Origin of the sequence: Rahnella sp. RcJ3 (assembly GCF_009498575.1) — a bacterium.
In the GTDB taxonomy this organism is placed as follows: domain Bacteria; phylum Pseudomonadota; class Gammaproteobacteria; order Enterobacterales; family Enterobacteriaceae; genus Rahnella; species Rahnella aceris.
Map to the genome: position 1 here is coordinate 57,672 of NZ_QSNX01000013.1, position 53,573 is coordinate 111,244.

The following is a 53,573-nucleotide window of genomic DNA, read 5'->3' on the forward strand; positions in this document are numbered from 1 at the left end:
TGCAATAGCCGCCAACTTTCTATTGTCAACACCCACTTTCTCTAAGCATGAGAGTATAAATTCTTTCGTTGTCGATGAAATAGTCATTGGTTTCGCCACTTTAAAAACTTCGAACTGACATGATATCCGCCGTATCAGGAAAGATTTGCTTGAAATTGCGCCTGCAATAAAAGAAGAAAATCATAAAGCGGGAGAAGCACACCGGCGTTGTGACAGGGCGCTGACATAATAATTTCCGGCCATGCGGAGTATTCGTACCCGGTTATTTTTATGACAACAGTAAAACCCGGCATGATTGCCGTTAAGACGGTTTAATGTAAGACTCTGCGGGGTAATGTTTTATTTTTATAAATCTCATATTGAGAAGGTCTTATGTTCAAAATATATCTCATCCTTGCTGTTTCTATCTGCGCTGAAACACTGGCGACGACCATGATGAAGGCGTCTGATGGATTCACCCGGTTAGTGCCGAGCGTCATTGTGGTCGTCGGTTATGCCATATCCTTTTATGGACTTTCTCAGGTCGTTAAAGTGATGAATATCGGCATCGCCTACGCTATCTGGGCAGGCATGGGGATTTTCCTTGTTTCGGCCATGTCATTCTTCATCTACAAACAGCGGCTTGATACTCCGGCGCTGATTGGCATGGGCTGCATCGCTCTCGGCATTATGATCATCCAGCTTTATTCTAAATCTGTGTCGCATTAACCCTGAAACGCCCTTTCCCCGTCACGTTATTCGCCGCCGCATCCGGCGGTTGATCTCTTTTTCTTCAATTTAGTTACAACATACTTATATGTGGAGTCATTTCCTGTCCGCGTTATCTGTATGTGCCTTTTCCGTTTGAACCTCCGCGCGCCTCTGCAGCCTGCATCGCAGGCGGAGACTGGCTTATCTGGCAGGTGCATAAGAAATACCCTGGCAGTCATTATGAAAAGGGCTTGACCCTGTGATGGTGATCACGTTTATTACGTTCAAATACTAAAACAACACCCCCGAAATAATTCACCTTGCTAAGGATCATAAAATGACTGAGTGCTCATCGCTGGACACCCGGCCAGAAACTTCTGCATTCCGCCGCTGGCTGGCGGTTTTCTCACTGGCCTGCGGCACCTTCGCGCTGGTTAATACCGAATTTCTGCCGATCGGTTTACTGTCGCCCATCGCGCAATCTCTGGGTGTCACTGAAGGGCATGCCGGTCTGGCAGTGATGTTGCCCGGTTTAGTTGCCGCGATTTCTGCGCCGCTGATCATGCTGTTTGCCCGAAAAATGGATCGCCGCACCTTATTATTATTGCTCTCCGCGACGGTGATCGTGGCCAACGGTATCGCCGTGATGGCGCAGTCATTCAACATTCTGCTGATCGGACGCATAATTCTGGGCATCGGTGTCGGTGGTTTCTGGTCATTTGCTATTCCTTCCGGGCGGCGGCTGGTGTCAGAGGAGCAGGGTGCCAGGGCCATTTCGCTGATCACTGCGGGCGTGGCGGTCGGCACGGTCGCAGGTGTACCGGCGGGCGCCTTTATCGGGGATCTGTTCGGCTGGCGCATGGCATTTATGCTTAACGCCGTGCTGGCGCTGGCGTTTTTCGTGCTGCAATGGCTGGCGCTGCCTTCGCTGCCGGCACAACACTCTATCGGCCTGCGTGCGATGCTCAGCGTCACGAAAGTCGCGGGGATCCGCTACGCGCTGATCATCGGCGTATTTATGGCGGGCGGCCATTTCGCGGCGTATACCTACCTCGAGCCGTGGCTGCGGTTTAGCCTGCATCTTTCAGCCAGCAATATTTCTTTGTTACTGATGGGCTACGGTGTGGCGGGGTTATTAGGCACGCTTACCACGGAAATTACTGTCCGTGAGCTCGGTGTAAAGAAAGCGTTTATGCTCAATATGCTGTTGCTCAGCGCCTCGGTGCTGGTGTTGTCGCTGTTCCCGGTGCCGCTGGCGCTGGCCTGTGCCCTGGTGATCCTCTGGGGACTGGCGTTTGGTGCGCTGCCGGTGTGTCTGAATATCTGGACGTATCAGGCGTCGCCTGCGTTGTTTGAAACCGGCTCGGCGTTGCTGGTGTGTGTCTTCCAGACGTCGCTGGCGCTGGGCGCATTGTTCGGCGGGATCCTCGCTGACAGCGCGGGCGTAAGCAGTGCCTTCCTGCTCGGCGGTGTGCTGACATTGCTGGCGGGCATCACCATTTTCCTGTCCCGCCCGCAACCTGCGGTATTACACGCAGCGGGCAAATGATCGGTTTACGATCAGGAAATCTTTCCACATAAGAAAATCCTCCTGCCGGAACCTGCGTACAGCGGGTTCCGGCAGCATTCCCGCTCTAGGTTATTTCTTTTTCGTATTTGCGCATCCCGACAGGCTTTGAAACACTGAGATCTTCAGCGATGCTGTTTCAACCTTTTAATTATTCACGGAAAGAGTAAAACCGTTATGCGCATAACACTAAAATTTTCAGTTCTGGCATTATCTCTGGTGGGCGCACTGGCGCTGAGTGCCTGTGATCAAAAATCGCAGGAAAACCACATTAAAGTGGGTATCAGCGCGGGTATCGATCAGCAGATGTGGGAAACCATCAAAAAGACTGCTAAAGACAAATATAACCTTGATGTGGAAGTCGTGACCTTCAACGATTTCGTGTTGCCAAACTCGGCGCTGAGCAGCGGCGACATTGATGTAAATTCGTTCCAGCACCGTCCCTATCTGGATAAGCAGATCAAAGAGCGGGGCTACAAGCTGGTGGAAGTGGGGAAAACCTTCGTCTATCCGATTGCAGGATACTCCCGCAAGATAAAATCCATTGATCAGCTCAGCGATAACGCGCAGGTTGCGGTGCCTAATGACCCGACTAACCTTGGCCGTTCGCTGTTATTGCTGCAAAAAGAAGGTTTGATCAAACTGAAAGAGGGCGTAGGTTTGCTGCCGACGTCTCTGGATATCGTTGAAAATCCAAAGCATCTCAAAATTGTTGAGATCGAAGCGCCGCAACTGACACGCGCCATTGATGACGACAAAATTGAACTGGCGATCATCAATACCACTTATTCAGGACAGGTCGGGCTGACGCCGGGCAAAAATGGCCTGTTTGTCGAAGATAAAGATTCACCTTACGTGAATATCATCGTGGCACGTGAAGATAACAAAGACAGCCAGGCCGTGAAGGAGCTGGTTGAGGCTTATCAGACGGATGCGACAGTGAAAGCCGCGGACGCTATCTATCACGGGGATGCGGTGAAAGGCTGGTAATGCGGGCAGGATGGTAGAGTAATCATTGAATCCTGAGATTATAAAATCCCAGGATTCAATGTCTGATTCTGTTAAATATCGTTGAGCATCTGAGAACGCTGATTCATGTTATTGAACACGGCGCTTTTAACTCGGGCACAGATAAGTGTCTGCTTATCTTTTAATTCAAGCGCAAACATTTCTTTGGAGTCTTTGTTAATCAGCGAAGCATTGGTTTTATAAACTGCATATGCGTCGTTGAGCTGACTAAATTGTTGCTTATAAACATTGAAAGCTTGTTTATCCAGCGTCTGAAGTGCCCTGAACTCACTGTAGCAACGGGTATTCAGTGCTGACTGATCCTGCTCAGTGTTTTTAACTGTTGGCTGCGCGCATCCGCTTAAAAATGCGGCGGCAACAAATACAGACATCCACGCAAAAGGCTTATTCATTATGGCCGGTCCCTTCATCAGATTATTCTCAGTAATTTCCGACCACTATATTCAGAATTTTACATAATTGGAAATTATGATTGAGGATATCCATCCGCAACCAATGAATACTTCCAGTCACAAAAAATTGCATGATTATTCAAAATAGAACCAGGCTGTCTTAATCAGCCCGTTTTCGACTTCAAACACGGCAATGCTGTTGACGGGGGTCTCATAAATTCCGTAGATCATTTCATGGTCAAATACTTTATTGCCCAGCACGGTTCGTGAGATCAGCTCAGCACGTAATGCGCTGTTGTTGAACCGGTGGTTTTTATAGAACGTTCTGAGTGCGTCTTTCCCCTCTAAGGAAGGCAACATATTGGGCATGCGATAGGCGATAAAGTCTTCGCTGTAGCAGGCGGAAAAGGCATCGAGATCGTGGTGGTTATAGGCCTGAAACTGTTTCTCTACCGGAATGCTGGCGTCCATGTATCATTGTTCTCGTGAATTATTATTTAATAATATCGAATATTAATTCATGTTTTGCTTTTTGGCAATCTGGCGAAAACAAAAAGGCCGCCGTGGCAGCCTTGAGGGATAAATTGATGGAGTGATCAGCACACGCCAAAATCGCCGTCTTCGTGATACAGATCCACGGTGTCGGCTTTTACTTCAATTTCAGTGGCAGAAAAGTCGTCCGTACGCGAGCACCACAGCGTGTCGCCTTCAACACGACGGACGATCATTTTCGGGCCGCCGGTTTTGGACTGAACAACATCTTGCGGTTTAAACATGCTTTATTCCTCGGTTATCTATTTTGTTGTGATTTATAGAAAAGTTACCCGCAGACCGCATAGCCCGGCCATCCTCGCGGATCACCGATCAGAAGCTATACTTAACGTTAATGTAATGCAAACCGGAGGAAAATATGACCATTCATAAGAAAGGACAGGCACACTGGGAAGGCGATATTAAACACGGTAAAGGTTACATCTCTTCTGAAAGCGGTGCCCTGAAGGAACAACCCTATGGATTCAACACCCGCTTTGAAGGTAAGCCAGGCACTAACCCGGAAGAACTGATTGGCGCGGCGCACTCAGCCTGCTTCTCCATGGCGCTCTCGCTGATGCTCGGCGAAGCGGGGCACACGCCGGAAAGCATCGATACTGTCGCAGATGTTTCACTCGATAAAGTGGATGGCGGCTTTGCGATCACCAAAATCGCGCTCGACAGCAAAGTGAAGTTGCCAGGCATCGATAAAGATAAATTCGATGAAATCATCAAAAAAGCCAAAGCTGGCTGCCCGGTTTCACAGGTTCTGAAAGCCGAGATTACGCTGACGTACCAGCTGGAAAACTGATGATTTAACAGAGGATGACGCGCTGAAAAAAGCCACGCGATGTTTGCGTGGCTTTTGCGTTGTTAGCCCATGATCAGCTTTTTAAACAGCAGCGCCTGAACATTTTGCCGCTGCGAAAGCAGCACATAGACAGAGATCAAATTTGCCGGTTCATCATAGGTATATATGATGCGATAACCGCTCAACGTACTGCATTCGCGATACTTGATAATCCCCAGCGCTGCAAGATCAGGTGAAACCGGGCAGGACAAAGGAAATACTTTCACTTTTGTTTCAAACTCATCTAATACAGCGTTGATGATCTTTAAAGGGTCGTTTCCCTGTGAGGTCTGGAACGAAGCGATTTCATCAATGGATAGCTTTACAGTTTGCAGGTACTCAATCGTAATTTTACTTTTCGTGGCAGACATAAATTGATCCCAATAATGAGCCGATGAGATGAGTGACTCATCAGTAGAGATCTGCTAACAACTGTTCCCTCGTCAATGTCCGGCCTTCAGCTTTATCATTTTCTGCCAGTGTCAGCAGCTTGAGTAAAGCGATGGTTTCATCCCTTTTTTGCCTGTCTTCATAGGATTCAATCACATAAGCCGGTTCACCATTCTGAGTGACCAGTATAGGTTGTGATAAATCAAGCGCAGCGGCATGCTTCTTCACGAAGCTGATGGTCTGTATTTGCATGTTTTACTGCTCCTGTCGAGGCTTCGGTCTAAATATAGGTCTTTTACAGACTTCTGACAAGGCGGAATTTCTCCGCCTCAGGCTATGCCAGCCGGATGCTGGATACCCTTAACCCTGATAGAAAAATGCGATCCCGGCTGTGCCCGAATTCTGACAAATGCCATTACATCAGCTATAGATACTGAGCGTTATCTGAAAAATTCGAATAATTTACCGGGGTCATCATGAAGGACGAAAGCGAAAAGACAGGCCTGATCGGGCTGGCCATTGGTGCGGCTGTTATGGGGTTAATTTCCAGCGGAACGATTATTAACCGGGAGAGCATCATTGATGAACTGCGGCGGCTCGGGCGTAAAAAAGGGGACGGTGTGGAAGATGAAATTTTCGTGAAAGCCGCTCAGCTGGTCGGTAAAGGGCAATGATTCACGCAAGCTGGCGAAAAAATACCCGTCAGGGGAGACGGGTATTGGATTTGCTACAAGGGGAATGTCTGAATAATCTGTAGATTGCTACAGAATAAAAGATCATACCCTTTTTTTGTGAATAATTTGTGTAGGAGAAATCTGTTTCTCCCGGACGGTTATTTGCGGCCTAAAAGTAGCCCCAGAACCACGCCAATCGCACCGGCAGCAATCAATCCCGACAGCGGATTTTCTTTGATTTTATCCGCCACGTCAGAAACTGCTTCACTCGCCTGCGCGGAGTATTTGCGTGCAGCACCTTTAAGCTGATGTTTCGGAGAGTCAACAAAATCTCCAAATTGCTTTTGTGCTTCACCGGCAAACTGGTTAACCGTGTTTTCTACTTTATCTTCCACACGGCTAGGATCTTTATCAAAGTCTTGTGATGACATATCGTGCTCCTTTTTGGGTGGAATTTAAGTTTAGTCGAAAAGCCAGGCTATGCAGGGTTTGCCTGCGAAGGACTGATGGATATCAGATTTTTCTTGCCAGCAGCGTCGCAAACCGCAACTTGTAACGGTCTCCGTTTTCGTCGCGTTTATGCAGTTCGCCGACATCTTCGTTGTATTTCACGATTTCCCAGCCGCGATAATAATCACGCAGTTCTGACGGCTTGAACGTGAACGGGAAGGGCAGCGGGCAAGGATAATCCGGGCTGTCCATGGCGGCCACAATCAGGTTATAACCGCCCGTGTTGGTGGCCGCATGCATGTCTTCAATAATGTGCGGGATGCTGTCGCGTTGCAGAAACATCATGACCACGGTGGAAAAGATAAAATCATATTCACCGCTGAAACGGTGCGTGTTCAGATCAGCTTCGCTGATATTGATGTTATTCAGTGATTCCGCCGCGATAATATCATTCACTTTTGCGACGCTTATGGCGTTGTTATCCCAGCCCGTCACCTCAAACCCTTTCAGGTTAAGATACAGCGAGTTACGCCCGCTGCCACAGCCTAAATCCAGTGCTTTACCCGGCCGGACATGCTGTGCGGCGTTGATGATTTCTGAGTGGGTACGGGTCAGGCCGTATTTTTCGCTGTAAAAATCTTCTGGTGCGGGTTGTTGAGTCATGCCCTGTTTCCTGTAAATGAATAGAATGTCAGCGATTATCCTCCAAAATGGCAACCGCGCCATTACTCTTAATGGTCACAGGCCTGAGCATCACGGCATTTTTTCACCACAATATGTTAGCGAAGATAATCAATTGAGATTTTTCCGTAAATAAAATTTCTGTTATCGTGGGGTTCATAACTGAAGCCTGCCCTGGAATTTCTTAATGCTTTTAACCCTCGTCTACCGCAGCCACATCAGTGACTCTGTCCTGCCTGCTTCTCTGGAAGAGATGGTGTCGCGAGCCAACATCGGGAATGAACGCAACAGTATTACCGGTATTCTGCTTTTTGACGGAATGCACTTTTTCCAGTTGCTGGAAGGGCCGGAAGAGGCCGTCGATGCTATTTATAATACGATTTGCAGCGATCAGCGGCATAATAATGTCGTTGTTCTCATGCGTGATTACGCGCCGTCGCGCCGCTTCGGTAATGTGGGGATGGAACTTTTTGACCTCAGGCACCATCACGAAGATGTTGTCCTTCAGGCCGTGCTGGATAAGGGGACGTCCAAATACCGGCTGACCTATGAAGACCGCGCGCTTCAATTTTTGTGCACCTTTGTACAGGCTCGTGAAAAGGAAAATTATCTCGAAATTCTTCCGGCGGATTCCTGGTCTTTTATCGCCGATGAGTCACTGAAACCTGAAGCAGGATTTATCTTTCCCGAGATGAAGGATTACAGCTTTACGTATCAGCCCATTGTTGATCCACTGAGTCGCGAGATTACCTCTTACGAAGCCCGTCTGTGCGGTCCAGGTGGCGGTTCTCCGATGGAGTACTTTTCTGCGCTTTCCAGAACAACCATTTATGAAGCTGACCTGAAAACCAAAAAGCTGGCTTTTGCACTGGCACAGAAGATGGGGATCAGCGACAAAACGCTGACAATCAAACTCTTGCCTATGACGTTAGTCCGGGTACCTGATGCTATCGGATTTTTAGTTCATGAGATTACTGCTCATGGTCTGGTTCCGGAGCAGATTGTCGTGGCAATCACCGAGAACGGCGTCGTGACACGCGAAGATAATTTCGTTACAGCGTTGCAACAGCTTAAAGCCTCAGGAATGCGACTGGCGATTGATGATTTCGGCGCAGGATCAGCGGGATTGTTGTTGCTGACTCAATGCCAGCCGGAAAAGATTATGATTGACCGCAATATGATTTGTGACATTCATACCAGCGGACCCAAACAGGCCATTGTTCAGGCCATTATCAGGTTTTGCTCTTCTTTGGAAATATCGGTTATCGCGACGGGTGTTGAAAAAGCAGAAGAATGGATGTGGCTCGATGCGGCAGGGGTGTGTAATTTCCAGGGCTCGCTGTTTGCTTCACCAAGGCTAAATGGAGCACCGGTTGTCGCGTGGCCGGAAGTTAAGCAGGAATATCTGTTAACAAACCGAAATCTTTAAATATCAAAAGTCCGATAAAAGATTTCAGTAAGATTAAATGAATCAGCCGGACAAATATAAAATATTTATCCGACTGATTCGCAAAGTCTTAACGCTACGCAGGTGATATATTATACGACATCATCATCAGGAGTGCGGTATACGACGTATTCAAGTGCCTCTAAGTATACATCCTGTTTACCCGAATCACTTTCCTGCTCAATTTTTTGAATCAGGTAAAGAATAATATCTTTATGGGTTACCCGTTCTTTCCTATTTTTTAAATTATTATAAATACGGATGACAGTTTCATTTCCGACCAGAAGTTCCGGGTCTTCTGTCAGAATATAATCAGCTAATTTGACATGAGTATAAGACACATCTTGCATTTTGATACCCTCCGCACTTGCTGTTTATGAGTGAAGTCACGTTCGGTTTTCAAAAATGAACGTGAAATTATTAAATATAATATATCTAATCAGCCGGGATCAGACGCCGGAATTTTCGGGTGTCATACCCACAACCATTTCCAGTGCACTACGCAGAATATCCAACTGCACCACATCGGATGTGCATTCAAGCTGTGTAATCAGGTGCAATATAATGGCTTTATTTGTCACTTTGCCTTGTTCGGCCAGAATGACGCGAATAGCGGCACCCAACACTTCGGTTTCACTCAAAAACAGTTCGCCCGCATTGTTGAAATAGTTATAAACATCTGAGTGATAAACAGAATCTGTCATCGTCTGGGATGGGTTTGAATTCATCGCATCGCCCTGATTTAGCGAATGATTCTTTGATGAATCAATGTCTTTTCTTGTCATCGGACGGCCCTTCAGCATTGAAAAAGTGTCGTACATTATCGACATCCCGCACTTCGTAGGTAATTCGCGCACGTTTATCAGCCAGATCATGGCGGATCTCATTAATAATCCGCTCGCAGGCACTTTTCCGATTTATGTTGTCAGCACTTGCAGCCATAAACTGTAATTGTGCGATGAGTCTGTCAGTCGATATCGGGTTCTTCGATTTAAGCAAGGAAATTACGGCCTCACCTATCAGCTTATCAGTCAGTCTTTCTTCATTACTTCTGTACATATTAGCAGCCTCTGAATATATGCCGGCCAAAGTTCTCGGGCAGATTAGCTTCAGGTTCAGAGTTGGTACTTTACGCCTGAGGGCATAAAATTTGGTAGGCTGTGAATTAATCAAGCCCGCATAATATGTCGAACTGAAATGCTATGAAGCCAATCTTTGCACTATGATCTTAATCAGGGTGGATCATGAATCTCGTTCAAGTACCAGACGGATAAGCTTCATATAATGCTTTTCCTCTTCTTCACTTCCAGCCGCTTCAACACGATTTAAAAGTTTTGAACATAAAGCTTTGCGATTGAGGTTCTTTCCTGCCTCAAGAATTTCAACAACAACGCGCCCCATTGTTTCCTCTTCAGAAAAGACCTGACTGTATAAGGAATGAGACGTGTCCGGGGCCATTCCGTTGTGTCTGTTCTGACGCATAATTAACCCTTATGTTAATAGATGTGTGAGTAATGATTGCCTGTGTGACTATAAAGTTATACAAGATATGGAAAGTTGTACAGGTATTTTTAGAAAAAAAAAGCTAGCAATGCCTGAGACTCAGAATTTTCCGATCTCAGGCGGGGGACGATCGCCCAAGGTGGTTTTATGTCAGCTGAACGATGGGCCGCTGACTGTGCGCGGGTTGGTCTGCCGGTAAAGGTAACTGCCCGTGCCATGGAGCGGATCGCCCTCAAAACCCACTTTCTGCATGCCGATTTTTTCCAGAACGCGCTGTGAAGCCAGATGATTTTCACGTACGGTAGCCGAAATCCGCGGTATGCCCAGTTTCTCAAAACCGGTGCTGAGCGCTGTGCTGGCAAACTCCGTTGCCAGTCCTTTTCCCCACGCTGTTGTCGCAAAGCGATAGCCAAGAAACACACGGTGATTTTCGTAGCCTTCACGGATACCCAGCCCGCCGAAACCGATAATCTGATCCGGTTGATGATTGTGCGCAATGGCCCAGTGCCCGTAACCATTATCCGGCCATTCCCTCAGCCAGCTGTTCAGTTTTTCCTGTGCTGCCGCGATGTCCGGCAATGGCCCGCGCGGGTTAAAAAGATTGGTTTGCGGATCGCCGTAAATAGCAAAAAACGTGGGAATATCCTCAGCCGTAACAGGCCGGAGCAGCAACCGTGATGTCTCGATGATCATAATGAATGTTTCCTCCCGTGAGCTGAGTTAAATCTTAGCTTGGGCGGGGAACTCCGCCAGCCAGCTTTGCAGAAAATCAATAAAGCTTCGCACCTTTTCAGGTACGTGACGGGTGTTAGGATACAGCGCGAAAATGCCCTGTGGCGGAAAACGGTGACCGGGCAGCACATGGCATAAACGCTGTGCGTCGATTTCCGGCTGCACCAGCCAGTCCGGCAACAGCACGACGCCTGCACCTGCCAGTGCAAAGGCTAACAACGCCGAGGCGCTGTCGGCCACAATGGCGGGCGGCGTTGTCACGCGAAACGGGTTTTGCTTTCCCTGAGCATCAGTGACCGGCCAGCTCATAGGTAACGGCAGACGGCTGTGAGCGATCCACCGGCTTGCGGCCAACTGGTCCGGCGTACTGATGTTTCCGTGTTCGCGCAAAAAGGCCGGAGATGCCACCGGCAGTATACCGAAACGCCCGAGTGCGGCGGCGTGATGACTAGAATCAGTCAACTGGCCGAGACGGATCGCCAGATCAAAACGTCCGGCGATCAGGTCGTCGTGATGTGAAGAGGCGACGTGCTGAATGCGCAGTTGCGGATGCAGTGCAGAAAACGCCGCCAGCGCCGGAACCACCACGCGCGCGCCGTATTCCGGTGTACTGGTGATCCGCAACTGACCGCTCAGGCCAGCGTGATCACGACGCACGTCGTCGAGCACCGCTTCGGCTTCCTGCAATAAATCCTGACAGCGTTGATAAAAGCGTTCGCCTGATTCCGTCAGTGCCAGCCGCCGGGTACTTCGGGTCAGCAGTGCGACGCCAGTTTCACTTTCCAGTTGCTTCACATTAAAACTCACTACCGCTTTGGTCAGCCCGAGAGAGACTGCTCCGCCGGTAAAACTGCCTGCGTTAACCACCGCGACGAAAATCTCCAGCCGCTGTAAATTCAGCATTCTGTGTGTCCTTACTGTCAAAATAATTTTGACAGTGTAACTGCACCGCGTCCGTTTATCCGTAAGAACTTCTCCGTTACATTGCCCGCCTTTACCCATTGTGGATACGTAAGAATGAGTCACAGGGCGCGGGTTGCCGCAGTGTATTTGCTCGGTTTTTTCGTTGATCTGATCAACATGTTTATCGCCAATGTGGCGTATCCCGGCATTGCACGGGAATTTCAGGCACCAGTCAGCGCGCTGGCGTGGGTCAGTACCGGATATATTCTGGGGCTGACACTGGTTATTCCGCTCAGCCGCTGGCTGGCGGGGCGTTTCGGTGCGCGGCGGGTGTTTATCCTCTCGCTGACGATTTTTATGCTTGCCTCACTCGCTGCAGCGGGCGCCGCAAGCCTGACCACGCTGATTGGCTGGCGGGTTTTGCAGGGGCTTGGCGGCGGATTGCTGATCCCGCTCGGGCAGACGCTGACTTATGCACTGTACCGCAGCCATGAACGCGCCCGGCTGTCTGCGGTGATCATGCTGGTCGGGCTGCTGGCACCGGCGCTGTCTCCGGCTCTCGGCGGCATTATCGTGGACAGTTTTAGCTGGCGCTGGGTGTTTATTGCCAGCCTGCCGCTGTCGTCGCTGGCCTGGGTTCTGGCACTGTGCTGGCTGCCGCAAACGCCACGTGAACCGGCAGGGAGGTTCGATCTGAAAGGATTTGCGCTGCTGAATGGCGGGCTGGCGCTGGTGCTATGGGGGCTGACATCTCTGGGCGAAAACAATGAATGGCTGAGCGGCAGCGCATTATTCGTGGCCGGTGCAGGGCTGATGACGATGTTTGTACGGGGATCGCGAAAACACCCTGAGCCGCTGCTGGATCTGACGCTGATAAAAGATCCGTTATTGCGCACCGGCATGCTGATTTATCAGTGTATTCCCGGTGTGTTTACCGGCGTCAGCCTGATTGCCATGCTGTATCTGCAGAATGAACACCACTTCTCGGCGGCGCAGTCGGGCGGGCTGATGTTGCCGTGGTCACTGGCGTCATTTGCTGCCATCAGTTTTACCGGCAAAATGTTTAACCGGCTCGGGCCGCGGGCGTTATTTATTCCGGGCTGTCTGATTCAGGGCGCGGGTATTGGTTTGCTGGCGCTGCTGAGTGTGTTTCCCGCAGCGCCGTGGCTGGCAATCGCGGCGTTTACGTTAATGGGGGCTGGCAGCAGTCTGTGCAGCAGTACGGCGCAAAGCGCTGCGTTTTTACATATCCGTACTGAACAACTGGCTGACGCCAGCGCCCTGTGGAACATCAACCGCCAGCTGAGTTTTTGTCTTGGCGTGACGCTGGTCAGCGTGATGCTGAGTGCCTGGCAGCTTTCTGTTCCGGCATTCGCCTATCCGCTGAGTTTCACCGTTGCGGCGTCCAGCGTCATTATTCCCATCATGTTGTGTCTGCGGTTACCGGGGCACGCCATTATTCTGGAACGGCTTCTACAGGAACACCAACAGGAAAAGTTATGAATCGTTTTGTGAAAGAAGTGTTTGATGCGCATGGGTTAATTCAGCGCTGGTTTTCAGACTCCGCTGCACCTGGGCAGGTTTGTGATGAACTGCTGGCGCGGTTTAGTCCGGCCTATTCGATGGTAACGATCACCGGCCACCGGCTGGATCATCCGGCATTGTGTGCTTTTTTCAGGGCGCAGCGGGGCGCGAAAAGCGGGCTGAAGATTGAGGTCGAAAAGCCGGTGGTGATTGCTGAAAGTGAAAAAGGCGCGGTAGTCGCGTATCAGGAACGCCAGCAGTTGCCCGGCCAGCCGGAAACACTGCGTTATTCGACGGTGTTATTTGTGGTGGATGCAGAAGGGAAAATTCTGTGGCGTCATTTGCATGAAACGCCCGCTGCCTGATCGCCTATAAAAAAACGGCCTTCCGTGAGGAAAGCCGTTTGAGCCTGCAAAAGTGATTACTTCGTCAGGGTTTTTCTGACTTCGCTGACGTCTTTCGCCGTCACTGCCGGTGCGTTGTTGCCCCAACCCTGACGGATAAAGGTCGACAATTGCGCCGCTTCTTCGTCCGTCAGACGGCTGGCAAAGCCCGGCATCACCAGCGTGGACGGCGCACGTGCCGTTGACGGTTGCTGCGCGCCCGCCAGAATGGTGTGGATCAGCCCGGTCGGATCTTTCGCGTTCACAATCGTTGCCTGATCCAGTTGCGGGAAAACGCCCGGTGCACCTTTGCCGGTGACAAAGTGGCAGGCGCCGCAGTTATCCAGATACAAACGCTCGCCTTCGCTGAGATTTTTCGCCGCCGTCAGTCTGGCTTCGGTCGCGCTGGCTTTCTGTGTGTCCTCTGCCGGAACCGGCGGGTTACCGCCCAGGAATTTGATGTAGGCCGCGATGGCTTTGAGGTCGTCATCGGTCATGTGTGCGGTACTGTTTTCCACCACAGACGTCATTTCGCCACCAACTGCTGCTTTGTCATTACGCCCTTTGCCCAGATAATCGGCAATTTCCTGCTCGTTCCAGTGCGCCACGCCGCGCAGGGAAGGCACATCCCAGTTATTCAGACTGCCGCCTGCCAGGAAATCAGAGTCGCTGCTGTCCAGCGCCTTTTCATTCATGCCGAAACCGCGTGGGGTATGGCAACTGCCGCAGTGCCCGAGACTTTCCACCAGATACGCACCCCGGTTTACCTGCTCAGAAGCGCCACCGATTGGCTGGAAAGGTTTGTCAGACGCGAATGCCCAGTTCCAGAAACGCATGCCCCAGCGCTGGCTGAACGGGAAACTCAGATCGGTTTCAGGCGGTTGTTCTGCGCTCGGTTTTACGCCCTGCATAAAGTAAACGTAGAGCGCGTGCATATCCTGATCGTTGATTTTAGCGTAATCCGGATAAGGCATTGCCGGATACAAACGGGTGCCGTCCGGCAGAACGCCTTTGCGCACTGCATCCGAGAATTGTGCTTCGCTATAACCGCCAATACCGTGGTCTTTATCCGGTGTAATGTTGGTGGAATAAATGGTGCCCAGATTGGAGTTGATCGCCAGCCCGCCTGAAAACGCCGGTTTCCCCGCCACCGTATGACAGGCGCCGCAGTCGCCCAGACGCGCCACATATTCGCCCTGTTTGATCAGCGCTGCGTTGTCGGGTTGTGTATTGGTATCCGCCTGCGCATTCGCCATAAAACCCGCCCCCAGCAGCAAGGCGTTAGCGATAAATAAACTTTTGAGTTTCATCCTGTTCATCTCCGCTTATGCCTGAACCAGTGGACCGGGGTTTTTCAGGTACTGATCTTTAATCGCCTGCGCCGCCATCAGGGTGATCGCGCCGATGGTGTCCGTCGGGTTAGCCTGGAAGTTTTGCGGGAAAGCGTTACCGCCCGGCACAAATACGTTATGCACATCCCAGCTTTGCAGGAACTTGTTCAGCGCCGAGGTTTTCGGGTTATCGCCCATCACCGCGCCGCCCACGTTGTGGGTAGAGACGTATTTGGTCAGGTCAAAGTGCGCGTCCATCGGCAGGAAGCTTTCGCTGTAACTGTCCGGGTTCAGCTCTTTGGTGATATTGCCCACGATGCCTTTCAGGTATTGCTGCAATTTGAGTTCGTTCTGTTTCCAGTCGAAAGTCATGCGCAGCAGCGGATAGCCATATTCATCTTTGTAATTCGGATCCAGATCCAGATAAATATCGCGGTAAGACTGGCAGGTGGTGGTGATGCTGATTTTCATCGAATGGCCGTACCATTCTTCCATGCCTTCTTTCCAGCCGGTGCCCCACGCAGGCGTGCCTTTTGGCAGCGAGGTGCTGATTGGCGTGCCGGTGGCCTGCGAACTGTGAATTTTCGCACCGCCGATAAAGCCAAGGGAAGGGCCGTCGAAGTTGCCCGGAGAGATATCGTTGAACATCTGGCCGGTGGCGCCTGCGGTGGCAAACGGATTGAAGTTTTTGTCTTTGAAGAACAGCGTCGAACCGCCGTTACTGAGGAACGCATAGTTGCGGCCAATCACGCCTTCTTCGGTGATCGGATTGTAAGGCTTGCCGATCCCGGACAGCAGCATCAGCCGCACGTTGCAGAACTGGAAGCTGCTCAGTACCACGATTTTCGCTGGCTGGAAGCACTCGTTGCCGTCTGCATCCATGTAGATCACGCCTTTGGCGGTTTTCTTATCATCATGCAGTTCGACTTTCAGCACATTGGCATGCACTTCATAAGAGAAGTTATCCATGCGTTTCAGCGCGTCCATCACCGCCGTTTGCGGCGACGCTTTCGAGTAGTTCAGGCACGGGTATTTACTGCAATAACCGCAGTAGTTACACGGCGCGATCTGGTTGCCGTACGGGTTAGTCCAGGCGCGGGACACGCAGGCTGACGGGTTCGGGAACGGGTGATAGCCCATTTTTTTGGTGACTTCAGCAAACATGCTGCTGTTGAGCGTGTCTTCCAGCGCAGGCAGCGGATACGGCTCGGAACGCGGCCCTTCGAACGGATCCCCGCCTTCCATAATCTGACCGCGCAGGTTGCCGGTTTTGCCGGACTGACCGCAGATATGCTCAAACTTAGTGTAATACGGCTCAATTTCATCCCAGGAGAAAGGGAAATCCATGATCCGCATGTCTTCCTGCAGGATGCCTGGTTTGTAGGCTTCGTCAGCGTAAGTTTTGAGTTTTAAATCGGTCGGCGTCGGGCGAATCAATACCGCCGTCCAGTGCAGACCGGAACCACCCACGCCGGTACCCGGCGCGAATGCACCCCATTTACGGGTTGGCAGGGCGGTTTCACTCATGTTGTAACGCACGGTGACAGCGGCTTCAGCCGGCGTCGCCATGACTTTATTGCGTACCGCGTAGGCATATTCGTCCGCCGGTTTCGGGTAAGCAAATTCTTCGTAGCCGCGATCGCCGCCACGTTCGAGCGCACGAACGGTCAGGCCCGCCATCGCCAGCTCGATACTCATCAGCGAGCCAGCCCAGCCGAGGCCGACAACAACGACGTCGACTTCTGGTTTAGTTACTTTTGCCATCTTTAATCCTGTCAGTCATCAGAAAACGGTAATAGGGCGAGGCACTCAGGCACGCGCGCCCTGCAGGCTCACAGGCCCCAGCGGATACGGGACATTGTGCTGCTTAACCCACTCAGTGAAACTGGCGCGTGCGCCGGGGAAGCCGATGGCAATCCACGCCTTCATCCCTTTGTTCCCGCCGTAGATCGGGTCTGCCAGATAGCCGTGTTTGGTGTCTGAAAGCAGTTCGCTGAAGAATTGCGAGGCGACAAGATTTTCTTCGCCCGCATCGGCAAATTTGATGCCGTTTTTCTGCAACTGCGTCAGCACATTGTCTTTGTCCTGATCGGCCAGTTCATGGAAGGCTTTCTGATGATTTTGCTGACACCAGGCGTTCGCAATACGAATGCCGGTTTTGTAGATTTGCTGCGGACGGAACGGGATCTGATACCCCATTGTCGCCGGAGCATGCACGTTGAACGGGCCCTGCATATAGATTTCTTCGCCGAAATCGCCGTGCATTTGCTGATCGATAAAAATCGGCACATTGGTTTCGAGTGCGCCCGGTGCTTTGCCTTTGCCACCCGCAGGGATCAGGCTGTCAGCGGCGGCCATAATAAACTGCCACTCATCGGCGCTGAAAAATATCGGTTTATATTCGAGTAAATCCGGGGCAGCCATTTCTGCAGCTTGTGCCGCTGACAGCCCTTTCATCATGATGGTCCCGACAGGCAAAGCCATCAGCGACCCAAGTAAAAACTTGCGACGGGTTGTTTTTTTTTGAAGGAGCATAGAATTACGACTCTCACATGCCTGATGTTAAGTTTGGGTTAATTATTATTATTTTTTGGGTACAAATCGATAATATCACCGCTACATCTAAAATAAATGAATAAATTCCCCATGAACTATAAGGCGGGAAATGCATTAAGGAGTTCCACAGGTTTAATTTGATTTAAAGTCTCATTAAATCAATGATATATTGATTGTTTTTATTGTGAATGGCTAAGGGGGAAATAGCATTGTTTATCAAAGTATTCTTCATGATTTTGTGGGTAGAATTTAGATCAATATAATTCCGTACGGAAAGTTTCTGTTATTTGTTGTTATGAATGTTAGCTAACATTTTTAACAAATAAGAATGAGTTTCAATTGTCAGGGTTATTTATAACCGGGAAAAATATAAAGTTGAATTAATTACGCGGACAACTCCCTCCCCTGCGAAGGGGAGGGTTGGGGTGGAGTATTATGGTTAAAACAAAAGCTGAAGTGTGCAAGGCGCTAAGCTGATTCCCGAATAACCAGTTTGTAACCCATATCAACAATAGGTTCATCAACCGCGATGCCTTCAATTTTATCCGCCAGCATATCTGCCGCGCGGATGCCTAAATCCCATTTTTCGACGCTGACGGTGGTTATCGCCGGGCGGTTATGGGCAGCAAAATTCAGGTCCGCGAAACCGATCACCGAGAAATCATCCGGCACGCGTAAACCCTGCGATTCGGCTTCCATGATTGCGCCCTGCGCCAGGGTGTCGGAGCTGCAAATGATGGCGTCAAAGCGGTGATCGCTGGCGAGCAGTTGGCGCAGTGCCTGGCGTCCGACTTCCATATTCGCCGGACGGGAAACAATCACTTCTTTAATGTCGTGCTCAGGAATGGCCCGCAACACGCTGATTGCCCCGTTTTTACGCACCATTGCGCGGCGATCGGAAGCACAGATAAAGCCAAAACGCCTGAAGCCTTTGCCGAGGAAATAGTCACCGATGGCATTGCCGACTTTTTCGTGCGAGAAGCCAATCAGCATATCAATCGGCGTGGGCGTTAAATCCCAGATTTCTACTACCGGAATATTGGCGTTAAGAATGATTCTTTTCAGTTCCGACGTGTGATGAATGCCGGTCAGCACAATCCCGTCCGGTCGGCGCGAAAGCAGGGTAGCGACAATATCGGTTTCATCTTCCGGCTCATAGCCGACAATACACAACAGCATGTGATAACCCCGTGCCGCTAACTGATCGCTGATGGCCTGCACGGTATCAACAAACATATTGTTGTTAATCTGCGGCACGACGACGGCAATGAGTTTCGTGCGGCTGGTCGCCAGACCACCGGCCAGCATATTGGGGATGTAACCGGTACTTCTCACGGCTTCCATCACGCGGGCAATGGTCGCCGGGCGCACGACTTTGGGATTGTTTAAGGCGCGGCTGACCGTCATGGGTGAAAGGCTGGCGGCCTGAGCAACATCTTCGAGCGTAGCCGTACGGGAACGGCCTTTCTGAGCATTTATTTTATTATTCAAAGCGTTGACCACTGAATTATGGCGTCAAAATAGTAATGTTTGCGCAATCATTGCCAGTTTCTCATATTGTCCCCTGCTTGGGTAAGTGTAAATGTTAACTTCTTGTTGCGTGGCCGTGCGTCTTTATCTTATTTATCCTCGCGAGTTATTTACCCAAAACGTGAAGGGAGTCATAAGGGATGGTCAAGGAGAGACAATTTCTATAAGTTCCGAATTATCGCGCCCTGAAGTGATGCCGTATACTGCTTTCAGGCAGAGACGATTCGTTATCTTCAATTTATTTGCTCTGAATACATTCTCGCAGGTGAAGGAAAAACCGTTGCCTGAGCTGCAATTTATCGGGATATGAGGGTTTTATCATGGAAAAGAAAGTCATTTATTTGTTTTGCTCCGCCGGAATGTCAACCTCGTTACTGGTTTCTAAAATGAAGGTTCAGGCTGAGAAGTATGAGGTCCCGGTCATTATCGAAGCATTTCCTGAAACACTGGCTGCAGAGAAAGGTGCGGCAGCCGATGTCGTTCTGCTTGGGCCGCAAATTGCCTATATGCTGGATGAAATTAAAAAAGTCTTGCCGGGTAAACCGGTTGAAGTGATCGATTCTGGCCTGTACGGCAAAATTGACGGGTTAGGTGTTCTGAAAGCAGCCGTTGCTGCGATCAAAAAAGCAGCAGCACAGTGATCTTACGTTTTTCCTTATTTTAAAATTGAACGTCTTTATATTGAAATTTTTAAGTCAAAGAGAACTCCAGTCAAAGAGCGAATTTCTTCCCCTGGCCGCCAGATGGCGGCATTAAAGGAAAATACCAATGAGCAAAGCCATTGATTCACTTGAAAAGATACTTCTTCCTTTTGCCGTTAAAATAGGTAAACAACCGCATATTAATGCCATTAAAAATGGCTTCATAAAACTCATGCCGCTGACCCTTGCGGGTGCCATGTTCGTTTTAATTAATAACGTATTCCTGAACTTTGGTGCCGGTTCTTTCTTTTATTCTTTAGGCGTGCGCTTAGACCCGTCAACTATCGATACGCTGGCCGGTCTGAAAACCATCGGTATTAATGTTTATAACGGTACGCTCGGTATTATGTCGCTGATGGCGCCATTCTTTATTGGCATGGCATTAGCGGAAGAACGTAAAGTTGATTCCCTCTCCGCCGGTTTATTAGCCGTTGCAGCCTTTATGACCGTGACGCCATACAGCGTCGGTGAAGCTTATGCGGTGGGCGCAAACTGGTTAGGTGGCGCGAATATTATTTCCGGTATGGTAATAGGTCTGGTTGTCGCAGAAATGTTTACCTTTGTGATTCGCCGCAACTGGGTCATTACCTTGCCGGCGAGTGTGCCGTCTTCGGTTTCCCGATCCTTCTCCGCGTTAATTCCGGGCTTTATTATTCTGTTTATCTTCGGGGTTATTTCCTGGTTACTCGGATTATATGGCCACAACTTCCACCAGATTATTATGGATTCAATTTCCAAACCTCTGGCGGCAATGGGCAGCGTGGTTGGCTGGGCGTACGTGATTTTCAACTCACTGCTGTGGTTCTTTGGTGTACACGGATCTCTGGCGCTGACCGCGCTCGACAACGGCATCATGACCCCGTGGGCGCTTGAAAATATCGCGCTGTACACCGAATACGGTTCCGTGAGTGCCGCGATTGATGCAGGGAAAACCTTCCACTTCTGGGCCAAACCGATGCTGGATTCCTACATCATGCTGGGCGGTTCCGGTGCAACCCTCGGGCTTATCATCGCCATCTTTATCGCCTCACGCCGTGCCGATCATCGTCAGGTGGCAAAGCTGGCACTGCCGTCAGGCATCTTCCAGATTAACGAGCCTATCCTGTTTGGTCTGCCGATTATCATGAACCCGGTGATGTTTATCCCCTTCGTGCTGGTCCAGCCGATTCTGGCCGCCATCACGATCGCCGCGTACAGCATGGGTATCATTCCTCCGGTCACTAACCTGGCGCCGTGGACCATGCCGACCGGGCTTGGCGCTTTCTTTAACAGTAACGGCAGCATCGCGGCACTGCTCGTCGCATTGTTCAATCTCGGTATTGCCACGCTGGTGTACATGCCATTCGTGATCTTGTCTAACAAGGCGCAGGCGATTATTGAAGAAGAAGAAAGCGAAGAAGACATTGCCGCTTCACTGAAATTTTAATCTGAACGGAGGGCGGGCAGAGGCCATCTTCCCGCCGTTATCCGGCCAATCATGGAGAGACAGAGATGATGGATTTAGACAGCATTGTTGAAACTGAAAGCGAAATGCAGGATCTCGAAGAAGTGGTGATGGGGTTGATCATCAACTCCGGACAAGCACGCAGCCTGGCTTACGCGGCGCTCAAAAAAGCCAAAGAAGGTGATTTTGAGCAGGCGCGTTCGGTGATGGCGCAGTCAAAAATGGCGCTGAATGAAGCGCATCTGGTGCAGACTCAACTGATTGAAGGCGATCAGGGCGAAGGAAAAACCAAAGTCAGCCTGGTGCTGGTGCATGCACAAGATCACCTGATGACGTCAATGCTGGCCCGCGAACTGATTGCGGAACTCATTGAGCTTCATGAAAAAATAAAATAACGTAGGGAGCCATAATGCAGCCACCGGTACTGAGCATGGAAATCAAGACAGCGCGCGAAAATCAACTCTTCGACGGTCAGAATTTCCACATGTTCATCTACAACAAAGTAGAAAGCATTTCCGGACTGCATGAACATGATTACTACGAATTTACAGTGGTGCTGACCGGCCGGTATTACCAGAACGTCAATGGTAAACGGGTGTTGTTAGAACGCGGCGATTTTGTCTTTATCCCTCTGGGTTCCCATCACCAAAGTTTCTATGAATTCGGTGCGACGCGGATATTAAATGTCGGGATCAGCAAAGCGTTCTTCGAGCAACACTATTTATCTTTACTGCCATCCCGTTTTGTGGCGTCACAGGTTTATCAGATCAAGACTGAATTTCTGGCTTATATAGAATCTGTGATCGCTTCTCTTAATTTCAGGAACGGGGAATTTAATGAGTTTCTGGAAATGGTGACGTTTTATATTGTGAACCGTTTACGCCATCACAGAGAATCAGAAATCACGACAGATGCGCCAGGCTGGCTTAAAAATACCATCGAAAAGATGCACGACAAAGCACAGTTTAGTGACAAAGCATTAACGAATATGGTGGCCCTTTCCGGCAAATCACAGGAATATCTCAGCCGTGCCACGCAGCGACATTATGGCAAAACACCGATGCAGATTATTAATGAAATCCGTATTGATTTTGCCAAAAAACAGCTGGAGATCACCAATTATTCGGTCACGGACATCGCGTTTGAATCCGGTTACAGCAGCCCGAGTATGTTTATTAAAAACTTTAAAAAGCTAACTTCTTTTACCCCCAATCATTACCGAAAGAAGTTATGCAGTATTAATTAAACCGAATCATTTATTTCTCTGTTTAAATTTGCAGTGCATTATTATTGCACGGGAGTTCCTATGCGTAAAAAACTGAAAGTCGTCACAATTGGTGGCGGAAGTAGTTATACCCCGGAATTACTGGAAGGCTTTATTAAACGCTACGATGAATTGCCTATTACCGAGTTATGGCTGGTCGATGTGGAAGCCGGAAAAGAGAAACAGGATATTATTTTCAATCTTTGCCAGCGTATGGTGGAACGTGCAGGTGTGCCGATTGTAATGCATAAAACGCTGGATCGCCGCGAAGCCTTGGTGGATGCCGATTTTGTCACCACGCAACTGCGTGTTGGCCAGCTCAAAGCACGCGAACTGGACGAACGTATTCCGCTCAGCCACGGTTATCTCGGGCAGGAAACCAACGGCGCTGGTGGCCTGTTCAAAGGCTTGCGTACCATTCCGGTGATTTTTGACATCATTAAAGATGTCGAAGAGATCTGCCCGGACGCCTGGGTGATTAACTTCACCAACCCGGCCGGAATGGTAACGGAAGCGGTATTCCGGCACACCAGATTCAAGAAATTCATCGGCGTGTGTAACATCCCGGTTGGCATGAAAATGTTCATTCAGGATGTGCTGCAACTGACCCCGCAGGACGATTTATCCATCGACCTGTTTGGCCTGAACCACATGGTGTTCATTAAAGATGTTCTGGTCAACGGCGAATCACGTTTCGCCGAACTGCTCGACGGCGTCGCGTCCGGCACGCTGACCGCCGGTTCGGTGAAAAACATCTTTGATTTACCGTTCAGCGAAGGCCTGATCCGCTCCCTGAATTTGCTGCCGTGTTCTTATCTGCTGTATTACTTTAAGCAGAAAGAGATGCTGGCGATTGAGATGGGGGAATTCTACAAAGGCGGTGCACGCGCCACGGTGGTACAGAAGGTTGAAAAGCAGCTGTTCGATCTGTACAAAAACCCTGATCTGAACGTCAAACCGAAAGAACTGGAATTGCGCGGCGGGGCCTATTATTCCGATGCCGCCTGCGAAGTGATCAGCGCAATTTACAACGACAAACAAACCGAGCAGTACGTTAATTTCCCGCATAACGGCCATATTGATAACATCCCGTCTGACTGGGCGGTGGAAATGACGTGCACCATCGGGCGTGACGGCGCAAAACCACACCCGCGTATCACGCATTTCGACGAAAAAGTGCTTGGCCTGATATACACCATCAAAGGCTTTGAGATTGCCGCCAGCAATGCCGCACTGAGCGGTGAATTCAATGATGTTCTGCTGGCGATGAACCTCAGCCCGCTGATCCATTCCGATAAAGATGCTGAGATACTGGCGCGCGAAATGTTGCTGGCACATGAAAAACTACTGCCAAATTTTGCTAACACCATTGCTGCGCTGAAATAAACCCACGGCCTTCCCTGAAAAGGGAAGGCGTTCAACCGGGACATTTATGGATAAATTACTGATAGTGAACGCCGATGATTTCGGGCTTTGTAAAGCGCAAAACTACGGGATCATCGACGCATTCAACCACGGTGTGGTGCGGTCGACGACGGCGATGGTGAATATGGCCGCTGCAGAACATGCCGCGGTGCTCAGCAAAGAAAATCCTGATCTTGCCGTCGGCATGCATTTCGTGCTGACGCTCGGACGTCCCTTGTCATCCATGCCGGGGCTGGCCCGCGACGGTGAACTGGGAAAATGGATTTGGGAAATGGCAGAGCAGGGCATGTTACCGCTTGATGAAATCGCGCAGGAACTGCAATGCCAGTTCGGGCGTTTTGTGTCTCTGTTTGGCCGTTTGCCGACACATCTCGACAGTCATCATCATGTGCATATGTTCCCGCAGATTTTCCCGATCGTGGAAGCGTTCGCGAAAGATCAGGGCATTCCTGTACGCATCGATCGTGACGAGATCCGCCGGGGCGACATTGCGCTGTGTGGCGCGAAGAGTACCGACGGTTTCGACAGCAGTTTCTACGGAGAGACGGTTTCAGAAGCCCTGTTTGTGCAAACGCTGGACAACGCCACGCAGCGCGGTGACCGCTCGGTGGAAATCATGACCCATCCGGCGTTTATCGATAACACCCTTCTGGCGAGCAAATATTGCTATCCGCGCCTGGCGGAGCTGGATGTACTGACGTCGGCCTCGCTCAAAACTGCGATAACTGAACGCGGATTCCGGCTGGGATCGTTTAAGGATTTATAAGCTGTAATACGTAAAGCCCGCCGCTGGCATGACGCCTGCGGCGGGCTTTTTATTGGCGTCAGCCCGGCCCCTCACTTCCTGCCGCCAGCAGCGGTACCAGAATGTCGCTAACGGGCGTAGGAATACCCCGCGCGAGACCGTAACGCTGTATGACACCGTTGCGTATATCCCATTCCAGCGGGCGGTTAGCCTGGCGGTCGGCGAGAATAGAAGTGCCCAGGTCCGCGGGCGCACGATGAAAACCGTCAACGATCTCTTGCGGAACGTTATCGCTGAGTACCGCACCTTCCGCACGCGCGACAGTCAGACACTCACGCAGATAAGCCAGTGCCAGTTGCGTGATATCCCCGCGTGAGAACATTCCGGCACGGCGGTTAGAGAGAACCATCAGACCCGCGACCGCATTTTGCAGCAATTTGCGCCATGCGATCGTGAGGAAATCGGATGATAATTCAACCGTACAACGTGTGCCGCTGAGCGCATCAGCGATCCGTTTTGCCTGCGGCACATCCGGCAGCGTAAGACGCGGTTTTGCGCGCAGCCGGACAGAGGTATCCGGCTCACGTTGTGCTGGAAACCAAACAACGGAAGGCAGCACTGTTGCTCCGTTGACGTAGGGTTCCAGCGAGGTTTTCTGTTCGACGCCGTTTTGCAGTGCACAGACAACGGTATTTTTATCGCACAATGCGGTAAGCCAGCCGGCGCTGTCAGCCACCTGTGTGGTTTTCACCGCAACAAAAACCAGATCACACGGAGAGTGGACCTTCGACGGATTGATTAATACCGGGCCTGGCACCACCACCTCGCCGTCATCATGACGCAGAATTAATTGCGGATGCGCAGTGCGCCCGCAAAGCAGCGGCGTGCGGTTAACTTCATGCAGTGCTGCAGCGATGGTCGTACCAATCGCACCGGGACCTATCAGAGCAATAGCAGGGCGGTCAGACATCTCGAGTTCTCCTGATTTGATTAACCTATCAACAGTGTGCCGGTAGCAATTACCGCACACGCCAGCATTTTTCTCAGTGTCAGTGTTTCACCAAGAAACAGATAACCCAGAACGGCGGCAAACAGCACACTGGTTTCGCGCAGCGCGGAGACGGCGCCCATGGGTGCGGCCACCATGGCATAAATGATCATGCCGTAAGCCAGCAGCGACACCACACCCCCTGCCGCCGCACTGAGTAAACCGGGCCGCCAGCGCAGTAAACTTTTCGTGTCGCGCAGGGCGATATAAAGCGCTGGCATCAGTACTCCCCATAACATGCTCATCCACACGGTATAGGAAAACGAATTGCCGGAGACACGCACGCCAATACCATCCACTACGCTGTATGCCGCGATAAAAGCGCCGGTGGCCAGGGGATATTTCAGGCCCGGTATCGCCAGTTTACGGCTTCTCATGGCAAGCATCAGAATACCGCCAGAAATTAGCGCGATGCCGACAAGGGTGTTGAAGGCGATCTTTTCCCCGGCGAACAGAGCTGCGCCACAGGTCACCATCAGCGGCGAAGAACCGCGCGCAATCGGGTAGGTTTGCCCGAGATCACCGCTTTGATAACTGCGTATTAAACACAGGTTGTAACCGACATGCAGCAGGCCCGATAACACTGCATACTTCGCGCTCGCGAAGTCAGGAAGTGGCAGAAACAGCGCGATAACCCCGCAGGTAACGGCAATCGTCACGCACATGATGGTCATCGACCACAACCGGTCAGTTCCGCTGCGTAATAAGGCGTTCCAGCTGGCGTGCAGCAGGGCGGCGAATAAGGTCAGAAAAATAATATGAGCGGGCATGTACTGATGCTAAACAGCCTGTGCCCGGATTAACAGTGAAGTGTTGTCATCGTGGTATGAGCAATAACTCATACTTCAACGGTAACTGCGCTGCGCCTGCTGTGATTCGGCCAGCAGCCAGTTACGGAATTTCAGGATGTGCGGCTGTGTCTCGATGCCTTCCGGACAGACAAAGTAATAGGCGGCCGGAGAGGGGAAAACGACGTCAAAGAGCCTGACCAGACTGCCATCATGGATTTCTTTTTCAACGTGGCCGCTGCGCGCTAATGCAATGCCCTGACCCAGTAACGCGGCTTCAATCGTCATATTTGTGTCGGCGAAGCGCACGCTTTCGTGCAGTACATCAGTATTGACGCCGACCTGCTTAAACCAGGCATCCCATTTCGGTACCAGATCAGCCCCGTCACGCGTCAGCAGCGGAAAACGCAGCAGTTCCGCAGGTTCAGCGGGTATACCAAAACCGGCTAAGAATGCGGGGCTGGCAACGGGAAATAATTGTTCGCGAAACATAAACTCTGTATGCAGCGCCGCATAATTACCGTGTCCGAAACGGATCGCTACATCGGAATCTGCGCTGGCGAAGTTAATGGCTTTATCCGTACTTTCCAGCGAGACCAGAATTTCCGGATGCAAACGTGCTAATTCCGGCAGGCGCGGTAACAGCCACTTTAACGCGAAAGAATAGGTGGTGCTGACACGCAGCCGCACCCGTCCTTTTTGTTCACGCAGATCGGCAAGTGTCGTTTCAAGCTTACTAAAGAATTCCCGTACCAGAGGGGCAAGCGCCGCACCGGCAGGCGTCAGGCTCAGGGTTTTACCACGCTGAAAAAGCTGCAGGCCCCAGCTATCTTCCAGTTTTTTCAACTGATGGCTGACGGCACTTTGTGTAATAAACAGCTCCTCTGCGGCTGAGGTAAACGTCGTGTGGCGGGTGGCGACTTCAAAGGCGCGAAGTGTGGCTGTAGGGGGAAGGTCACGCATCATTCAGTTCCTGTTAATGAGCTAATGCTCATAACAGGGTATGCCGGAGCGTGTGCAAAAGATACGGTGACAGAAAAAAATGGCCTGCAATGCAGGCCATTTTCATGTCGTTCTCAACGGGTCAGAACGAGAAGCACGAACATCCTAACGCACCCCAGAAAGCGTTGTCATCGGACACCGGGACATCAGAACCACGGGCAATATCATGGCTGTGTTTATGCACGCCACACGGGCCGACGCACTGATGCCCCTGACGAACCAGCCCGACGCGCGCTGCACCTTGTGGCGGCGCAGAGCGGTAATGCCCAGGCACTGTGGTGACCGGCGACCAGTCCGGCAGCACCGGGATGGCTGGCGGCGCGAGCGGCGAGAAACTGCCTGCCGCGTAAACCACTTTGCCATCGACCACGGTCATCACCGATTCGATGCCCTTGATACGTTCTTCCTGCACGCTGAAGAAATCTTCGGAAAGAACGGCCAGATCGGCCAGTTGCCCGACTTTGATCTGACCTTTCTTGCCCTGTTCGCTGGAGAACCAGGAACTGCCCTGCGTCCACAGCATCAGCGCGGTTTCGCGGTCAATACGGGCGGCGTCGTCATACATCGCCATGCCGCCGACGGTGCGACCGGAAACCAGCCAGTACAGTGCCGTCCATGGGTTATAACTGGCAACACGGGTCGCGTCGGTGCCCAACCCGACCGGCACGCCTGCGGACAACATTTTCGCCACCGGTGGCGTATGTTTGGTGGCCTCGATACCGTAGCGTTCAGCGAAGTATTCTCCCTGGAACGCCATACGGTGCTGTACCGCAATGCCGCCGCCCAGCGCTTTGACGCGCTCAATGTTGCGTTCGGTGATGGTTTCCGCATGGTCAAAGAACCAGTGCAGCCCGTTGAACGGGATATCGCTGTTCACTTTCTCAAAGACATCCAGCATCCGGCTGATCGACTCGTCATAGGTTGCATGCAGGCGGAACGGCCAGCGGTGCTCCACCAGATGACGCACCACGCGTTCAAGTTCGACCTCCGTTCCCGGCGGTAAATCCGGACGCGGTTGCAGGAAATCTTCAAAGTCTGCGGCTGAAAATACCAGCATTTCGCCTGCGCCGTTATGACGGTAGAAATCAGTGCCCTGGCCAGGTTTGAGCATGTCGGTCCACAGCTCGAAATCTTCCAGTTCATGTTGCGGACGCTGGGTAAACAGGTTGTAAGCAATACGTATCGTCAGTTGATTTTTCTGATGAAGCTCATCGATGATCTGATAATCCTCAGGGTAATTCTGGAAGCCGCCGCCTGCATCAATCGCGCTGGTGAGGCCGAGACGGTTCAGTTCACGCATAAACTGGCGGGTAGAGTTCACCTGCTGTTCCAGCGGCAGTTTCGGTCCTTTCGCCAGCGTTGAATATAAGATCATCGCGTTTGGCTTGGCGATCAGCATGCCGGTCGGATTACCATTGCTGTCACGCTGAATTTCACCGCCTGGCGGATTGGGGGTGTCTTTGGTGTAGCCGACCACTTTGAGCGCGGCGCGGTTGAGCAATGCGCGGTCATATAAATGCAGGATAAACACCGGCGTATCGGGCGCGGCCTGATTAATTTCATCCAGCGTCGGCATGCGGCGTTCGGCAAACTGAAATTCAGTCCAGCCTCCTACCACGCGCACCCACTGCGGGCTTGGTGTCCGCAGCGCCTGTTCTTTCAGCATCCGCAGGGCATCGGCCAGCGAAGGCACGCCTTCCCAGCGCAATTCCAGATTGTAATTCAGACCGCCACGGATCAGATGCAGGTGCGAGTCGTTCAGGCCCGGAATGGCGGTGTGTCCGTGCAAATCCACTACCTGCGTCTGCGCATCAGCAAACTGCATCACTTCATTTTCGGTACCGACAGCCAGGAATTTACCGTCTTTGATTGCGACAGCATTTGCCAGCGGTTTTTCTCTGTCAACGGTGTGGAATTTGCCGTTAAGCAGGATCAGTGAAGCAACATTATTTATTGAATTCATTGGAAAATCTCCTGTTATTGCGCGGAAGCGCGCGTCAGCCATGAATGGAACACTCGTGTAACGATTGGCATCCAGAGGAAAACCACCAGCCCTACGACCGTGGCGTCATTGAGTAAATGACCGCCTTCGGTGCCTTTAAGCTGTGGCAAAAACTGCCCCCAAAACCAGGGCACAATATGAGTCGATGGATAAATTACCCCCAATGTCAGCAGATACTGTTTCCAGCGGGCGGGCGGGCGGACATTCGCACTTGGCGGGGTGAACCAGAATTCGGCACCGGGACGCACCTCGGTGCTGTCGTTTTGCAACAACAGCGGGCTGACTTCCGCCACCAGTTGTTTACGCAGATCCGAGTTGTGCCATGCATTAAGATTTTCCAGCGTGTCGAAACGCACCAGAATGGTATAAGCATCGCCGCTGCGGCTCGGGCGGATGACGTTGACGCCAAGATGCCCCGGGAAGGTACTGGCCTGTGGCATAATTTTATTCAGCCAGGCTTCATATTGCGCTTCGCTGGCTGGCGCAATCTTATGGGTAATGACGAGCGTGACATGTTGCTTGTGGGTCTGGGACGGGGACATACATCACCTCAGCTGATTAAAATAAAAGGTTTTATCGAATCAATGAAATGATGTTAGTCGGTGGATAGAGTCAATGATAGGTGAGAATTTTTGGGGACTTGTTAAGTTTTTTTGTTAATTACTCTGCACCTACGATACGCAGGCTACGCTGTTTCATAACGCGATGCAGATTCGACTCCAGCCAGTCTGCAAGTCCGGCAACCTGATCTTTTACTTCGATGCCGAGGGGGGTCAGAGAATATTCCACATGCGGCGGCACCACCGGATAAGAACGGCGGTCGATGAAACCGTCTTCTTCGAGGGACTGTAAAGTCTGTGCCAGCATTTTTTCGCTGACACCGCCGACTTTGCGGCGCAGTTCGCTAAAGCGCAATGTGTTATCGCTGAGCGCGATCAGGATCAGTAATCCCCAGCGGCTGGTGATGTGACGCAGGATTTCGCGCGACGGGCAGTTGGGATTCAGGACTTCGCCCCGGCGGATTTGTTCTGACAGTGGCAAACGTTCAGCGGGTTGCTCAGAGGAAATTATTTTCATACTAACCTTAGGGTACGTACTTACGAAAAGTTAGTGTATCGCATAGGATGTGTTTACGGCGACATTTTTAGCGCCTTGAAAGCATAAATCATCTGTCGAATACTTTTTGGAGAAACCATTATGATCGCAATTACCGGTGCTACCGGCCAGTTAGGCCGCCTTGTTATTGCTGCACTTCTGAAAAAAGTGCCTGCTGATCAGATTATTGCCGCGGTGCGTAATCCGCAAAAAGCTCAGGATCTGGCAGATCTGGGTATTGACGTGCGTCAGGCCGATTACAGCCAGCCCGCCACACTGGATTCTGCGTTTAAAGGCGTCGAAAAACTGCTGCTGATTTCTTCCAGTGAAGTCGGTCAGCGCGAAGCACAACATAACGCGGTCATCGACGCAGCAAAACGTGCAGGCGTGAAACTGCTGGCCTACACCAGTCTGCTTCATGCAGACAAAAGTCCGCTGGGACTGGGTGTTGAACACCGTGCGACCGAAAAAGCATTAAGCGAATCCGCCATTCCATTCGTGCTGTTGCGTAACGGCTGGTACACCGAAAACTATGCGGCGAGTATCGCCCCGGCGCTGGCGCATAACGCGTTTATTGGTTCAGTCGGTGAAGGGAAAATCTCTTCCGCTGCGCGCCAGGATTATGCTGAGGCCGCGGCGGCAGTACTGACGCAGGAAAATCAGGCCGGTAAAATCTACGAACTGGCCGGGGATGAAGCCTACACGCTGGCGGAATTCACTGCCGAAATTGCCCGTCAGTCCGGTAAAAAAGTTGATTATATCAACCTGCCGGAGGCGGAATTTGCCAAAGCGCTGCTTGGTGCCGGTTTACCGGAAGGTCTGGCGAATATGCTGGCAGATTCTGATGCAGGTGCAGAGAAAGGGGGCTTGTTTGATGATTCTCATACATTGAGCAAACTGATTGGTCGTCCGACCACGCCGGCTAAAGATGTGATCGCCGCGACACTGAAATCGCTTTAACAAAACAGTTATTGCGCTCCGGCCTGTTAACATCATCTTTAACAGGCCGGTAATATTTTTTAAATCACATCGTCCTGCGTGGAAAGTAACACCAGTTCCAGTAAGTTACGGCAACCTTGCTGATTACTGATGTTGGTCTCCTGTTCCAGATGGCGCACCAGACCTTCAATGATGGCCTTATTACTCACCGGATAGTGGCTGGAGAGAAGTCCTGAAACAATAGTCCCGAGGATCTCAACTTCGCTTAATGTCGGCGTTTCCCGCACATTTAAATAATCACTGATTTCTGTAACTGTTTGTTCTGCTTCGATTTGCATGTAGACCTCCTTAAACTTTTCAGCGGATTCGTCTCACGTGAAAAGTGCCTATTGCCAGTCAGAAAAGAGAGTATTGTGAAGTTTTTCTTCACAATTTCCGGCCCTGACTCATCTGATCGTTGTGTTGTGCATCACGAAAACCCCAGCCATGAAAAAAACCTTTGGAAGAAGGGAAATCCAATTTTTCTTCCAAAGGTCAGGCTGAATACGCCCGTAAAAGACGGACTAATGATGAAGCAGGGGTAACAGAAAGTTATACAAAGATTGCCAATCTGTACAGGTATGGCTGCAAGATATTTTAGATTTTGTTGCTAGCAATCGAAAAAAAAGCACAAATAGTTCATCCATTCGCAGCGGCAATACATTCACACGACAACTAAGTTCTGTGCGTAATGGTTGCGGGCGTTAATTCATGTGCTTGTACAAGTGAAATATGTTGCGGCATAATATGCGCCCTTTTTTCAGGCCAGATGCAACATCCGGCAGCGGATAAGGATCATGTGGTGAAAATCAATGTTATTGGTACCAGCGGAAGCGGGAAATCAACGCTTGCGCGCAACATTTCTCAGAAACTGAATATTCCTTATATTGAACTGGATGCGCTGTTCTGGAAGCCGGACTGGCAGGGCACACCGGATGAAGAATTTTTTGCCCGTCTGACAGAAAAACTGGCGGCCAGTGACGGCTGGGTGATTGACGGAAATTACAAACGTACTCAGGCCGTAAAATGGCGCGAAATCGATATGATCGTGTGGGTGGATTATTCGTTCGGGCGCACGTTATATCAGGCGGTGAAACGCGCCGCCACGCGGGCATGGGGACAAAAGGAAATCTGGGCGGGAACGGGGAATCGCGAATCGTTTCGTAAAAGCTTCTTCAGCCGGGATTCAATTATTCTGTGGACGCTGAAAACTTACGCGAAAAATCGTCGCCAGTATCAGGCTTTGTTTAACGATCCTGACTGGCAGCATGTCCGCTTTGTGCGCCTCAGATCACCCCAGCAGACTGAGGTTTTCCTGCGTGATCTGGCCCAGTTGTAACACCATCCACGGGCTGAATGCCCAGGGTGTTGCCCGAACGCTGTTCAGCAAATCTTCCGGCTTAACCCACTGATAATCCATGACTTCAGAAGCACGCGGTACGGGCAGCTGGCGGGTGAAAGCGGCAAATATCGGGCAAAACTCGTTTTCGACAATCCCGGATGCATCGGTGGCACGATACTGAAATTCGTCAACCAGCGACGTGATTTGCTCCACGGATAAACCCAGTTCGTACTGACAGCGACGGCAAACTGCCGCCCGAAGGGATTCACCCGGCAGCGGGTGTCCGCAGACAGAATTGGTCCAGACGCCGGGCCAGGCCACTTTGCTCAGGGCGCGTCGTGTCAGCAGGATTTCGCCGCGATCGTTGTGAATATAGCAGGAAAATGCAAGATGCAAGGGTGTCTGGCCGGTATGCACCAGCGCTTTGTCCATGGTGCCCGCCGGTTGATTTTTACCATCAAGTAATACGACTTCTTCAATCATAAAAACTCCCGTTAGTCCTCCATCATAGACCCTGTATAACCTCCTTCCAACCGTTCACTCCCCGTTGACATCCATCCCCTGATGCGGCCTGAGTCAGACATCCTGATCGATGGCGGTGGTTTCGAGGGACGACAATAATTTTCGGTGTTGTTACGCATAGCTTCAACGATGCCACTACGGATGAGTTTGATGATATTCCGTGCATGTAAAAAACCCGGCATTTAGCCGTCTTATTCCATCCTGAGTTATACCAATCTATACATCCTGGTTATTCACCATAAGCGGTTCTTCCATGCATCACTGTATTGAATACCAGCCCGGCTTGCCGCCGGGCTTTGATTACTCTTTCTTTCTCAGTAAAAAGGCGACAAGCCAGATCAGTGAAATGTTCAACAGGAATGAAGTCAGATGGATAAAGGTCATAAAGATATTTGCCCATGATTCTTCTTTTATAAAACCTGTTTTTTCTGTCAAAAGTGAGTACGCGATATTTTCGGGTATTAAGGCGAAAATGGTGACGAGTATTACGACAAAAGACGCCGAGCCAGCCATCCAGATCAGAATATATTGGTATGGTTTCATTAGTACACCTGCACTGTGCCAAACGCTTTCATTGTTGGGCTAACCATCGTGGTTGGTGTCTTGAGTAATGCTTCTCGAAGGATATCGAAGTGTGACTTACTGGTAAATGTTATGCAGCCGTTACTTGTCCCCTGATATCCAGCCGGATGTAATCTGAAATTTCCACGTTCGACATCCTCAATGAAAGTCGTGTCATCAATCAAGCTATCATCGCGAAATAATGCAAACCACGCTGCATGATCTGAACCGCTGACAATTGACTTAAGCCAATCACGCTGCTTGTACATTAAACCCCCCACAGGGCGGGATACGATGTAGTACCTGCCTGGCGGTAGTGGTCCTATGTTTTTGACCGCTGTCTGTTCAGGATCGTTGCGCTGTGCGGGATTGCCTGAGTATGCAGGGAAAAAACCAATTCCCGGGCAACTTAGCGTTGATATACCCGCTCCGTTTAACCGAAACATGCACTTGATCATCTGTCATTCCACGCATCTGAAAAAATGATATTCCCATCGCAATGTTTCCACGTGATCCGCTCGTAACGCAGTGAAATTGACTCAAGATGGTTATGTTTATCAGTGGCAGGGTTTTTGCAATCATGCATTAGCGGGCAAACAGAAACGACCTTTACATTTTCCATCAGCATATTGAAATATTCAGCTTCCTGACCAGCATCGTTGATCCTGTACCACCTTATCTCCGCAGATTTTAAGGTTTGGCCTTTTGCTACGGCCTTGTAAAGGTAGGGCGAAGAGCTATCGAATTCTTTTTCAAAAGTCAGCGCGGAATGTACACGAGTACCGGTGATCTTGCCTGTGTTGTTGTCAGTAGGTAAAAACAAGCCGTGCCCAAATCCTTGAACCTCGATACTCCCCTCACGCCCATTCACATCGACAGATCCTTTGATGTCAGCGCCGCCGTCATCTTTAAGCCATAGGTAAGCGGGTATTGCCATTTTGATAAGTCCCTTTTGAAATTGAGGGTATAAGTTATGCCCATCAATCGCCGAAAACAATTAGCGAATATCGTAATAAGTTGATTTTCAGAGGTTTATTATCAGTGAGCGTTCACCTGGGGTAAGGCGCTGAATACAGATTAATGACTGGAATTATGGAACGAAGTGGGCCTTCACCTCATCAAGCCGCAAGGCTTTACGGCAAAGTTATACTGAATCCTCTGTCATAGACTTCAGCAGGCGGACTAAATGCTGTTGATCGTCTGGAGAAAGTCTTGCCAGAAATTCAGTATCTACCTGCTGACCGACGGGCTGGGTTTTCGCGAGAACCGTTTTCCCCTCCGCCGTCAGCGTAATAAAACGCCGGCGTTTATCTGCCGGATCGGCTTCACGGACCAGCAACCCGCGCGTTTCAAGGCGCGCCAGCATTTCCGCCAGTGTCGCTTTGCTGCTGACGGCGACATCCGTGAGCAGCACCTGCTCAATGCCGGGATTTTCAGCGACAGAGCGCAACACCGCATATTGCGGTTTGGTCAGTTCCGGGATGCACTGCTGCCATCTCGCGGTGTGTTGCTGGAAAACCTTGCGCATTAAGTGAAAGGCTTCCTGTCTCAGTTCTGTGCTCATCATCACTTCCCGAATTTCTTATTGGTCTGCCTCTATCTTAGCAATCTCTGAAGCGCGAACGCCACCGGCCGTATCGGCGAAGGCGCCCCGCGCTGTATTTCGATAATGTGGAAGGATTTACTGATGCGCGCATTGCGCTCAATACCCTTTAAAGTCAAAACCGTGGGTTGCCACCCACACTGGCCTCAAGGGGCGCCTATCGCCGCACCCCTTGAGGCCAGTGTGGGCGGCTAGCCCACGACCTTGACCTTGAAGCCTGTGTGGGTGGCAACCCACGGTCCTGACTCAAAGGCCAGGTCAAAGGACTGCAAGATCCTTTCCCCTCCTCATGTTACCGGTATCACACAAATCAAAAATCATAAGAAATTTATAACATCTCGTAATTGTGACTCGCTTTTAACCATTCTATAACAAGTCCTCGGGCCACGGACGGACTGACTTTTTTGTGTTTAACCTACAAAAGGCAGGACGAAAAATGACTGCGAAGTTATCCGTAAAAGAAAAAGTGAGTTACGGTCTGGGGGATATGGCGAGCCATATTGGTCTGGATAATGTGATTATATTTTTGACGTTTTATTACACCGATGTTGTGGGATTACCGGCAGTCTTTGTCGGGACAATGTTTCTTGTTGCACGCGTCGCTGATGCGATTGTGGATCCGGCGATGGGGCTGATCGCTGACCGGACACAAACCCGGTTTGGTAAATTCCGGCCTTATATTCTCTGGCTGGCGTTACCTTTCGGGGCAAGCTGTTTACTGGTTTACGCGGTGCCGGAATCTCTGACGCTGGGCGGTAAAATGGTGTACGCCAGCGTCACTTATTGCGTGATGATGCTGATGTACACCGCCATTAACATTCCCTATTGCTCGATGGGCGCGATCATTACGCCGGATAATACCCAGCGTATTTCCCTGCAATCCTATCGGTTCTTCCTCGCTACGCTGGGCGGCGCGATGTCCACATTCCTGATGATGCCGCTGGCGGAAATGATGGGCGGTGGCAATAAACTCGACGGCTATTTTGGCGCGATGGCGATCATGGCGTCGATTGCCGTGGTGATGTTCCTGCTGTGTTTTCTCAATACGAAAGAACGTATCAGCGCGCCGCCGACACATGAGAATTTTCTCTCCGATTTACGTGACTTAGTGCGTAACGATCAGTGGCGGGTGGTGGCAGCGCTGATCTTCTTCAACATCTCCTTCGGCGTGGTGCGTCTCGGCGCAATGATGTATTACGTCACTTATTATCTCGGCAATGCCAGCTACTTTATGTGGCTGCTGGCGGCACACATTGTCGGCAAAAGTCTCGGCAGTCTGCTGGTTAAACCGCTGACCCGCAACCGCAGCAAACTCGCGGCCTTCACACTGTGCGCCATTCTGACCGGTGCGCTGAGCGCGGCGATTTTCTTCGTTCCGGCGTGGATTTCCCTGCTGGTGGGCATGACCTTGCTGGTCTCCACCTTCTATCAGGTCACCACCACGCTGATGTGGGTGATGATGTCTGATGTGGTGGATTACGGCGAATACAAACAGGGCAAACGCATGGATGGCACCGTGTTTTCCACCTTGCTGGCGATCCTCAAAATGGGGATGGCGGTGAGCGGGGCGGTGGTCGGCTGGACACTGGGCATGAGCGGTTACGTGCCGCATGCCGCACAGCAGAATACTGTCGCGATGCTGTCGATTATCGCGCTGTTCTCGCTGGTGCCGGGCGTGCTGTCAATGTTCAGCGCGCTGTCGATGCGCTGGTACAAGCTTAATGACGCCACCATGAAACAAATCAATCAGTCAAAAATTTCCCGGGAACATGAGCCTGAACCTCAGGCCACCTTGCATACACAGGAGTCCGCATGAGCGAATTAATCGCCGAAAAGAACCGTATCCTCTGGCATTTTGATCAGCAAACGCTGGTGATTGAACCCTGGGGCGAGAACAGCCTGCGCGTGCGCGCCACCTGCCGTCCTGAACTCAATGATTCGTTGTGGGCGCTGCTGCCCGCGGACACTCAGCCACAAGCAGACATCAGTCATAGCACAGAAACCCTGACGCTGCGCAACGGTAACATCACCGCGACGGTGAATATCAAAGGGCAACTGGCGTTTTATAACCTGCGTGGTGAACTGATCCTCGAAGAGTACTGGCGTCAGCGTTCGACTGTGGGCATTGGCGCAACGGAAAAGAGTCAGGATAAATACATCAGTGCACTGAAGATGGATGCCCGCGAATTTAAAGCCATTCCCGGTGGCAAGCATCAATTAACCGTGCGTTTTGAATCGCGTCCGGACGAGAAAATTTATGGCATGGGGCAGTACCAGCAGAGCTGTCTGGATCTGAAAGGCTGCACGCTGGAACTGGCGCAGCGTAACTCGCAGGCCAGCGTACCCTTTATGCTTTCAAGCCTGGGTTACGGCATGTTGTGGAACAATCCGGCGATTGGCGAAGCGACATTCGGCAAAAACATTACCCGCTGGGAAGCGCAGGTCACGGAGCAGATGGATTACTGGATCACCGCCGGAGACACGCCCGCTGACATCCTGCATCAGTATGGCCGCGCGACCGGCACTGCGCCGCAAATGCCGGAATACGCGACTGGTTTCTGGCAGTGCAAACTGCGCTACCGTACGCAGCAGGAAGTGCTGGAGGTGGCGCGTGAATACAGGCGGCGCAATTTGCCGGTTTCGGTGATTGTCATCGACTTCTTCCACTGGCCGAATCAGGGCACCTGGTGTTTTGACCCCGTGGACTGGCCGGATCCGAAAGCCATGGTCGCGGAGCTTAAATCGCTGGGCATCGAAACTATGGTGTCGGTCTGGCCGACGGTAGACAGCCGCACCGACAATTATAAGGAAATGAAATCCAAAGGTTATCTGGTCAATACCGATCGCGGTGTGTCGGTGAATCTGGATTTTCTCGGCAACTGTACCTTCTTTGATGCCACACATCCCGGCGCGCGTCAGTTTGTCTGGGATAAGGTGAAGCAGAACTATTACGATCTGGGCATCCGCACCTTCTGGCTGGACGAAGCCGAGCCGGAATACCGCGCTTATGATTTTGATAACTATCGCTATCATCTCGGGCCGGTGCTGGAAGTGGGCAACATCTATCCGCAAAAATTCGCGCAAGGTTTTCACGACGGTTTACAGCAGGAAGGTGAGCACGAGATCGTGAATCTGGTGCGTTGCGCCTGGGCAGGCAGCCAGCGTTACGGCGTGCTGGCGTGGTCGGGCGACATCCATTCTTCCTTCCACGCGCTGCGTAATCAGATTGCCGCCGGTCTGAATATGGGGCTGGCGGGCATTCCCTGGTGGACGACGGATATCGGCGGTTTCCAGGGGGGGAATGTGAATGATCCGGCGTTTCATGAGTTGCTGATCCGCTGGTTCCAGTGGGGCGTATTCTGTCCGGTGATGCGTTTACATGGCTACCGCGAACCGCAAATCCAGCCGTCAGAACCGTGGCGTGACGGCATTGCGCAATGCAACAGCGGCGCACCCAATGAAGTCTGGAGTTACGGCGAAGAGAATTACCAGCTGATGAAAAGCGGGTTATTCCTGCGCGAAAAACTGCGCCCTTACATCAGCCGCGTGATGCAGGAAGCGCATGAAAATGGCGATCCGGCGATGCGCACCCTGTTCTATCAGTATCCGGGTCAGGCTGAAAGCTGGCAGGTGGAAGATCAGTACATGCTTGGCGCAGATATTCTGGTTGCGCCGGTGTTGTATGCCGGTCAGCGCGAGCGGGAAGTGTGGTTACCGGCGGGAGAAACGTGGGTGGCATTGAATGGCGAACGCTATGAAGGGGGGAGGGTGATCACGGTTGCTGCACCAATGAGTGAAATTCCTGTGTTTGTGCGGGAAGGTGCAGACCCGGCTGCACGGGCGATCTTGTAATCGGGTTGCAGATAGCCGCTGCAACGGGGCGGCTGCTTAGAACAGAAGGGTGGCAGTTTCGGTTTCTCAATAGCTGTGATCGCTCAGCGGTTTCGGCGCAGCGCGTTAAGCGATCACCGCACGTGAGAAACCGAAACTACCTCATTCCAGCCTTTACTCCAGCCAGCAGTGCAACTGCAAATCGAGTTATCACAAAACCGTTAACTCTCCGCGAGGATTCCGTAATCCCTCCCCTTGTAATCTGATGCCATCGACAGCAACCGGATCGGTGGCAAAAATGATTAACAGACGTAATTTCCTGCTGGGCAGTGGCGCGGTATCTGCCGCGGCCATGATGGGGCTGGTCCCGTCACTGTTTTCCCGCAATGCCGGCGCGCAGGTAAAACCTGCGAAATTCGAAATCATGCTGACGGATGCCCAGTGGCATCAGCGCCTCAGCGATGATCAGTACCGTATTTTGCGCGAAGCAGGCACCGAACGTCCTTATTCCAGTCCGTTAAACAACGAACATCGTGCGGGCGAGTTTGCCTGCGCAGGCTGCAACCTTGCTCTTTTCTCTTCAGCGACCAAATTCGACAGCCATACCGGCTGGCCGAGTTTCTGGCAACCTCTTGCTGATGCGGCGCAAACCAGCCGGGACACCTCGCTGGGTATGGTGCGCGATGAAGTGCATTGCCGCCGGTGTGGCGGCCATCTGGGACATGTGTTTGATGACGGTCCGCAGCCGACCGGTCTGCGTTATTGCATGAACGGGCTGGCGATGACGTTCACCCCTAAAGCTTAATCTGGCAGGAAATTGACTATGAAAATTGCATCGAAAAACCGGCGTAACTTTCGCCACTACAGCCTGATCGCCGGGCTGATGCTGGCGTCTGCGTTCGTGTTCGAAAATAATGCCTGGTCATGGGGCGGAGGCGCTGAACCGGCGGTCGTGATCCCGGCACCGGCAAAAGATGAGCCAGCAGGCACTGCACACAGCGAAACCGCGCTGTTTGCCGGTGGCTGTTTCTGGGGGATTCAGGGGGTGTTTCAGCATGTAAAAGGGGTGACCAGCGCGGTGTCCGGTTATGCTGGCGGTGTGGCGCAAACGGCCAGTTACGAGCAGGTCAGTACCGGCGAGACCGGTCATGCGGAATCGGTGAAAGTGACCTTCGACCCGACACAAGTAACGTATGGCGAACTGTTGCACATCTTCTTCTCGGTAGGGCATAACCCGACAGAGTTAAACCGTCAGGGGCCGGATACCGGCAGTCAGTACCGGTCAGCAGTCTTTCCTATGAACGCTGCGCAGGCGGAAGTGGCGAACGCGTACATCGCCCAGCTTAATGCCAGCCACAGTTACAGCGAACCGCTGGTCACCAAAGTTGAAAGCAATGCGCACTTTTATCCGGCTGAGGCTTATCACCAGAACTTTTTAAACGATAACCCGGACTATCCGTATATTGTGGTGAACGATCTGCCGAAGATTAAAGATTTGAAGCAGTATTTCCCGGCGGAATATCGTGAACAGCCGGTACTGGTGAAACAATAACGGATTTATTTTTTCAGCCCTGAAAAATAACAGGAGAGTGCACATTCCGGGTCAATGCAATGTGCACTCTTTGCAGCACATTAAACGTTAAATCAGAAATCCATCTCTGCGCCTAAATACGCACCATCAATAATGCGTTCATTAGGATTTCCCGCAGTGCCGTCAAGGCCAACATAGCGGTAACCGGCTTTTACTTTTAATGGTGCGACCGGGATCCAGCTAAATCCGGCATCGGCTTCGGAATAAGATTTTACACGATTGCTTAATGCATCAGGTGCTGCATAACCCTCTGCATAAAATGCCAGACTGTCGGTGAAGGGGACGGTAATACCGCCGCCGACGGGAAATGCCACGCCTTCATTATCAGAAGTAGAACCCTGCATATAAAGCGCTTTCGCGCCCAGATTAATCATTGCCGGGCCTGCCGGAATATTAAAACCGGTGCTCACGCCACCAATCTGGCGGCCATTTTGAGTGTTCTTCGCCCAGTTACCCTCGACATAAAGACCGGATGTCTGACGGCCCATACCGGCGTTCAGTTCAGTGAAATTTGTGCCCGCTTTTGCACCCAGTTCAACAGCCTGAGTCTGGCCAGAGAAAGCCATAAATACCGCAATGGCACTGCCAGCGACAGTCAGTTTGATTGTGTTAGTACGCATTTGTTTACCTATTTTTTAAGTGATCGGCGCTGAGCAGTCTTTGCCACTCTGCCGCCAGACGGATACCCGTCAGTGAGTGGCTATAAAACACTCTTCCGGCCATCGTCATCAATTTATATGTCAGATTGCAACATAAATAGGTTTTTATTCTTAATTTTACTTTTATTAAAGATGAATAACCTGAAGAATGCGGGCGTGTTCAGTACGCGACACAAACAAATTGCGGGGAATAGGTACTGCTTACTACATACGCCTGGTCCCGTATCTTCTTAACACCAATGTTGAGTGAGGCATTATCGCCCGTGTTTTCCAGCCACATCTGGTCGAAATCAGTATCTGGCGTGTTATCCAAAGGTGACGGCGTCACTTTGTCAATGGTGAAATGATAGGTTTTATTATCCACTTTGACACCATGACTGAGATAGACGGTACGCTCAAGATAGGTACTGGCTTTGGCCGACTTTACATAGCCTTCGTACTGAATAATACCTTTGTCTTTATCGTAAAATTGCAGGCTTTCAACAATAGAAAAAACCAGTTGACCCTGCTCAATATCCATATTCACTTTGCCGAAGGCTTTACATTTTAAGGTAGGAATATCTTTGGATGGCCATAAATAAAGAACGGTTGCTGCGATGACGCAAACAGTTGCGACGGTGGCATAGAACCACTTCTTTTTAATCATGATCATGGTTTGATCCACTTATAGTGATAGAAGTTATCACACGAAATAATCTCATTATTATTACCGCGGGTGCATAAGGACAGCAGTGTTCGGGCGTTGTTTTGAGATGAATAGGATAATTCACTGTTATAAATGAGCACGTTGGTTTTGTTGCACGTCAGATTATTGGTTTTTAGTGTGTGACTGACCCGTTCCAGCACCGCAGTTTTGGCATCGTCCGAAATATCTTTAAGGAAAATAATATCGCAGCCGGTGTCGGGCTGTTTTATTTCGGTCATTCCGTTGGTGGCGTCGTCGTATTTCCACGCGCCGAAAGACAGGCTAACCAGAACCAGCAGGCAGAGCAGAATAAAAAGAGCACGCCGTGCAGGTTTAACCGGAGCAGAAACTGAATCGGGTGTTTGCACCCTGAGCGGAGGCGGGGAGGCCGGTGCCTGCCCGGCAGGCGGTGGCGCATCAAGGCGTTGCACACTGACCGCCGGATTCAGTTTAAAACCGACTTTGGGGAGGGTAATAATGAGTTCGTGGCATTCAAACAGCGCCAGATTGCGGCGGACAATACTGACGTACTGGTTAAGATTATTGCCGGAAGCATGCAGGCCGTGCTTGTCCCAGACTGTTTCCAGCAGATATTCCCGCGTCAGATCACGCCCTTCAGATGAAAGAAATTCTTCCAGCAACCGTGCGGCCGGGAGTGTCAGTTTGATCACGTCCTGGCTGGCAGGATAGTGCAATGTACCATCGTCTGAGTTGAATTCTATTTCTTTATCAATGAGATACTTCATCTGATCCTGACAGTAATAAGTAAAGCCACATCAAACCCGTTCGGATTTACACACCGCTAAGATTAATATTATACAGTCTACATTCCGCGATCAGAATCTGTGAAAGGTATAGGTAAAAACTTCAGCCAGCATAGGGAAAAAAGCCAATTATTATATCTGTTAAAGATACCATTAAGGAATAAAAACCTATATATACCCACTTTGGGCAATTAAATTGTCTGTCATCCCGAAATCCGGTTTCCTTCTCGCATTGTTGAATGAGTGGGAGTGGTTACGTGGACGTTACCTTTACGGATTTTCTTATCGGATTTTCTTCTGCGCTGGACTTGTTAAGCCCTGAAAACGGACATCGTGGTGTGCGGCGTGCTTATATCGTGATGAATATTGCCCGTCAGCGCCAGTTCAGTCTGTTGGCACAACAGCGGTTGTTCATTGCTGCACTTTTACGTGATATCAGCAGGGGGACACATGCTCCGCACGATTGCGCCAGCCAACTTGCGGATATCCCGTTACTGGCTGACAGCGCGGGTCTGATCGTCGCAAGAGGCCGGCAGCATTCAGAAAACCGCCTGCTGGATCTGGCCGATAATCTGGATTTACTGGCATTGCATGAATTTCCACGCGGTCATTATCCGGTGCGCGCGGTCGAAACCCTGTGTGATTCCATCGGATCCCGTTACCTGCTCGACGACATGCTGGCGTTACGCGAGCTTGGACTGGAAAAGGAATTCTGGACGGAATTCGCCTCCGCCACGCTTATCAGTACAGCCGCGTCCTTTTCACCCTTTGCTGACCGTGTGTTAAGTGACAAGGAAATGACGCAACTGTCTGCCCTGCTGGCTGTCGTCATTGACCTGCATTGCCGTTCAGCCGCACAACATTCTGTTGTGGTGGCAGGTATCGCCGCCAGGCTTGCGCAAATGTACGGGTTTTCTAAAAAAGGTGTCGCGCGGATCCGCGTCGCCGGTTTGCTGCATGATTTAGGTAAACTGGTTGTCCCCGCCGCCTTGCTCACCAAAGCGCAGCCTCTGACGGATTTCGAACGCCGCCAGATCCATATACACCCGCAGTTCACCTGGAAAATTCTTTCGCGGATTGCCGGCATGCAGGACATCGCCCGGATGGCCAGCTTTCATCATGAACGGCCGGACGGCAAGGGATATCCCTTCCATCTGCGCGGTGCACAGCTCGATCTCGGGCCGCGCATTATTTCGGTCGCCGACTGCTATGCCGCGCTGCGTGAAGCCCGTTGTTACAAACCGGCATATTCGCCGGAAAAAAGCCTCATCATAATGCAGGAGACCGCAGCGCGCGGCGGGCTCGACCCTGAAGTGGTGGAAGCGCTCCGTTCGGATTTGATGGGGGCGGGGCAGGATATGCTCAGTGCATCACTGCTTTTGCCTTAATACTGATTTCAACCGAATAGAAACAACAGCTGAAACGTTTACTCAGAGTCAACCTCTGGAGAACCCCTCATGCTGCGAGTGTTTTTATTTATTTTATCAATGGGTTATGCATCTTTATCTTTCTCCGGCACCCCGGAGCATTATGTTATCAACGCAGATCGCACAACCATTACGTTGTCGTGGGTCATGCTCAGCACACATCCCTCGCAGGCGAATTTATCGCAGGTATCCGGCGATGCTTTTTTAGATCATCAGCAAAACATGCAGAATCATATAGATGTCAGAATTCCGGTTTCCTCGCTGGAGGCTTCGAACCTGCTGCTGACGCATCAGTTAAAGAGCAGTATGTTCTTTGATGAAAACCGTTATCCCTGGGTCACGTTCACCAGTCAAAAAGTCACGCAGTCGGGAAATGGGCAATTTAAGATTTTTGGCATGCTGACTATCAAAAATATCCAAAGACCGGTTGTGCTGGATGCTGTTATGAATGACGCCAGCGCGAAGTCCCTGATTCTGCACGCACACACGGCGATTTCCCGCTCTGCTTTCGCGATGGACAGTCTGCTGTCGTTGGTCGGTGACACGATTAACATCGATATTGATATTGCCGCGCAGCCTTATAAGGCATAACGCGGCTACGCGCTTTATCGGAATAGTTTCGTCCGTGACAGGGGTAAAAAAGCGCACGGGCAAAACAACAAACAGGCGTAAAACGGGGCTGCTTACACCTCAGGCGGGTTTCCGGATAGTTGGCGATCGAAATGATCGCGCAACCCAGACAAAATTCTTTTTAAGTGATCGGCTATTTGGCGACGTTATTTAGCCAGCAGTTCTTTGCGGACAATTTCTGCGCCTGCACTTAATGCATCCAGCTTGCCTCTGGCGACGCCACGGGGTAAAGGAATCATGCCGCAGTTGGTGCAAGGATAGAGTTTATCGGCGTCTACAAACTGCAGCGCTTTACGCAGCGTTGCGGCGACTTCTTCCGGGGTTTCAATGGTATTGGTCGCCACGTCTATGGCACCCACCATCACCTTTTTACCGCGGATAAGCTCCATCAGTTCCATCGGAACATGCGAGTGATGACATTCCAGTGAAATGATATCGATATTAGATTTTTGCAGTTTGGGGAAAATCTCTTCGTATTGTCTCCACTCTGTGCCCAGCGTTTTTTTCCAGTCGGTATTGGCTTTGATGCCATAGCCGTAGCAAATGTGCACAGCCGTTTCACATTTCAGCCCTTCGATGGCTCTTTCTAACGTGGCAATGCCCCAGTCATTCACTTCATCAAAGAACACGTTAAAGGCCGGTTCGTCAAACTGGATGATATCGACGCCAGCAGCCTCTAATTCTTTGGCTTCTTCATTGAGAATTTTGGCAAATTCCCAGGCGAGTTTCTCGCGACTTTTATAGTGGTTGTCATAAAGCGTATCGATCATCGTCATCGGCCCAGGAAGAGCCCATTTGATCGGTTGTGTGGTTTGCTGGCGCAAAAACTTCGCATCTTCAACAAAAACGGCCTTTTTGCGACTCACCGGGCCAACAACTGTCGGCACACTCGCTTCATAGCGATTACGGATCTTAACCGTCTCACGTTTCTCGAAATCAACGCCCTCGAGATGCTCAATAAAGGTCGTGACAAAATGCTGACGCGTTTGCTCGCCGTCACTGACAATATCGATACCAGCCTGCTGTTGATCTTCCAGACACAAACGCAGGGCATCTTTTTTGCCGTCAATTAATTCCTGATCTTGCAATTTCCACGGGGACCAGAGCACCTCAGGTTGTGCCAGCCACGAAGGTTTAGGCAAACTGCCCGCAGTCGATGTCGGTAATAATTTTTTCATACACAGGTGACCTTATATTTTTTATGGTTAATCAGAGAGCGGAATGGGCAGACCATTGTTCAAGAACAGTTTGGTAAGGTTTGATGAAGCATTCTTCAGTAAACTTCCCCTGCTCAATAGCCAGATGGCCACGTTCTTCCCGGTCATAAACAATACGGGTTAAAGAATAATCCTGGTAATTCAGGCTGGGTTGATACTGTAATCCTGCCGCAGAATTAGCATTGTAAATCTCAGGGCGATAAATCTTCTGAAAAGTCTCCATCGTGCTGATGGTGCTGATAAGCTCAAGATTAGTGTAATCACTGAGCAAATCGCCAGAAAAATAAAATGCCAGAGGTGCAACGCTGTTTTCAGGCATAAAATACCGCGCCCGTAATCCCATTTTTGCGAAATATTCATCAGTCAGGGAGAGTTCATCCTGCTGATATTCAACGCCTAATACAGGGTGTTTATTTCCCGTGCGATAGTAAGTGTTTTTGCTGGAAACACTCAGGCAGATAACCGGTGTTTTAGTGAAATTATCTTTGTAAGTCTCTGATTTTAAAAATTGTTTGAATATATTCCCATGTAATTCGCCAAAATTATCCGGCAGGCTAAATTCAGGTTGATCCTTATTATGCTCTGGCAGTAAAACGCTAAAGTCATAATCACGCACATAGGAGGAAAAGTTATTTCCTAAAATGCCTGCAATGCGTTGGTGGGTTTTTTTATCAACGATAGTTGTTTTCAGTATTTCAATCACCGGGAAGCTGTCGGCCTTGCCTTCAGCATCAATATTCAACTGAGCAGTAATAATATCGAGTTCGACACAATACCGGTCTTTATTAGGATTATCCCAGTTCGCCAGGGAATTGAAGCGATTATCGATCATCACTAAGGTGTTGCGCAGGTTTTCCTGGCGTTTTTCACCCCTTGCCAGATTGGCAAAATTGGTGGTAATACGCGTATTTTCCGAGGGGTTATAATTCTCGTCGAAACGGATGCTTTTAAGGGTAAATGTCAGTTTTTTATTCATTGTTATCAGGTGTCCCGGCTGCTGAAAAATCTACGTTATTTCAGTCGTTTTCGTATTTTTAAGAGTGAATCGCGATGACTCTTTTATGCCTGAGTCATTGAGTGAAAAAAAGTGATTTAAATTCACTGAACATGAGACAAATTCATGATCATGCCTCCCCGGATGCCGTTCCTGCCCGCAGGGAACAGACACACTTCGGTGTGGACCGAAGCATCTGATTTTTGCCGGTAATAAGCTGAACGAAATTCATGAGGGAGCAGAACGATGATCGCAGTACTTTTTGAGGCAGATGCAGTACCCGAAGCGCGTGAGCGGTACCTTGAACTGGCGGCAGAACTGAAACCATTGTTATCGGACACGCCGGGATTTATTTCCATTGAGAGATTCCAGAGCCTGACCACGCCCGGAAAAATCCTTTCATTATCATGGTGGGAAGATGAAGAGTCGGTGGCAGGGTGGAAACAGAATCTGATGCATCTGGCCGCGCAGAAAGAGGGTAAACAGTCGATTTTTTCATTCTACAGAATACGCGTTGCCCGTGTATTTCGTGACTATTCTTCCGACAAGTCTTCCGGTAAAGGAGCGCATCAGCATGTATGACATTCACGTGATCCTCGACCATTCACCCGGTTCGCTGGCCTCCCTTGGCCGTATTCTGGGCATGAACGGTGTGGGGCTGGAGGGCGGCGGCGTATTTTCCACGGCAGAAGCGGGGCATGCGCATTTCCTGATAGAAGACGGTGAAAAAGCCCGTCAGGTTCTGACTGATGCTGGCTTTGACGTGAGAAAGCTGTCACGCCCGCTGATAAGAAAACTACCCCAGAAACAGCCGGGCGAGCTGGGCGAAATCGCCCAGACACTCGCCCGGAATGGCATTAACATTCTGGTACAGTACAGCGACCACGATAACCGGCTTATTCTGCTGACGGATGACGATATCCGGGCGGCTGAAGTCACTCAACATTGGGCGATACCTTCTGCATGAATTTTCTTCAAACCGAATACGACAGTGAGCCGGATGAGTCTCTTGAAAAATCCATGTCACTGGTGGCTTCAGCAATATCTGACCCGTCAAGGGTCAGTATTTTGTGTGCCCTGATGGACGGACGCGCGTGGACCGCGACTGAACTCAGTGCGGTGGCGGGCATCGCCGCCTCCACAACCAGCGGTCATCTTACCCGGCTGCTCAGCAACGGGCTGGTGATTTGCCTGACGCAGGGGCGCCACCGGTATTACAGCCTGGCGGGCCACCATATCGCCGGATTGCTGGAAAACCTGATGGGGGTTTCCATGCATAACCACAAAACTTTTGCGTCGCGGACGCCGGTCGTTCTGCGTTATGCACGAACTTGTTATGACCATCTGGCCGGAGAGCTGGCGGTAAAAATCTACGATTTTCTGCTGCAGGAAAACTGGCTTGAAGCGGACGGTAACGCGCTGACTCCGGCCGGGAAAGCCCATTTTCAACGACTGGGCGCGGTGCTCAATCCGCGCCCGCGCCGCAAGGCTTGCTGCCCTTGCCTTGACTGGAGCGAAAGACGCTTCCATCTCGGAGGCGATGCGGGGCAGGCATTAATGACGCTTTTTCTGCAAAAAGCGTGGATATCCCGCACGCAGGGTTATCGTGAAGTGAGCGTCACCGACAGCGGCAGAATTGCCCTGAGCCGCCTGTTCGGTTTGAGTCTGGCCTGATCCCGCAGGCTATGTTTATGCTTGCTTCGCCCCGCGTGACCGACGACTTAGCTTGTCTCCATACAAGACTGTGTTGAAAGTAACGGGGCATATCGCCACCAGATCAGCAGCCCCGTCAGGGCGATAACGCTCAGAACGCTGAACGCCGTAGCGAACGAGTAATGCCCTGCAATCATACCCGTCAGGGCCGGGCTCATGGCCGCGCCGACGCCCTGCATCAGCATCACCACGCTTTGGCCCGCGTTGACATGACCGTTTCCGCGCAGCAGCACCACAATAAAGCTCGGCACTACCACGCCCAGTACGCCAGCCGCGAAACCATCAAGTATTTGCACCGGCACCATCATTAAAGGGGCGGCAGAACTCGCCGCCAGCGCTGCCCGGACGGGCATGATCAGCAGCGCCAGCATAATCAGCCGCCAGTAGCCGACTCTGTCGATGCGCCCGGCGGTCCAGATTGCTACCGGGATCATCACCATCTGAGAAATAATCACGGTTGCTGCAGCGTACAGGCCGGGATTGACGGAGCCGGGCGCTGCCGCGATTCTCATGCTGAGCATCGGCAACAGCGCCGCATTGGCCAGATGAAACAGCAACAGTGTCAGACCGGTGATCAGCAGCGGTTTATTTTGGGCCAGCACCGAGAAATCGGGGACCTGAGCGGATGCGCCAGACTCCAGCCCTCGCGCGGCATCATCGTCTATATCGCTGCGGCGGATGCCCGTCAGTGCAATGAGCGTTAATAACATCGTGCAGGTCATGAGAATGAAAATACCGCCGATGCCCCAGTACCAGGCGATCCCTCCGGCAATCAGCGCGGTGATAAAATTCCCGGCATGGTTAAACGCCTCATTTTTACCCATCTGCGCGCTAAAGCCTTTTTGCCCGGTCAGACCCAGCGTGATCCCGGTGATCAGCGGACCGACAAACGCAGCACATATTCCGCTCACGATCTGCGAAAACGCCACCACGGCATTTGCCTGACTGAGCCAGAGCAGCAGCGTCGTGCCGGTGATCAGCACGCACAGCAGCGCCAGAATCAGCCGCTTGTTTTTCGATGCATCAGTCATGAAGCCCGCAGGGAGCGTTGCCAGCAACCCTGCCACGCCGCCAGCGGTCATCAGCAAGCCGATATCATCGGGCTGCCAGTGGCGTTGTGTCAGAAAGATCCCCAGAAAGGGCCCAAGCCCGTCACGAACATCCGCAATAAAAAAACTGGTTAAACACAGTGCCTGCAATGAACGAATCGACATTTTTTTACCCTTCAGCGTTATTAACCAGCTTTATACGCGATGAAGTATAAACAGGATTTTTCTATCAGGGATGACAGGAATGTTAAAACTCATGACGCGGTTTGCAGGGTTGCAACCCCTCCCCGACACCCGAAGGGTATTAAGGAGGGGCTGTGTGGTGAGGGGGAGCTGTCAGATTGTTTTGTATGACAACGTTCTCAGATCGCTGCTTTCGCCCGCTGTTTCACGGCATAAATCAGCACCACGGCGAAACATACCATCGGCAGGGCGTAAGAAACGGCGGTGTTGTAGTGGTCGGCAATCGCGCCCATCAGATACGGCATCACCGCGCCACCGACAATCGCCATGATCATCACCGAGCTGGCGCGTTTGGTTTGTTTGCCCATGTTCTTGACGCCCATCGCGAAAATGGTCGGGAACATGATCGACATGAAGAAGAAAATCGCCACCAGCGCAATCACCGACACATTATCAATACCGGCCACCACCACGCCGCACAGCACAATATTGATGATGGCGTAGACCACCAGCAGCGTGGCCGGGCGGACAAAGCCCATCAGCCAGGTGCTGAAGAAACGCCCGACCATAAAGCTGATCATGCCGACAGACAGCAGATACGACGCGTTCTGGTTCGACAGCGTGTGCCAGTGTTCGGTGGTGTAGTTAATGAAGAAGGCACCGACGCCAACCTGTGCCGCGACGTAGAAGAATTGTGCGATGACGCCGCCGGTGAAATGGCCGTGCTGCCACAATCCTTTCTCGATACCGTGATCTTCCGGAGCGCTTTGCTCGCGGATGTCCGGCAATTTTGTGCGTCCGAACAGGAAGGCAATCAGCAGCACTAACACGGCGATGGCGACGTAAGTGGTTTTCACCGAGGACAATCCGTCCGTCGTGGTGCCTTGTGTGGCGGAGAAGAACAGTGAACCACCGATGATCGGGCCGATGAACTGACCTAAACCGTTGAAGGACTGAGAAAGGTTCAGGCGGCGTTCGGCTCCGGCCGGATCGCCGAGAACGGTAGCGAACGGGTTAGCGGCGGTTTCGAGACAGCCCAGGCCGAGGGCAATCACGAACAATGCGAACAGGAACATGCCGAAGCTGCCTGCGGAGGCGGCGGGCACGAACAACAGTGCGCCCAGGGCATACAGACACAGACCCACCAGGATCCCGGCTTTATAACCGAACCTGTCCATGAAGAAACCGGCGGGCAGGGCGATGATAAAATACGCCCCGAAATAGGCGGCCTGTAGCAGACCGGACTGGGCTTTATTGACGTGCAACACGTCCTGGAAATGCTTATTCAGGACATCCAGCAGCCCGTAGGATAAACCCCACAGGAAAAACAGCGTGGTGACCAGTATGAACGCCAGTCGGAAACCGGACGTCGTTTTGCGCTGCGCATAAGCGGGCGCGGCAGTTTTATCGGCGAGCATGTTGTATTCCTCAGTATCTGGTGACGCATGTAGGGGTTCAGCTCAGGTGGCTGATTTTTTATGTCAGATAACGTGAAAAACGGTTTCTCCCTCATAGCAGGGAGATGTATAGCTATTTCTGATCAGCCAGCGAAAAAATCTTCTCCATTTCCACCCACTTTTCACCGGCGGGCGTCCACGGCGTAGGGCGCTGATACTTCCACATCAGGGCTTCCCATTCGCAGACTTTCGGATCCTCCAGACTGCGGCGTTCGAACAGTCCGCTGTCAAAATCTTCCGTGGTTTCCATCACCATCATCAGGCGGTTGCCCAGCCGGTAAATTTCCATGTCTGCGATGCCATAACGGCGCAGATGTGCGGTAATTACCGGCCAGATTTCGCGGTGATAACGCTGATATTCTTCGATAAGCACAGGATCGTCCGCCAGATCCAGCGCCTGACAATAGCGGCGTTTCATGTTAAGGCCCGGTCGAGATGCATATAACCGCCGTCCACGGTCAGCCACTGGCCGGTGGTGTGCGAGGCGCGGGAAGACAGCAGGAACACCACGGTGTTGGCGATTTCCTGCGGCGTGGTCATACGCTGTCCCAGCGGAATATGCGAAGTGATTTGTTGCAGCTTTTCTTCGGGATGGTCGAAGCTTTTGATCCAGCGTTCGTACAGCGGCGTCATGACTTCCGCCGGGATCACCGCGTTCACGCGGATACCGTCGCCGAGCAGCGCCGCTGCCCATTCGCGGGTCAGCGCCAGAATGCCGCCTTTGGCCGAAGCGTAACCGCTGGTGTTGCCTTGTCCGGTGAGTGCGGTTTTCGAGCTGATATTGACGATAGCTCCCCGGCTGGCGCGCAGGGCGTTCAGGCTCAGGTGCGCCATCAGGTAATAGTGGATCAGATTCTGCTCGAGCGATTGCACAAAGGCTTCGCGACCGGCATCCAGCCCGACGCTGTCGTTGGCACCGGCATTGTTCACCAGCCCGTCGATGCTGCCGTAGCGGGTAAGCACCTCATTCACCGCTGCCTTGCAACTGGCTTCGTCGCGCAGTTCAGTCAGTACAAAACTGGCCTGTGGCGAAAGCTGTTGCAGTTTATGCATCAGTTCATTGGCCGGTTCGGTATTGCTGATGATCACCGGAACCGCGCCTTCTTCCGCCAGCGTCAGCGAAATCGCCGCGCCGATACCGGAACCGCCACCGGTGACCATCACCACTTTATTTTGCAGATGCAGATTCATCAGTCATTTCCTGTAATCGGTAAAGGCTGTAATCGATAAATCGTGCAGGCATTGCCGCCATAAATGGCTGCCTGCTCGTCAGAACTGAGTGCGGCCGTGGCCTGTTCACATAAATCCCACGGATTTTCATCCCCGTCTGCCAGTAAACACACCGGCCAGTCGGAACCAAACATCAGGCGTCCGGCACCGAAAACGTCCAGTGCGGCATCGAAATACGGCAACAGATCGCGGGCTGGCATACCTGCCGGACGCGGCTCGGTCAGCAACCCCGAGAGCTTGCAACTGACGTGTTTTAACCCCGCCAGCGGTGCAATCTGCTGCTTCCAGTACGCTGCACCCCGGCTGAGATCCGGCTTGCCGAAGTGATCGAGCACCAGAAAATGCCCGTCATGCTTTGCCGCGAACTGCACGGCATCGCGCAGATGGCGGTGTGTCACCAGAATTTCATAGACATAGTCCTGCCGCTGAATCTGGCGAATACCCGCATTGATGGTCGGAT

At 51.3% G+C, this 53,573-nt stretch carries 65 protein-coding genes and 1 pseudogene (2 of these 66 cut by a window edge); 26 read left to right on the forward strand and 40 right to left on the reverse strand.

Going from position 1 to position 53,573, the window contains the following annotated elements; genetic code table 11:
- Nucleotides 1–87, reverse strand: partial view of a hypothetical protein gene (locus DXU84_RS17370; RefSeq protein WP_013577940.1) — the start only. 216 nt of this gene lie to the left of the window's left edge; the window shows 87 of its 303 coding nt (coding positions 1–87); it begins with the start codon at nt 85–87; its stop codon lies off the left edge, out of view.
- A gap of 285 nt (nt 88–372) precedes the next feature.
- On the opposite strand from DXU84_RS17370, the gene DXU84_RS17375 reads away from it, so the two are divergent.
- The 3 genes from DXU84_RS17375 (at nt 373) to metQ (ending at nt 3,247) form a co-directional block, all read left to right on the forward strand.
- Nucleotides 373–708: a multidrug efflux SMR transporter gene (locus DXU84_RS17375; protein ID WP_014416586.1), complete on the forward strand. Its 336-nt coding sequence runs from the start codon at nt 373–375 to the stop codon at nt 706–708.
- Between the two features lie 319 nt (nt 709–1,027).
- The gene (locus DXU84_RS17380) at nt 1,028–2,239 is read left to right on the forward strand and encodes an MFS transporter (protein WP_013577938.1); all 1,212 of its coding nucleotides are present in this window, start codon (nt 1,028–1,030) and stop codon (nt 2,237–2,239) included.
- Nucleotides 2,240–2,434: 195 nt separating this feature from the next.
- Nucleotides 2,435–3,247, forward strand: a complete 813-nt coding sequence (metQ, locus tag DXU84_RS17385) for a methionine ABC transporter substrate-binding lipoprotein MetQ (protein ID WP_013577937.1) — start codon at nt 2,435–2,437, stop codon at nt 3,245–3,247.
- 71 nt (nt 3,248–3,318) lie between these two features.
- Here metQ and DXU84_RS17390 read toward each other — a convergent pair whose 3' ends face one another.
- From DXU84_RS17390 to DXU84_RS17400, 3 genes are all read right to left on the reverse strand, one after another.
- Complete coding sequence (locus DXU84_RS17390; RefSeq protein ID WP_013577936.1) at nt 3,319–3,678, reverse strand: hypothetical protein; 360 nt, start codon at nt 3,676–3,678, stop codon at nt 3,319–3,321.
- Nucleotides 3,679–3,813: 135 nt separating this feature from the next.
- Nucleotides 3,814–4,149, reverse strand: coding sequence for a nuclear transport factor 2 family protein (locus DXU84_RS17395; protein WP_013577935.1), 336 nt, complete (start codon nt 4,147–4,149; stop codon nt 3,814–3,816).
- Nucleotides 4,150–4,274: 125 nt separating this feature from the next.
- Nucleotides 4,275–4,454, reverse strand: a complete 180-nt coding sequence (locus tag DXU84_RS17400) for a hypothetical protein (RefSeq protein ID WP_013577934.1) — start codon at nt 4,452–4,454, stop codon at nt 4,275–4,277.
- A gap of 134 nt (nt 4,455–4,588) precedes the next feature.
- Here DXU84_RS17400 and DXU84_RS17405 point away from each other — a divergent pair, with 134 nt between their 5' ends.
- Nucleotides 4,589–5,020 (forward strand): OsmC family protein, encoded by a 432-nt coding sequence (locus DXU84_RS17405; protein WP_013577933.1) that lies wholly within the window; start codon nt 4,589–4,591, stop codon nt 5,018–5,020.
- Nucleotides 5,021–5,082: 62 nt separating this feature from the next.
- On the opposite strand, the gene DXU84_RS17410 is transcribed toward DXU84_RS17405, so the two are convergent.
- Both DXU84_RS17410 and DXU84_RS17415 read right to left on the reverse strand, forming a co-directional pair.
- Nucleotides 5,083–5,430: a type II toxin-antitoxin system RelE/ParE family toxin gene (locus DXU84_RS17410; protein ID WP_112151502.1), complete on the reverse strand. Its 348-nt coding sequence runs from the start codon at nt 5,428–5,430 to the stop codon at nt 5,083–5,085.
- Nucleotides 5,431–5,470: 40 nt separating this feature from the next.
- Complete coding sequence (locus tag DXU84_RS17415; RefSeq protein ID WP_013577931.1) at nt 5,471–5,701, reverse strand: type II toxin-antitoxin system prevent-host-death family antitoxin; 231 nt, start codon at nt 5,699–5,701, stop codon at nt 5,471–5,473.
- 224 nt (nt 5,702–5,925) lie between these two features.
- Here DXU84_RS17415 and DXU84_RS17420 point away from each other — a divergent pair, with 224 nt between their 5' ends.
- Nucleotides 5,926–6,123, forward strand: coding sequence for a hypothetical protein (locus DXU84_RS17420; protein WP_013577930.1), 198 nt, complete (start codon nt 5,926–5,928; stop codon nt 6,121–6,123).
- Between the two features lie 158 nt (nt 6,124–6,281).
- Here the strand turns inward: DXU84_RS17420 and DXU84_RS17425 are convergent, their stop codons facing one another.
- Both DXU84_RS17425 and tehB read right to left on the reverse strand, forming a co-directional pair.
- Nucleotides 6,282–6,554: a YqjD family protein gene (locus DXU84_RS17425; RefSeq protein ID WP_013577929.1), complete on the reverse strand. Its 273-nt coding sequence runs from the start codon at nt 6,552–6,554 to the stop codon at nt 6,282–6,284.
- 82 nt (nt 6,555–6,636) lie between these two features.
- A complete protein-coding gene (gene tehB / locus DXU84_RS17430) occupies nt 6,637–7,236 on the reverse strand; it encodes a tellurite resistance methyltransferase TehB (protein ID WP_014416582.1) in 600 nt (199 codons plus the stop codon).
- A gap of 205 nt (nt 7,237–7,441) precedes the next feature.
- Here tehB and DXU84_RS17435 point away from each other — a divergent pair, with 205 nt between their 5' ends.
- Nucleotides 7,442–8,683 carry a diguanylate phosphodiesterase gene (locus DXU84_RS17435; protein WP_153376345.1) on the forward strand — a complete coding sequence of 414 codons (1,242 nt, stop codon included), beginning with the start codon at nt 7,442–7,444 and terminating at the stop codon, nt 8,681–8,683.
- Nucleotides 8,684–8,793: 110 nt separating this feature from the next.
- Here the strand turns inward: DXU84_RS17435 and DXU84_RS17440 are convergent, their stop codons facing one another.
- From DXU84_RS17440 to DXU84_RS17465, 6 genes are all read right to left on the reverse strand, one after another.
- The gene (locus DXU84_RS17440) at nt 8,794–9,051 is read right to left on the reverse strand and encodes a biofilm development regulator YmgB/AriR family protein (RefSeq protein WP_014416580.1); all 258 of its coding nucleotides are present in this window, start codon (nt 9,049–9,051) and stop codon (nt 8,794–8,796) included.
- A 99-nt stretch (nt 9,052–9,150) separates the two neighbouring features.
- Nucleotides 9,151–9,486, reverse strand: coding sequence for a biofilm/acid-resistance regulator YmgB/AriR (locus DXU84_RS17445; protein ID WP_223510022.1), 336 nt, complete (start codon nt 9,484–9,486; stop codon nt 9,151–9,153).
- Complete coding sequence (locus tag DXU84_RS17450) at nt 9,467–9,760, reverse strand: hypothetical protein (RefSeq protein WP_013577924.1); 294 nt, start codon at nt 9,758–9,760, stop codon at nt 9,467–9,469. Before DXU84_RS17450 ends, DXU84_RS17445 begins: the two co-directional genes overlap by 20 nt.
- Before the next feature lie 183 nt (nt 9,761–9,943).
- Nucleotides 9,944–10,183, reverse strand: coding sequence for a regulatory protein YcgZ (gene ycgZ, locus DXU84_RS17455; protein WP_013577923.1), 240 nt, complete (start codon nt 10,181–10,183; stop codon nt 9,944–9,946).
- Between the two features lie 171 nt (nt 10,184–10,354).
- On the reverse strand, nt 10,355–10,897 hold the full coding sequence (locus DXU84_RS17460) for a GNAT family N-acetyltransferase (RefSeq protein WP_013577922.1): 543 nt from the start codon (nt 10,895–10,897) through the stop codon (nt 10,355–10,357).
- Nucleotides 10,898–10,924: 27 nt separating this feature from the next.
- Entirely contained in the window at nt 10,925–11,839 is a 915-nt protein-coding gene (locus DXU84_RS17465) for a LysR family transcriptional regulator (RefSeq protein ID WP_153376347.1), read from the reverse strand.
- A gap of 114 nt (nt 11,840–11,953) precedes the next feature.
- Here DXU84_RS17465 and DXU84_RS17470 point away from each other — a divergent pair, with 114 nt between their 5' ends.
- Nucleotides 11,954–13,342 (forward strand): MFS transporter, encoded by a 1,389-nt coding sequence (locus tag DXU84_RS17470; RefSeq protein ID WP_153376349.1) that lies wholly within the window; start codon nt 11,954–11,956, stop codon nt 13,340–13,342.
- Entirely contained in the window at nt 13,339–13,728 is a 390-nt protein-coding gene (locus tag DXU84_RS17475; protein ID WP_013577919.1) for a hypothetical protein, read from the forward strand. The genes DXU84_RS17470 and DXU84_RS17475 overlap by 4 nt, the downstream gene beginning before the upstream one ends.
- A gap of 56 nt (nt 13,729–13,784) precedes the next feature.
- Here DXU84_RS17475 and DXU84_RS17480 read toward each other — a convergent pair whose 3' ends face one another.
- The 4 genes from DXU84_RS17480 to DXU84_RS17495 form a co-directional block, all read right to left on the reverse strand.
- Nucleotides 13,785–15,056, reverse strand: a complete 1,272-nt coding sequence (locus DXU84_RS17480) for a cytochrome c (RefSeq protein ID WP_370461805.1) — start codon at nt 15,054–15,056, stop codon at nt 13,785–13,787.
- A 15-nt stretch (nt 15,057–15,071) separates the two neighbouring features.
- Entirely contained in the window at nt 15,072–16,841 is a 1,770-nt protein-coding gene (locus tag DXU84_RS17485) for a GMC family oxidoreductase (protein WP_013577917.1), read from the reverse strand.
- A 45-nt stretch (nt 16,842–16,886) separates the two neighbouring features.
- Nucleotides 16,887–17,612: a gluconate 2-dehydrogenase subunit 3 family protein gene (locus DXU84_RS17490; protein ID WP_153376353.1), complete on the reverse strand. Its 726-nt coding sequence runs from the start codon at nt 17,610–17,612 to the stop codon at nt 16,887–16,889.
- A 489-nt stretch (nt 17,613–18,101) separates the two neighbouring features.
- Entirely contained in the window at nt 18,102–19,124 is a 1,023-nt protein-coding gene (locus DXU84_RS17495; RefSeq protein ID WP_153376355.1) for a LacI family DNA-binding transcriptional regulator, read from the reverse strand.
- A 359-nt stretch (nt 19,125–19,483) separates the two neighbouring features.
- Between DXU84_RS17495 and DXU84_RS17500 the strand changes: the two genes are divergently transcribed.
- The 6 genes from DXU84_RS17500 (at nt 19,484) to chbG (ending at nt 24,763) form a co-directional block, all read left to right on the forward strand.
- Nucleotides 19,484–19,804: a PTS sugar transporter subunit IIB gene (locus DXU84_RS17500; protein ID WP_013577914.1), complete on the forward strand. Its 321-nt coding sequence runs from the start codon at nt 19,484–19,486 to the stop codon at nt 19,802–19,804.
- Nucleotides 19,805–19,931: 127 nt separating this feature from the next.
- The gene (chbC, locus tag DXU84_RS17505) at nt 19,932–21,290 is read left to right on the forward strand and encodes a PTS N,N'-diacetylchitobiose transporter subunit IIC (protein ID WP_013577913.1); all 1,359 of its coding nucleotides are present in this window, start codon (nt 19,932–19,934) and stop codon (nt 21,288–21,290) included.
- 65 nt (nt 21,291–21,355) lie between these two features.
- Nucleotides 21,356–21,703 (forward strand): PTS N,N'-diacetylchitobiose transporter subunit IIA, encoded by a 348-nt coding sequence (gene chbA / locus DXU84_RS17510; RefSeq protein WP_013577912.1) that lies wholly within the window; start codon nt 21,356–21,358, stop codon nt 21,701–21,703.
- 14 nt (nt 21,704–21,717) lie between these two features.
- Nucleotides 21,718–22,554, forward strand: coding sequence for a transcriptional regulator ChbR (chbR, locus tag DXU84_RS17515; RefSeq protein WP_013577911.1), 837 nt, complete (start codon nt 21,718–21,720; stop codon nt 22,552–22,554).
- Nucleotides 22,555–22,614: 60 nt separating this feature from the next.
- Complete coding sequence (locus tag DXU84_RS17520) at nt 22,615–23,958, forward strand: 6-phospho-beta-glucosidase (RefSeq protein WP_014416575.1); 1,344 nt, start codon at nt 22,615–22,617, stop codon at nt 23,956–23,958.
- A 46-nt stretch (nt 23,959–24,004) separates the two neighbouring features.
- Nucleotides 24,005–24,763 carry a chitin disaccharide deacetylase gene (gene chbG / locus DXU84_RS17525; RefSeq protein WP_153376357.1) on the forward strand — a complete coding sequence of 253 codons (759 nt, stop codon included), beginning with the start codon at nt 24,005–24,007 and terminating at the stop codon, nt 24,761–24,763.
- 58 nt (nt 24,764–24,821) lie between these two features.
- On the opposite strand, the gene DXU84_RS17530 is transcribed toward chbG, so the two are convergent.
- The 6 genes from DXU84_RS17530 to DXU84_RS17555 form a co-directional block, all read right to left on the reverse strand.
- Nucleotides 24,822–25,712, reverse strand: coding sequence for an oxidoreductase (locus tag DXU84_RS17530; protein ID WP_153376358.1), 891 nt, complete (start codon nt 25,710–25,712; stop codon nt 24,822–24,824).
- Between the two features lie 20 nt (nt 25,713–25,732).
- Entirely contained in the window at nt 25,733–26,560 is an 828-nt protein-coding gene (locus DXU84_RS17535) for a DMT family transporter (RefSeq protein WP_153376360.1), read from the reverse strand.
- Between the two features lie 75 nt (nt 26,561–26,635).
- Entirely contained in the window at nt 26,636–27,541 is a 906-nt protein-coding gene (gene gcvA, locus DXU84_RS17540) for a transcriptional regulator GcvA (protein WP_112151509.1), read from the reverse strand.
- Between the two features lie 121 nt (nt 27,542–27,662).
- Complete coding sequence (locus DXU84_RS17545; protein WP_119262397.1) at nt 27,663–29,543, reverse strand: amidohydrolase; 1,881 nt, start codon at nt 29,541–29,543, stop codon at nt 27,663–27,665.
- A gap of 14 nt (nt 29,544–29,557) precedes the next feature.
- The gene (locus DXU84_RS17550) at nt 29,558–30,124 is read right to left on the reverse strand and encodes an antibiotic biosynthesis monooxygenase (RefSeq protein ID WP_037033130.1); all 567 of its coding nucleotides are present in this window, start codon (nt 30,122–30,124) and stop codon (nt 29,558–29,560) included.
- A 118-nt stretch (nt 30,125–30,242) separates the two neighbouring features.
- Nucleotides 30,243–30,659, reverse strand: coding sequence for a helix-turn-helix domain-containing protein (locus DXU84_RS17555; RefSeq protein WP_013577903.1), 417 nt, complete (start codon nt 30,657–30,659; stop codon nt 30,243–30,245).
- Between the two features lie 120 nt (nt 30,660–30,779).
- Here DXU84_RS17555 and DXU84_RS17560 point away from each other — a divergent pair, with 120 nt between their 5' ends.
- Nucleotides 30,780–31,637, forward strand: coding sequence for an SDR family oxidoreductase (locus tag DXU84_RS17560; RefSeq protein ID WP_013577902.1), 858 nt, complete (start codon nt 30,780–30,782; stop codon nt 31,635–31,637).
- A gap of 59 nt (nt 31,638–31,696) precedes the next feature.
- On the opposite strand, the gene DXU84_RS17565 is transcribed toward DXU84_RS17560, so the two are convergent.
- A complete protein-coding gene (locus DXU84_RS17565; protein WP_014416568.1) occupies nt 31,697–31,954 on the reverse strand; it encodes a biofilm/acid-resistance regulator YmgB/AriR in 258 nt (85 codons plus the stop codon).
- A 503-nt stretch (nt 31,955–32,457) separates the two neighbouring features.
- Here DXU84_RS17565 and DXU84_RS17570 point away from each other — a divergent pair.
- A complete protein-coding gene (locus DXU84_RS17570) occupies nt 32,458–32,994 on the forward strand; it encodes an adenylate kinase (protein ID WP_370461806.1) in 537 nt (178 codons plus the stop codon).
- On the opposite strand, the gene idi is transcribed toward DXU84_RS17570, so the two are convergent.
- From idi to DXU84_RS17595, 5 genes are all read right to left on the reverse strand, one after another.
- Nucleotides 32,947–33,480 (reverse strand): isopentenyl-diphosphate Delta-isomerase, encoded by a 534-nt coding sequence (idi, locus tag DXU84_RS17575; RefSeq protein WP_013577899.1) that lies wholly within the window; start codon nt 33,478–33,480, stop codon nt 32,947–32,949. The two genes, DXU84_RS17570 and idi, sit on opposite strands and share 48 nt — an antisense overlap.
- Nucleotides 33,481–33,748: 268 nt before the next feature.
- Nucleotides 33,749–33,919: a hypothetical protein gene (locus tag DXU84_RS17580; RefSeq protein ID WP_153376364.1), complete on the reverse strand. Its 171-nt coding sequence runs from the start codon at nt 33,917–33,919 to the stop codon at nt 33,749–33,751.
- A gap of 142 nt (nt 33,920–34,061) precedes the next feature.
- Complete coding sequence (locus DXU84_RS17585; RefSeq protein ID WP_014416566.1) at nt 34,062–34,538, reverse strand: DUF2778 domain-containing protein; 477 nt, start codon at nt 34,536–34,538, stop codon at nt 34,062–34,064.
- Entirely contained in the window at nt 34,535–35,017 is a 483-nt protein-coding gene (locus DXU84_RS17590) for an Hcp family type VI secretion system effector (protein ID WP_013577896.1), read from the reverse strand. The genes DXU84_RS17585 and DXU84_RS17590 overlap by 4 nt, the downstream gene beginning before the upstream one ends.
- A 207-nt stretch (nt 35,018–35,224) precedes the next feature.
- Nucleotides 35,225–35,644, reverse strand: coding sequence for a MarR family winged helix-turn-helix transcriptional regulator (locus DXU84_RS17595; protein WP_013577895.1), 420 nt, complete (start codon nt 35,642–35,644; stop codon nt 35,225–35,227).
- Between the two features lie 51 nt (nt 35,645–35,695).
- Here DXU84_RS17595 and DXU84_RS25170 point away from each other — a divergent pair.
- The 5 genes and pseudogenes from DXU84_RS25170 to msrA form a co-directional block, all read left to right on the forward strand.
- Nucleotides 35,696–35,793, forward strand: a pseudogene (locus DXU84_RS25170) (hypothetical protein); the annotation flags it as partial.
- A 326-nt stretch (nt 35,794–36,119) separates the two neighbouring features.
- A complete protein-coding gene (locus tag DXU84_RS17600; protein WP_014416564.1) occupies nt 36,120–37,499 on the forward strand; it encodes a glycoside-pentoside-hexuronide (GPH):cation symporter in 1,380 nt (459 codons plus the stop codon).
- The gene (locus tag DXU84_RS17605) at nt 37,496–39,535 is read left to right on the forward strand and encodes a TIM-barrel domain-containing protein (RefSeq protein WP_153376366.1); all 2,040 of its coding nucleotides are present in this window, start codon (nt 37,496–37,498) and stop codon (nt 39,533–39,535) included. Before DXU84_RS17600 ends, DXU84_RS17605 begins: the two co-directional genes overlap by 4 nt.
- 277 nt (nt 39,536–39,812) lie before the next feature.
- Entirely contained in the window at nt 39,813–40,319 is a 507-nt protein-coding gene (gene msrB / locus DXU84_RS17610) for a peptide-methionine (R)-S-oxide reductase MsrB (RefSeq protein ID WP_037033124.1), read from the forward strand.
- Between the two features lie 18 nt (nt 40,320–40,337).
- On the forward strand, nt 40,338–41,066 hold the full coding sequence (gene msrA / locus DXU84_RS17615) for a peptide-methionine (S)-S-oxide reductase MsrA (protein WP_013577891.1): 729 nt from the start codon (nt 40,338–40,340) through the stop codon (nt 41,064–41,066).
- A gap of 92 nt (nt 41,067–41,158) precedes the next feature.
- Here the strand turns inward: msrA and DXU84_RS17620 are convergent, their stop codons facing one another.
- From DXU84_RS17620 to DXU84_RS17630, 3 genes are all read right to left on the reverse strand, one after another.
- Complete coding sequence (locus tag DXU84_RS17620; protein WP_013577890.1) at nt 41,159–41,725, reverse strand: YfaZ family outer membrane protein; 567 nt, start codon at nt 41,723–41,725, stop codon at nt 41,159–41,161.
- Between the two features lie 199 nt (nt 41,726–41,924).
- Nucleotides 41,925–42,416: a FidL-like protein gene (locus DXU84_RS17625; RefSeq protein ID WP_014416560.1), complete on the reverse strand. Its 492-nt coding sequence runs from the start codon at nt 42,414–42,416 to the stop codon at nt 41,925–41,927.
- Nucleotides 42,413–43,195 (reverse strand): helix-turn-helix domain-containing protein, encoded by a 783-nt coding sequence (locus DXU84_RS17630; protein ID WP_153376368.1) that lies wholly within the window; start codon nt 43,193–43,195, stop codon nt 42,413–42,415. Before DXU84_RS17630 ends, DXU84_RS17625 begins: the two co-directional genes overlap by 4 nt.
- A 275-nt stretch (nt 43,196–43,470) precedes the next feature.
- Here DXU84_RS17630 and DXU84_RS17635 point away from each other — a divergent pair, with 275 nt between their 5' ends.
- Nucleotides 43,471–44,601 carry an HD-GYP domain-containing protein gene (locus DXU84_RS17635; RefSeq protein ID WP_013577887.1) on the forward strand — a complete coding sequence of 377 codons (1,131 nt, stop codon included), beginning with the start codon at nt 43,471–43,473 and terminating at the stop codon, nt 44,599–44,601.
- A gap of 69 nt (nt 44,602–44,670) precedes the next feature.
- Complete coding sequence (locus tag DXU84_RS17640) at nt 44,671–45,231, forward strand: YceI family protein (protein WP_014416557.1); 561 nt, start codon at nt 44,671–44,673, stop codon at nt 45,229–45,231.
- 185 nt (nt 45,232–45,416) lie between these two features.
- Here DXU84_RS17640 and DXU84_RS17645 read toward each other — a convergent pair whose 3' ends face one another.
- A complete protein-coding gene (locus DXU84_RS17645) occupies nt 45,417–46,448 on the reverse strand; it encodes a methionine synthase (RefSeq protein WP_013577885.1) in 1,032 nt (343 codons plus the stop codon).
- A gap of 31 nt (nt 46,449–46,479) precedes the next feature.
- The gene (locus DXU84_RS17650; protein ID WP_013577884.1) at nt 46,480–47,463 is read right to left on the reverse strand and encodes a DUF1852 domain-containing protein; all 984 of its coding nucleotides are present in this window, start codon (nt 47,461–47,463) and stop codon (nt 46,480–46,482) included.
- Between the two features lie 264 nt (nt 47,464–47,727).
- Between DXU84_RS17650 and DXU84_RS17655 the strand changes: the two genes are divergently transcribed.
- The 3 genes from DXU84_RS17655 to DXU84_RS17665 are packed head-to-tail and all read left to right on the forward strand — an operon-like array spanning nt 47,728 to nt 49,155.
- Nucleotides 47,728–48,063 carry an antibiotic biosynthesis monooxygenase gene (locus tag DXU84_RS17655; protein WP_013577883.1) on the forward strand — a complete coding sequence of 112 codons (336 nt, stop codon included), beginning with the start codon at nt 47,728–47,730 and terminating at the stop codon, nt 48,061–48,063.
- On the forward strand, nt 48,056–48,448 hold the full coding sequence (locus DXU84_RS17660) for an amino acid-binding protein (RefSeq protein WP_153376372.1): 393 nt from the start codon (nt 48,056–48,058) through the stop codon (nt 48,446–48,448). Before DXU84_RS17655 ends, DXU84_RS17660 begins: the two co-directional genes overlap by 8 nt.
- Complete coding sequence (locus DXU84_RS17665; RefSeq protein WP_037033244.1) at nt 48,445–49,155, forward strand: helix-turn-helix transcriptional regulator; 711 nt, start codon at nt 48,445–48,447, stop codon at nt 49,153–49,155. The genes DXU84_RS17660 and DXU84_RS17665 overlap by 4 nt, the downstream gene beginning before the upstream one ends.
- 47 nt (nt 49,156–49,202) lie before the next feature.
- Here the strand turns inward: DXU84_RS17665 and DXU84_RS17670 are convergent, their stop codons facing one another.
- The 5 genes from DXU84_RS17670 to DXU84_RS17690 all read right to left on the reverse strand — a co-directional run.
- The gene (locus DXU84_RS17670; RefSeq protein ID WP_112197588.1) at nt 49,203–50,408 is read right to left on the reverse strand and encodes an MFS transporter; all 1,206 of its coding nucleotides are present in this window, start codon (nt 50,406–50,408) and stop codon (nt 49,203–49,205) included.
- A 197-nt stretch (nt 50,409–50,605) separates the two neighbouring features.
- Nucleotides 50,606–51,844: an L-fucose:H+ symporter permease gene (gene fucP, locus DXU84_RS17675; protein ID WP_013577879.1), complete on the reverse strand. Its 1,239-nt coding sequence runs from the start codon at nt 51,842–51,844 to the stop codon at nt 50,606–50,608.
- A 112-nt stretch (nt 51,845–51,956) separates the two neighbouring features.
- Entirely contained in the window at nt 51,957–52,301 is a 345-nt protein-coding gene (locus DXU84_RS17680) for an L-rhamnose mutarotase (RefSeq protein WP_153376374.1), read from the reverse strand.
- Complete coding sequence (locus tag DXU84_RS17685) at nt 52,298–53,074, reverse strand: SDR family oxidoreductase (protein WP_013577877.1); 777 nt, start codon at nt 53,072–53,074, stop codon at nt 52,298–52,300. The genes DXU84_RS17680 and DXU84_RS17685 overlap by 4 nt, the downstream gene beginning before the upstream one ends.
- Nucleotides 53,074–53,573, reverse strand: the 3' portion of a protein-coding gene (locus tag DXU84_RS17690) for an amidohydrolase (protein WP_121019825.1). The gene runs 355 nt beyond the window's last position; 500 of the gene's 855 nt are visible here — the last part of the coding sequence; its start codon lies beyond the right edge, outside the window; its stop codon occupies nt 53,074–53,076. Before DXU84_RS17690 ends, DXU84_RS17685 begins: the two co-directional genes overlap by 1 nt.

What these genes read in the sequence shown, in the direction of transcription:
- DXU84_RS17375 (WP_014416586.1), top strand. Translation starts at nt 373, where the DNA reads ATGTTCAAAATATATCTCATCCTTGCTGTTTCTATCTGCGCTGAAACA.
- DXU84_RS17380 (WP_013577938.1), top strand. Translation starts at nt 1,028, where the DNA reads ATGACTGAGTGCTCATCGCTGGACACCCGGCCAGAAACTTCTGCATTC.
- metQ (WP_013577937.1), top strand. Translation starts at nt 2,435, where the DNA reads ATGCGCATAACACTAAAATTTTCAGTTCTGGCATTATCTCTGGTGGGC.
- DXU84_RS17390 (WP_013577936.1), bottom strand. Translation starts at nt 3,678, where the DNA reads ATGAATAAGCCTTTTGCGTGGATGTCTGTATTTGTTGCCGCCGCATTT.
- DXU84_RS17395 (WP_013577935.1), bottom strand. Translation starts at nt 4,149, where the DNA reads ATGGACGCCAGCATTCCGGTAGAGAAACAGTTTCAGGCCTATAACCAC.
- DXU84_RS17400 (WP_013577934.1), bottom strand. Translation starts at nt 4,454, where the DNA reads ATGTTTAAACCGCAAGATGTTGTTCAGTCCAAAACCGGCGGCCCGAAA.
- DXU84_RS17405 (WP_013577933.1), top strand. Translation starts at nt 4,589, where the DNA reads ATGACCATTCATAAGAAAGGACAGGCACACTGGGAAGGCGATATTAAA.
- DXU84_RS17410 (WP_112151502.1), bottom strand. Translation starts at nt 5,430, where the DNA reads ATGTCTGCCACGAAAAGTAAAATTACGATTGAGTACCTGCAAACTGTA.
- DXU84_RS17415 (WP_013577931.1), bottom strand. Translation starts at nt 5,701, where the DNA reads ATGCAAATACAGACCATCAGCTTCGTGAAGAAGCATGCCGCTGCGCTT.
- DXU84_RS17420 (WP_013577930.1), top strand. Translation starts at nt 5,926, where the DNA reads ATGAAGGACGAAAGCGAAAAGACAGGCCTGATCGGGCTGGCCATTGGT.
- DXU84_RS17425 (WP_013577929.1), bottom strand. Translation starts at nt 6,554, where the DNA reads ATGTCATCACAAGACTTTGATAAAGATCCTAGCCGTGTGGAAGATAAA.
- tehB (WP_014416582.1), bottom strand. Translation starts at nt 7,236, where the DNA reads ATGACTCAACAACCCGCACCAGAAGATTTTTACAGCGAAAAATACGGC.
- DXU84_RS17435 (WP_153376345.1), top strand. Translation starts at nt 7,442, where the DNA reads ATGCTTTTAACCCTCGTCTACCGCAGCCACATCAGTGACTCTGTCCTG.
- DXU84_RS17440 (WP_014416580.1), bottom strand. Translation starts at nt 9,051, where the DNA reads ATGCAAGATGTGTCTTATACTCATGTCAAATTAGCTGATTATATTCTG.
- DXU84_RS17445 (WP_223510022.1), bottom strand. Translation starts at nt 9,486, where the DNA reads ATGACAAGAAAAGACATTGATTCATCAAAGAATCATTCGCTAAATCAG.
- DXU84_RS17450 (WP_013577924.1), bottom strand. Translation starts at nt 9,760, where the DNA reads ATGTACAGAAGTAATGAAGAAAGACTGACTGATAAGCTGATAGGTGAG.
- ycgZ (WP_013577923.1), bottom strand. Translation starts at nt 10,183, where the DNA reads ATGCGTCAGAACAGACACAACGGAATGGCCCCGGACACGTCTCATTCC.
- DXU84_RS17460 (WP_013577922.1), bottom strand. Translation starts at nt 10,897, where the DNA reads ATGATCATCGAGACATCACGGTTGCTGCTCCGGCCTGTTACGGCTGAG.
- DXU84_RS17465 (WP_153376347.1), bottom strand. Translation starts at nt 11,839, where the DNA reads ATGCTGAATTTACAGCGGCTGGAGATTTTCGTCGCGGTGGTTAACGCA.
- DXU84_RS17470 (WP_153376349.1), top strand. Translation starts at nt 11,954, where the DNA reads ATGAGTCACAGGGCGCGGGTTGCCGCAGTGTATTTGCTCGGTTTTTTC.
- DXU84_RS17475 (WP_013577919.1), top strand. Translation starts at nt 13,339, where the DNA reads ATGAATCGTTTTGTGAAAGAAGTGTTTGATGCGCATGGGTTAATTCAG.
- DXU84_RS17480 (WP_370461805.1), bottom strand. Translation starts at nt 15,056, where the DNA reads ATGAAACTCAAAAGTTTATTTATCGCTAACGCCTTGCTGCTGGGGGCG.
- DXU84_RS17485 (WP_013577917.1), bottom strand. Translation starts at nt 16,841, where the DNA reads ATGGCAAAAGTAACTAAACCAGAAGTCGACGTCGTTGTTGTCGGCCTC.
- DXU84_RS17490 (WP_153376353.1), bottom strand. Translation starts at nt 17,612, where the DNA reads ATGCTCCTTCAAAAAAAAACAACCCGTCGCAAGTTTTTACTTGGGTCG.
- DXU84_RS17500 (WP_013577914.1), top strand. Translation starts at nt 19,484, where the DNA reads ATGGAAAAGAAAGTCATTTATTTGTTTTGCTCCGCCGGAATGTCAACC.
- chbC (WP_013577913.1), top strand. Translation starts at nt 19,932, where the DNA reads ATGAGCAAAGCCATTGATTCACTTGAAAAGATACTTCTTCCTTTTGCC.
- chbA (WP_013577912.1), top strand. Translation starts at nt 21,356, where the DNA reads ATGATGGATTTAGACAGCATTGTTGAAACTGAAAGCGAAATGCAGGAT.
- chbR (WP_013577911.1), top strand. Translation starts at nt 21,718, where the DNA reads ATGCAGCCACCGGTACTGAGCATGGAAATCAAGACAGCGCGCGAAAAT.
- DXU84_RS17520 (WP_014416575.1), top strand. Translation starts at nt 22,615, where the DNA reads ATGCGTAAAAAACTGAAAGTCGTCACAATTGGTGGCGGAAGTAGTTAT.
- chbG (WP_153376357.1), top strand. Translation starts at nt 24,005, where the DNA reads ATGGATAAATTACTGATAGTGAACGCCGATGATTTCGGGCTTTGTAAA.
- DXU84_RS17530 (WP_153376358.1), bottom strand. Translation starts at nt 25,712, where the DNA reads ATGTCTGACCGCCCTGCTATTGCTCTGATAGGTCCCGGTGCGATTGGT.
- DXU84_RS17535 (WP_153376360.1), bottom strand. Translation starts at nt 26,560, where the DNA reads ATGCCCGCTCATATTATTTTTCTGACCTTATTCGCCGCCCTGCTGCAC.
- gcvA (WP_112151509.1), bottom strand. Translation starts at nt 27,541, where the DNA reads ATGCGTGACCTTCCCCCTACAGCCACACTTCGCGCCTTTGAAGTCGCC.
- DXU84_RS17545 (WP_119262397.1), bottom strand. Translation starts at nt 29,543, where the DNA reads ATGAATTCAATAAATAATGTTGCTTCACTGATCCTGCTTAACGGCAAA.
- DXU84_RS17550 (WP_037033130.1), bottom strand. Translation starts at nt 30,124, where the DNA reads ATGTCCCCGTCCCAGACCCACAAGCAACATGTCACGCTCGTCATTACC.
- DXU84_RS17555 (WP_013577903.1), bottom strand. Translation starts at nt 30,659, where the DNA reads ATGAAAATAATTTCCTCTGAGCAACCCGCTGAACGTTTGCCACTGTCA.
- DXU84_RS17560 (WP_013577902.1), top strand. Translation starts at nt 30,780, where the DNA reads ATGATCGCAATTACCGGTGCTACCGGCCAGTTAGGCCGCCTTGTTATT.
- DXU84_RS17565 (WP_014416568.1), bottom strand. Translation starts at nt 31,954, where the DNA reads ATGCAAATCGAAGCAGAACAAACAGTTACAGAAATCAGTGATTATTTA.
- idi (WP_013577899.1), bottom strand. Translation starts at nt 33,480, where the DNA reads ATGATTGAAGAAGTCGTATTACTTGATGGTAAAAATCAACCGGCGGGC.
- DXU84_RS17580 (WP_153376364.1), bottom strand. Translation starts at nt 33,919, where the DNA reads ATGGGCAAATATCTTTATGACCTTTATCCATCTGACTTCATTCCTGTT.
- DXU84_RS17585 (WP_014416566.1), bottom strand. Translation starts at nt 34,538, where the DNA reads ATGATCAAGTGCATGTTTCGGTTAAACGGAGCGGGTATATCAACGCTA.
- DXU84_RS17590 (WP_013577896.1), bottom strand. Translation starts at nt 35,017, where the DNA reads ATGGCAATACCCGCTTACCTATGGCTTAAAGATGACGGCGGCGCTGAC.
- DXU84_RS17595 (WP_013577895.1), bottom strand. Translation starts at nt 35,644, where the DNA reads ATGAGCACAGAACTGAGACAGGAAGCCTTTCACTTAATGCGCAAGGTT.
- DXU84_RS17600 (WP_014416564.1), top strand. Translation starts at nt 36,120, where the DNA reads ATGACTGCGAAGTTATCCGTAAAAGAAAAAGTGAGTTACGGTCTGGGG.
- DXU84_RS17605 (WP_153376366.1), top strand. Translation starts at nt 37,496, where the DNA reads ATGAGCGAATTAATCGCCGAAAAGAACCGTATCCTCTGGCATTTTGAT.
- msrB (WP_037033124.1), top strand. Translation starts at nt 39,813, where the DNA reads ATGATTAACAGACGTAATTTCCTGCTGGGCAGTGGCGCGGTATCTGCC.
- msrA (WP_013577891.1), top strand. Translation starts at nt 40,338, where the DNA reads ATGAAAATTGCATCGAAAAACCGGCGTAACTTTCGCCACTACAGCCTG.
- DXU84_RS17620 (WP_013577890.1), bottom strand. Translation starts at nt 41,725, where the DNA reads ATGCGTACTAACACAATCAAACTGACTGTCGCTGGCAGTGCCATTGCG.
- DXU84_RS17625 (WP_014416560.1), bottom strand. Translation starts at nt 42,416, where the DNA reads ATGATCATGATTAAAAAGAAGTGGTTCTATGCCACCGTCGCAACTGTT.
- DXU84_RS17630 (WP_153376368.1), bottom strand. Translation starts at nt 43,195, where the DNA reads ATGAAGTATCTCATTGATAAAGAAATAGAATTCAACTCAGACGATGGT.
- DXU84_RS17640 (WP_014416557.1), top strand. Translation starts at nt 44,671, where the DNA reads ATGCTGCGAGTGTTTTTATTTATTTTATCAATGGGTTATGCATCTTTA.
- DXU84_RS17645 (WP_013577885.1), bottom strand. Translation starts at nt 46,448, where the DNA reads ATGAAAAAATTATTACCGACATCGACTGCGGGCAGTTTGCCTAAACCT.
- DXU84_RS17650 (WP_013577884.1), bottom strand. Translation starts at nt 47,463, where the DNA reads ATGAATAAAAAACTGACATTTACCCTTAAAAGCATCCGTTTCGACGAG.
- DXU84_RS17655 (WP_013577883.1), top strand. Translation starts at nt 47,728, where the DNA reads ATGATCGCAGTACTTTTTGAGGCAGATGCAGTACCCGAAGCGCGTGAG.
- DXU84_RS17660 (WP_153376372.1), top strand. Translation starts at nt 48,056, where the DNA reads ATGTATGACATTCACGTGATCCTCGACCATTCACCCGGTTCGCTGGCC.
- DXU84_RS17665 (WP_037033244.1), top strand. Translation starts at nt 48,445, where the DNA reads ATGAATTTTCTTCAAACCGAATACGACAGTGAGCCGGATGAGTCTCTT.
- DXU84_RS17670 (WP_112197588.1), bottom strand. Translation starts at nt 50,408, where the DNA reads ATGTCGATTCGTTCATTGCAGGCACTGTGTTTAACCAGTTTTTTTATT.
- fucP (WP_013577879.1), bottom strand. Translation starts at nt 51,844, where the DNA reads ATGCTCGCCGATAAAACTGCCGCGCCCGCTTATGCGCAGCGCAAAACG.
- DXU84_RS17680 (WP_153376374.1), bottom strand. Translation starts at nt 52,301, where the DNA reads ATGAAACGCCGCTATTGTCAGGCGCTGGATCTGGCGGACGATCCTGTG.
- DXU84_RS17685 (WP_013577877.1), bottom strand. Translation starts at nt 53,074, where the DNA reads ATGAATCTGCATCTGCAAAATAAAGTGGTGATGGTCACCGGTGGCGGT.